Origin of the sequence: Novosphingobium arvoryzae, assembly GCF_014652615.1 — a bacterium.
Lineage (GTDB): Bacteria > Pseudomonadota > Alphaproteobacteria > Sphingomonadales > Sphingomonadaceae > Novosphingobium > Novosphingobium arvoryzae.
The window spans coordinates 110,149-165,787 of the sequence record NZ_BMZD01000004.1 but is presented as its reverse complement, the minus strand read 5'-3'; the positions used below and the strand labels follow the sequence as shown (position 1 = coordinate 165,787).

The 55,639-nt window shown below is 67.7% G+C and carries 58 protein-coding genes and 1 tRNA gene (2 of these 59 running past the window's edge); 31 read left to right on the top strand and 28 right to left on the bottom strand.

What is annotated here, in order from left to right; all coding sequences use genetic code 11:
• A protein-coding gene (locus tag IE113_RS10115) for a TonB-dependent receptor (protein WP_189541032.1) crosses the window boundary here: on the bottom strand, positions 1-233 show its 5' portion. It extends 1,870 nt beyond the left edge of the window; the window shows 233 of its 2,103 coding nt (coding positions 1-233); it begins with the start codon at positions 231-233; its stop codon lies off the left edge, out of view.
• Between the two features lie 62 nt (positions 234-295).
• Positions 296-688: a hypothetical protein gene (locus tag IE113_RS10110; protein WP_189541030.1), complete on the bottom strand. Its 393-nt coding sequence runs from the start codon at positions 686-688 to the stop codon at positions 296-298.
• A 110-nt stretch (positions 689-798) separates the two neighbouring features.
• Between IE113_RS10110 and IE113_RS10105 the strand changes: the two genes are divergently transcribed.
• Positions 799-2,082 (top strand): metal-dependent hydrolase family protein, encoded by a 1,284-nt coding sequence (locus IE113_RS10105; protein WP_189541028.1) that lies wholly within the window; start codon positions 799-801, stop codon positions 2,080-2,082.
• Between the two features lie 61 nt (positions 2,083-2,143).
• On the opposite strand, the gene IE113_RS10100 is transcribed toward IE113_RS10105, so the two are convergent.
• From IE113_RS10100 to IE113_RS10080, 5 genes are all read right to left on the bottom strand, one after another.
• Positions 2,144-2,344 carry a hypothetical protein gene (locus tag IE113_RS10100; RefSeq protein WP_189541026.1) on the bottom strand — a complete coding sequence of 67 codons (201 nt, stop codon included), beginning with the start codon at positions 2,342-2,344 and terminating at the stop codon, positions 2,144-2,146.
• A 47-nt stretch (positions 2,345-2,391) separates the two neighbouring features.
• Entirely contained in the window at positions 2,392-2,616 is a 225-nt protein-coding gene (locus IE113_RS10095) for a cold-shock protein (protein WP_189541024.1), read from the bottom strand.
• A gap of 172 nt (positions 2,617-2,788) precedes the next feature.
• Positions 2,789-3,574 carry a LysR family transcriptional regulator gene (locus tag IE113_RS10090; RefSeq protein ID WP_189541021.1) on the bottom strand — a complete coding sequence of 262 codons (786 nt, stop codon included), beginning with the start codon at positions 3,572-3,574 and terminating at the stop codon, positions 2,789-2,791.
• A 67-nt stretch (positions 3,575-3,641) separates the two neighbouring features.
• Positions 3,642-4,040, bottom strand: a complete 399-nt coding sequence (apaG, locus tag IE113_RS10085; RefSeq protein ID WP_189541020.1) for a Co2+/Mg2+ efflux facilitator ApaG/CorD — start codon at positions 4,038-4,040, stop codon at positions 3,642-3,644.
• Between the two features lie 79 nt (positions 4,041-4,119).
• Entirely contained in the window at positions 4,120-5,325 is a 1,206-nt protein-coding gene (locus IE113_RS10080) for a trans-sulfuration enzyme family protein (RefSeq protein WP_189541018.1), read from the bottom strand.
• A 94-nt stretch (positions 5,326-5,419) separates the two neighbouring features.
• On the opposite strand from IE113_RS10080, the gene IE113_RS10075 reads away from it, so the two are divergent.
• Both IE113_RS10075 and IE113_RS10070 read left to right on the top strand, forming a co-directional pair.
• Positions 5,420-6,688 carry a phospholipid carrier-dependent glycosyltransferase gene (locus IE113_RS10075; protein WP_189541017.1) on the top strand — a complete coding sequence of 423 codons (1,269 nt, stop codon included), beginning with the start codon at positions 5,420-5,422 and terminating at the stop codon, positions 6,686-6,688.
• Between the two features lie 46 nt (positions 6,689-6,734).
• On the top strand, positions 6,735-7,811 hold the full coding sequence (locus IE113_RS10070; protein WP_189541015.1) for an NADH:flavin oxidoreductase: 1,077 nt from the start codon (positions 6,735-6,737) through the stop codon (positions 7,809-7,811).
• A gap of 39 nt (positions 7,812-7,850) precedes the next feature.
• Here IE113_RS10070 and IE113_RS10065 read toward each other — a convergent pair whose 3' ends face one another.
• From IE113_RS10065 to IE113_RS10040, 6 genes are all read right to left on the bottom strand, one after another.
• Positions 7,851-8,978 carry a glycosyltransferase gene (locus tag IE113_RS10065; RefSeq protein WP_189541013.1) on the bottom strand — a complete coding sequence of 376 codons (1,128 nt, stop codon included), beginning with the start codon at positions 8,976-8,978 and terminating at the stop codon, positions 7,851-7,853.
• A gap of 2 nt (positions 8,979-8,980) precedes the next feature.
• Positions 8,981-10,024, bottom strand: a complete 1,044-nt coding sequence (gene leuB / locus IE113_RS10060; RefSeq protein WP_189541011.1) for a 3-isopropylmalate dehydrogenase — start codon at positions 10,022-10,024, stop codon at positions 8,981-8,983.
• 13 nt (positions 10,025-10,037) lie between these two features.
• Positions 10,038-10,640, bottom strand: a complete 603-nt coding sequence (recO, locus tag IE113_RS10055) for a DNA repair protein RecO (protein WP_189541009.1) — start codon at positions 10,638-10,640, stop codon at positions 10,038-10,040.
• 59 nt (positions 10,641-10,699) lie between these two features.
• Positions 10,700-10,954, bottom strand: a complete 255-nt coding sequence (locus IE113_RS10050; protein ID WP_189541006.1) for an accessory factor UbiK family protein — start codon at positions 10,952-10,954, stop codon at positions 10,700-10,702.
• 42 nt (positions 10,955-10,996) lie between these two features.
• Positions 10,997-11,554: a TspO/MBR family protein gene (locus IE113_RS10045; protein ID WP_189541004.1), complete on the bottom strand. Its 558-nt coding sequence runs from the start codon at positions 11,552-11,554 to the stop codon at positions 10,997-10,999.
• Positions 11,555-11,634: 80 nt separating this feature from the next.
• Positions 11,635-12,393, bottom strand: a complete 759-nt coding sequence (locus IE113_RS10040; protein WP_189541003.1) for a TlyA family RNA methyltransferase — start codon at positions 12,391-12,393, stop codon at positions 11,635-11,637.
• Positions 12,394-12,471: 78 nt separating this feature from the next.
• On the opposite strand from IE113_RS10040, the gene IE113_RS10035 reads away from it, so the two are divergent.
• The 5 genes from IE113_RS10035 (at position 12,472) to IE113_RS10015 (ending at position 17,070) form a co-directional block, all read left to right on the top strand.
• The gene (locus IE113_RS10035) at positions 12,472-13,029 is read left to right on the top strand and encodes a hypothetical protein (protein WP_189541001.1); all 558 of its coding nucleotides are present in this window, start codon (positions 12,472-12,474) and stop codon (positions 13,027-13,029) included.
• Positions 13,030-13,553: 524 nt separating this feature from the next.
• A complete protein-coding gene (locus IE113_RS10030) occupies positions 13,554-14,642 on the top strand; it encodes a branched-chain amino acid aminotransferase (RefSeq protein ID WP_189540999.1) in 1,089 nt (362 codons plus the stop codon).
• A gap of 48 nt (positions 14,643-14,690) precedes the next feature.
• Positions 14,691-15,986 carry an alkaline phosphatase PhoX gene (locus tag IE113_RS10025; protein ID WP_189540996.1) on the top strand — a complete coding sequence of 432 codons (1,296 nt, stop codon included), beginning with the start codon at positions 14,691-14,693 and terminating at the stop codon, positions 15,984-15,986.
• 77 nt (positions 15,987-16,063) lie between these two features.
• A complete protein-coding gene (gene yghU / locus IE113_RS10020) occupies positions 16,064-16,927 on the top strand; it encodes a glutathione-dependent disulfide-bond oxidoreductase (RefSeq protein ID WP_189540994.1) in 864 nt (287 codons plus the stop codon).
• A 68-nt stretch (positions 16,928-16,995) separates the two neighbouring features.
• A tRNA-Gln gene (locus tag IE113_RS10015) sits at positions 16,996-17,070 on the top strand.
• A gap of 130 nt (positions 17,071-17,200) precedes the next feature.
• Here IE113_RS10015 and IE113_RS10010 read toward each other — a convergent pair.
• Both IE113_RS10010 and katG read right to left on the bottom strand, forming a co-directional pair.
• Positions 17,201-17,566 (bottom strand): c-type cytochrome, encoded by a 366-nt coding sequence (locus IE113_RS10010; protein WP_229822270.1) that lies wholly within the window; start codon positions 17,564-17,566, stop codon positions 17,201-17,203.
• A 77-nt stretch (positions 17,567-17,643) separates the two neighbouring features.
• Positions 17,644-19,860 (bottom strand): catalase/peroxidase HPI, encoded by a 2,217-nt coding sequence (gene katG, locus IE113_RS10005; RefSeq protein WP_189540992.1) that lies wholly within the window; start codon positions 19,858-19,860, stop codon positions 17,644-17,646.
• Positions 19,861-20,125: 265 nt separating this feature from the next.
• Between katG and IE113_RS10000 the strand changes: the two genes are divergently transcribed.
• Both IE113_RS10000 and IE113_RS09995 read left to right on the top strand, forming a co-directional pair.
• Positions 20,126-21,394: a cyclic di-GMP phosphodiesterase gene (locus IE113_RS10000; protein ID WP_189540990.1), complete on the top strand. Its 1,269-nt coding sequence runs from the start codon at positions 20,126-20,128 to the stop codon at positions 21,392-21,394.
• 46 nt (positions 21,395-21,440) lie between these two features.
• Complete coding sequence (locus tag IE113_RS09995) at positions 21,441-22,415, top strand: quinone oxidoreductase family protein (protein WP_189540989.1); 975 nt, start codon at positions 21,441-21,443, stop codon at positions 22,413-22,415.
• Here the strand turns inward: IE113_RS09995 and IE113_RS09990 are convergent.
• From IE113_RS09990 to IE113_RS09975, 4 genes are all read right to left on the bottom strand, one after another.
• A complete protein-coding gene (locus IE113_RS09990; RefSeq protein ID WP_189540987.1) occupies positions 22,412-23,092 on the bottom strand; it encodes a spermidine synthase in 681 nt (226 codons plus the stop codon). The two genes, IE113_RS09995 and IE113_RS09990, sit on opposite strands and share 4 nt — an antisense overlap.
• Positions 23,089-24,462, bottom strand: coding sequence for a class II 3-deoxy-7-phosphoheptulonate synthase (locus tag IE113_RS09985; protein WP_189540985.1), 1,374 nt, complete (start codon positions 24,460-24,462; stop codon positions 23,089-23,091). The genes IE113_RS09990 and IE113_RS09985 overlap by 4 nt, the downstream gene beginning before the upstream one ends.
• Positions 24,463-24,563: 101 nt before the next feature.
• The gene (locus tag IE113_RS09980) at positions 24,564-27,512 is read right to left on the bottom strand and encodes a M16 family metallopeptidase (RefSeq protein WP_189540983.1); all 2,949 of its coding nucleotides are present in this window, start codon (positions 27,510-27,512) and stop codon (positions 24,564-24,566) included.
• A gap of 105 nt (positions 27,513-27,617) precedes the next feature.
• The gene (locus IE113_RS09975) at positions 27,618-28,124 is read right to left on the bottom strand and encodes an FKBP-type peptidyl-prolyl cis-trans isomerase (protein ID WP_229822268.1); all 507 of its coding nucleotides are present in this window, start codon (positions 28,122-28,124) and stop codon (positions 27,618-27,620) included.
• Positions 28,125-28,206: 82 nt separating this feature from the next.
• Between IE113_RS09975 and IE113_RS09970 the strand changes: the two genes are divergently transcribed.
• From IE113_RS09970 to IE113_RS09905, 14 genes are all read left to right on the top strand, one after another.
• Positions 28,207-28,782, top strand: a complete 576-nt coding sequence (locus IE113_RS09970) for a NifU family protein (RefSeq protein WP_189540981.1) — start codon at positions 28,207-28,209, stop codon at positions 28,780-28,782.
• 36 nt (positions 28,783-28,818) lie between these two features.
• Positions 28,819-29,412, top strand: a complete 594-nt coding sequence (locus tag IE113_RS09965; protein ID WP_189540979.1) for a malonic semialdehyde reductase — start codon at positions 28,819-28,821, stop codon at positions 29,410-29,412.
• A gap of 13 nt (positions 29,413-29,425) precedes the next feature.
• The gene (tsaB, locus tag IE113_RS09960; protein WP_189540977.1) at positions 29,426-30,049 is read left to right on the top strand and encodes a tRNA (adenosine(37)-N6)-threonylcarbamoyltransferase complex dimerization subunit type 1 TsaB; all 624 of its coding nucleotides are present in this window, start codon (positions 29,426-29,428) and stop codon (positions 30,047-30,049) included.
• The gene (locus IE113_RS09955) at positions 30,046-30,528 is read left to right on the top strand and encodes a GNAT family N-acetyltransferase (RefSeq protein ID WP_229822266.1); all 483 of its coding nucleotides are present in this window, start codon (positions 30,046-30,048) and stop codon (positions 30,526-30,528) included. Before tsaB ends, IE113_RS09955 begins: the two co-directional genes overlap by 4 nt.
• A 173-nt stretch (positions 30,529-30,701) precedes the next feature.
• Entirely contained in the window at positions 30,702-31,142 is a 441-nt protein-coding gene (locus IE113_RS09950; protein ID WP_189540975.1) for a Ros/MucR family transcriptional regulator, read from the top strand.
• A 124-nt stretch (positions 31,143-31,266) separates the two neighbouring features.
• Complete coding sequence (locus IE113_RS09945; protein ID WP_189540973.1) at positions 31,267-31,689, top strand: Fur family transcriptional regulator; 423 nt, start codon at positions 31,267-31,269, stop codon at positions 31,687-31,689.
• Between the two features lie 10 nt (positions 31,690-31,699).
• Complete coding sequence (locus IE113_RS09940; protein ID WP_308430057.1) at positions 31,700-32,455, top strand: lysophospholipid acyltransferase family protein; 756 nt, start codon at positions 31,700-31,702, stop codon at positions 32,453-32,455.
• A gap of 41 nt (positions 32,456-32,496) precedes the next feature.
• Positions 32,497-33,807 carry a tRNA (N6-isopentenyl adenosine(37)-C2)-methylthiotransferase MiaB gene (gene miaB, locus IE113_RS09935; protein WP_189540971.1) on the top strand — a complete coding sequence of 437 codons (1,311 nt, stop codon included), beginning with the start codon at positions 32,497-32,499 and terminating at the stop codon, positions 33,805-33,807.
• A 113-nt stretch (positions 33,808-33,920) separates the two neighbouring features.
• Positions 33,921-34,955 carry a PhoH family protein gene (locus IE113_RS09930; RefSeq protein ID WP_189540969.1) on the top strand — a complete coding sequence of 345 codons (1,035 nt, stop codon included), beginning with the start codon at positions 33,921-33,923 and terminating at the stop codon, positions 34,953-34,955.
• Positions 34,956-35,093: 138 nt separating this feature from the next.
• A complete protein-coding gene (locus tag IE113_RS09925) occupies positions 35,094-36,137 on the top strand; it encodes a calcium:cation antiporter (RefSeq protein ID WP_229822264.1) in 1,044 nt (347 codons plus the stop codon).
• A 15-nt stretch (positions 36,138-36,152) separates the two neighbouring features.
• Entirely contained in the window at positions 36,153-36,641 is a 489-nt protein-coding gene (gene ybeY / locus IE113_RS09920; RefSeq protein WP_189541368.1) for an rRNA maturation RNase YbeY, read from the top strand.
• Positions 36,642-36,653: 12 nt separating this feature from the next.
• Positions 36,654-37,568, top strand: coding sequence for a hemolysin family protein (locus tag IE113_RS09915; protein WP_189540967.1), 915 nt, complete (start codon positions 36,654-36,656; stop codon positions 37,566-37,568).
• A gap of 5 nt (positions 37,569-37,573) precedes the next feature.
• Complete coding sequence (locus IE113_RS09910; protein WP_189540965.1) at positions 37,574-38,458, top strand: LysR substrate-binding domain-containing protein; 885 nt, start codon at positions 37,574-37,576, stop codon at positions 38,456-38,458.
• A gap of 105 nt (positions 38,459-38,563) precedes the next feature.
• Positions 38,564-39,256 (top strand): peptidylprolyl isomerase, encoded by a 693-nt coding sequence (locus IE113_RS09905; RefSeq protein WP_189540964.1) that lies wholly within the window; start codon positions 38,564-38,566, stop codon positions 39,254-39,256.
• Between the two features lie 63 nt (positions 39,257-39,319).
• On the opposite strand, the gene IE113_RS09900 is transcribed toward IE113_RS09905, so the two are convergent.
• Positions 39,320-39,772, bottom strand: a complete 453-nt coding sequence (locus IE113_RS09900; RefSeq protein WP_189540962.1) for a peptidylprolyl isomerase — start codon at positions 39,770-39,772, stop codon at positions 39,320-39,322.
• 111 nt (positions 39,773-39,883) lie between these two features.
• Here IE113_RS09900 and mgtE point away from each other — a divergent pair, with 111 nt between their 5' ends.
• On the top strand, positions 39,884-41,317 hold the full coding sequence (gene mgtE / locus IE113_RS09895) for a magnesium transporter (RefSeq protein WP_189540960.1): 1,434 nt from the start codon (positions 39,884-39,886) through the stop codon (positions 41,315-41,317).
• 9 nt (positions 41,318-41,326) lie between these two features.
• Positions 41,327-41,740, top strand: coding sequence for a DUF1489 family protein (locus tag IE113_RS09890; RefSeq protein WP_189540957.1), 414 nt, complete (start codon positions 41,327-41,329; stop codon positions 41,738-41,740).
• A gap of 10 nt (positions 41,741-41,750) precedes the next feature.
• On the opposite strand, the gene IE113_RS09885 is transcribed toward IE113_RS09890, so the two are convergent.
• The 6 genes from IE113_RS09885 to IE113_RS09860 all read right to left on the bottom strand — a co-directional run bounded on the left by IE113_RS09885 (position 41,751) and on the right by IE113_RS09860 (position 48,031).
• Positions 41,751-43,589: a diguanylate cyclase domain-containing protein gene (locus tag IE113_RS09885; RefSeq protein ID WP_189540955.1), complete on the bottom strand. Its 1,839-nt coding sequence runs from the start codon at positions 43,587-43,589 to the stop codon at positions 41,751-41,753.
• Positions 43,590-43,609: 20 nt separating this feature from the next.
• Positions 43,610-43,969: a Flp family type IVb pilin gene (locus tag IE113_RS09880; RefSeq protein ID WP_189540946.1), complete on the bottom strand. Its 360-nt coding sequence runs from the start codon at positions 43,967-43,969 to the stop codon at positions 43,610-43,612.
• Positions 43,970-44,105: 136 nt separating this feature from the next.
• Entirely contained in the window at positions 44,106-44,786 is a 681-nt protein-coding gene (locus IE113_RS09875; RefSeq protein WP_189540943.1) for a DsbA family oxidoreductase, read from the bottom strand.
• Positions 44,783-45,655 carry an NAD(+) diphosphatase gene (gene nudC / locus IE113_RS09870; protein ID WP_189540942.1) on the bottom strand — a complete coding sequence of 291 codons (873 nt, stop codon included), beginning with the start codon at positions 45,653-45,655 and terminating at the stop codon, positions 44,783-44,785. The genes IE113_RS09875 and nudC overlap by 4 nt, the downstream gene beginning before the upstream one ends.
• Before the next feature lie 2 nt (positions 45,656-45,657).
• A complete protein-coding gene (locus IE113_RS09865) occupies positions 45,658-46,968 on the bottom strand; it encodes a serine hydrolase domain-containing protein (RefSeq protein ID WP_189540941.1) in 1,311 nt (436 codons plus the stop codon).
• 13 nt (positions 46,969-46,981) lie between these two features.
• Positions 46,982-48,031: an A/G-specific adenine glycosylase gene (locus tag IE113_RS09860; RefSeq protein ID WP_189540939.1), complete on the bottom strand. Its 1,050-nt coding sequence runs from the start codon at positions 48,029-48,031 to the stop codon at positions 46,982-46,984.
• Between the two features lie 43 nt (positions 48,032-48,074).
• On the opposite strand from IE113_RS09860, the gene IE113_RS09855 reads away from it, so the two are divergent.
• From IE113_RS09855 to IE113_RS09840, 4 genes are all read left to right on the top strand, one after another.
• On the top strand, positions 48,075-48,617 hold the full coding sequence (locus IE113_RS09855; RefSeq protein ID WP_189540937.1) for a DUF721 domain-containing protein: 543 nt from the start codon (positions 48,075-48,077) through the stop codon (positions 48,615-48,617).
• The gene (locus tag IE113_RS09850) at positions 48,617-49,324 is read left to right on the top strand and encodes a thioredoxin domain-containing protein (RefSeq protein WP_189540935.1); all 708 of its coding nucleotides are present in this window, start codon (positions 48,617-48,619) and stop codon (positions 49,322-49,324) included. Before IE113_RS09855 ends, IE113_RS09850 begins: the two co-directional genes overlap by 1 nt.
• Positions 49,325-49,454: 130 nt before the next feature.
• Positions 49,455-50,210: a DsbA family protein gene (locus tag IE113_RS09845; protein WP_189540933.1), complete on the top strand. Its 756-nt coding sequence runs from the start codon at positions 49,455-49,457 to the stop codon at positions 50,208-50,210.
• Between the two features lie 30 nt (positions 50,211-50,240).
• Positions 50,241-53,666: a chromosome segregation SMC family protein gene (locus IE113_RS09840; RefSeq protein WP_189540931.1), complete on the top strand. Its 3,426-nt coding sequence runs from the start codon at positions 50,241-50,243 to the stop codon at positions 53,664-53,666.
• 7 nt (positions 53,667-53,673) lie between these two features.
• On the opposite strand, the gene IE113_RS09835 is transcribed toward IE113_RS09840, so the two are convergent.
• Entirely contained in the window at positions 53,674-54,270 is a 597-nt protein-coding gene (locus IE113_RS09835) for an SOS response-associated peptidase (RefSeq protein ID WP_189540929.1), read from the bottom strand.
• Positions 54,270-55,172: a 4-hydroxybenzoate octaprenyltransferase gene (ubiA, locus tag IE113_RS09830; RefSeq protein ID WP_189540928.1), complete on the bottom strand. Its 903-nt coding sequence runs from the start codon at positions 55,170-55,172 to the stop codon at positions 54,270-54,272. Before ubiA ends, IE113_RS09835 begins: the two co-directional genes overlap by 1 nt.
• Positions 55,173-55,216: 44 nt before the next feature.
• Between ubiA and IE113_RS09825 the strand changes: the two genes are divergently transcribed.
• On the top strand, positions 55,217-55,639 hold the 5' portion of the coding sequence (locus IE113_RS09825) for a 16S rRNA (uracil(1498)-N(3))-methyltransferase (protein ID WP_189540926.1). The gene runs 321 nt beyond the window's last position; only the first 423 of its 744 coding nucleotides appear in the window; the start codon lies at positions 55,217-55,219; the stop codon falls past the right edge of the window.

The window sequence follows — 55,639 nt, the reverse complement described above, 5'->3', positions numbered from 1 at the left end:
CCGTTATCGACCAGCGCCGCGCCCGGCAGGCGGGCAATGAACGCAGCGGCATCGGGGGCGGTGGCGGGCTGGCTGTCCGCCGTAATGGCTTCAGCGGTGGGCGTGGTGGTCAGACGCGGGGCGGTGACGACGATGGTGCGGGCATCGGCATCGGCCTCATCGGCGAATGCGGGCGCGGCAGCGGCCAGCGCGAACAGGCACGCCGAAGCGCGCAGCAGGGAATGGAATGGCATGAAACAAGTCCTGATAATCGTATGAACGTGTTGCCCGCGCGGGTGGCGGGCAGAGGCAGGGTTCAGGCGATTGCAGGCGGTCCGGTCTGCGGCGGGGGCGGCGCGGCCAGCCCCTGCCCGATGGATACATCGGCGGATGGGTGCGCGGGTGCGACCCTGATTGGCAGCGGCTGCACCAGCGCAGCGGCTTGCGGCAGATCGGCCAGTCCGGCCAGCGCAGTGAAGGAACAGGGGGCTTGCTTGCCCTCATGGGGATCGGGCGAGTCGTCGCCCAGCGGGATCGTGACGAACACCTGACCGCCACTGGCATCGGCGCAGAGCGCGACGGTCAGTTCGCCGCCGTTACGCTCCACCATCCAGCCGCCGGGCACCGCGACGCGCAGCGCCAACACGGCCGCCAGCAGCAGCGCGGCAGCGGGGCGATGGTGGTGCAGGAATGCGCGCCAGAACGTCATCGCCCGCGCCCCTACGCCTGCCGCGCCGCGCTGTCACGCCTTATCCGTTGCCCTGCCCGCGCGGCGACGATAGGCTACGCGCAACAATCGTTCAGCCGGAGAAATCATTCATGCTTCGCCCCACGCTCGCCCTTGCCGCCGCGCTGCTGTCTGGCACCAGCGCCCTCGCCGCGCCGACCTATATCCACGCGGGCCGGGTGATCGCGGTGCCGGGCCAGACGCCGCGCGGGCCGACGACCATCGTGGTCGACGAGGGCAAGATCGTGGCCGTGCAGGATGGCTATGCCCCGGCCCCGGCAGGCGCGGATACCATCGACCTGAAGAGCCGCACCGTGCTGCCCGGCCTGATCGACAGCCACACACATTTGTCGTCTGACCGCGCGGGCAACGAAGGCATCACCGCATTCGTGACCGACAGCCTGCCGCTCAATGCGCATGAAACCTACTGGAACGGGATGAAGACCCTGCGCGCGGGCTTTACCACGGTGCGCAACCTGGGTGACAGCGACGGCAAGGTGCTGGCGCTGAAGGAAGCGTCGCGGCGCGGCTGGGTGCTGGCCCCGCGGATCGTCGATGCGGGCGAATCGATTTCCACCAGCGGCGGCCACATGGACGGGCGGGTTGGCATGGCGGATCATGTCCACGGCCTGATCGGCACGGAAAACCTCTGCGACGGCGCCGATGATTGCCGCCGCGCGGTGCGCCGCCAGGTCGGGCGCGGGGCGGACGTGATCAAGTTCGCCACCACCGGCGGGGTCAATTCCGGCACGGGCCTGGCCACCCGGATGTTCGAGGATGAAGCGCGCGCGCTGGTCGAAACCGCCCATGCCTATGGCCGCAAGGTGGCGGTCCATGCCCACGGCGCGGAAGGGATCAAGCTGGCGGTGCGGGTCGGCGCGGATTCGATCGAGCACGGCACGATGATCGACGACGAAATCGTCAAGCTGATGAAGGAATACAAGACGTTCTACGTCCCCACGCTCAGCACCGTGAACGGCTATCTGGAGCGGCTCGCCGCCAATCCCAACGCCTATCCGCCCGCGATCAAGGCGCAGATCGACTGGCGCATCGGCGTCACCGGCAAATCGCTGGCCAAGGCCTATCCGGCGGGCGTGCGGATCGCCTATGGTACCGATGCGGGCGTATCGAAGCATGGCCGCAACGCCGATGAGTTCGAGCTGCTGGTGAAGTTCGGGATGCCCCCGGTCGAGGCGATCAAGGCCGCCACCGTCAACGCCGCCGAACTGCTGGGCGTGGACAAGGAAACCGGCACGATCGAAGTCGGCAAGGCGGCCGACATCATCGCGGTCGACGGCGATCCGCTGACCGACGTCAAAGTGCTGAAGGCGATGAAGTTCGTGATGGCGCGCGGCAACGTGGTGGTCACGCCATAAAAAACGGCCGGGTGTTACCCCGGCCGTTTCAGTTTGATCCGCTCGGCGGTCATCGCTTGCCCTAGGGCGAAGTGAATCCTGCCGCCGCCTTTTCAAGGTCGCGCACATGGCGGGCCTCGGCGGTTTCGGCGGCGCGGGCAGCCATGGCCTCCCACGCTGCCGCGGAGCGCAGGGCGCGCTCGCGGACGTTGTCGAGCGTGCAGACTGCCGCTTCGGCCCGGGCTTCGCCGGCGCGGGCAAGATAGAATTCCTGCGTTGCCATGTTTCAGCCTTTCAATGGAGCCGCGCGGCGGTGCTGCGCGCGCTGGATCAGGCGGCCGGGCGCAGGTTGGTTGCGCTCATCTTGCCACGGCGATCTTCGGTCAGGTCGTAGCTCACGCGCTGATCCTTATCGAGCGTGTGGAGACCGGCGGCCTGCACTGCGCTGATGTGGACGAAAGCGTCGTTGTTGCCGTTGTCGGGCTGGATGAAACCGAAACCCTTGTCCTGGTTAAAGAACTTGACCGTGCCGGTGGTGGATGAAGTGTCGGACATAAACTCTATTCCTTGCGTCGCGAACCCGAACGCCGGGTCGCTGGGCCATAAGTTAGCTAAGGCAGGAGAGAGGAGCGTCTCGGCACCAAAAACCGTCAGTGGCAACCGATAGCCCGACCCCAGTGGGCGCTTTGCGGGCAAATAGCAAACGCCATCTTCACAATGGCGGAAATCAGCCGCCGGTGAGGAACGCGACGAGCGCCTTGACCTTCTTTTGCCGCCACTGCGGCAGCGGCGCGACCAGCCAGTAGGCCCGGCGGCAGGGTTCCGATTCGGGCAGATCGGCCAGCCGCCCCTGCGCGTGCCAGCTATGCGCCAGCAGCGCGGGCACCCGCGCCTGGCCCATGCCCGCAATCGCGGCCGCAAAGGCCTGGCCCGCATCGCCCACGGTCAGCGGCGCATCGGCCCCGTCTCCGGCCGGAGCGGGATCGCCCGGCCAGGCGATCCAGTCACCCGCGCCGATGGTCACGCGCTGCGCGTCGGCCAGTTGCACCCCTTCCAGCTCGCCCGGCCCTTCGGCCCAGCGCACCGCGAGATCCAGGTTCGCCTCGGTAAAATCGGCGTCCTCGCCATCGATCAGGCTGTAGCGGACTTCGGGATTGGCCGCGCGGAACTCCGCCAGACGCGGCGCCAGCCAGGCGGCGAAGAAATCGCGCGGGGCGGCAATCGTATAGACATGGCTCGATTGCCCGGCCTGCATCGCCTGCACCGCGTCCTCGAAATGCAGGAACCCGGTGCGCAGCGCTTCCAGCCCGGCCGAAGCCTCATCGGTCAGCTCCAGCCCCTTGGGCGTGCGGCGGAACAGCACCACGCCCAGCACGTCTTCCAGCGCGCGGATCTGCTGGCCGACGGCGGCCGGGGTCACGGCCAGCTCGTCCGCCGCGCGGGTGAACGACAGGTGCCGCGCCGCCGCATCGAACACGCGCAGGGCGTTGAGAGGCAGGTGGGTGCGCTTCATGCGCTCTCCCTATGGCGGGCAGCGCGGCGGGGCAATGGGATTCGTCGGCCCGTAGCCGGAGCCGCCGTCAGCCCGCCGTGGCGGGCGCGGCCAGCGGGAAGAACGGGATCGCCGCCTGAAACAGCGAGCCGTCCTCGCGCCGGAAGGTATAGTGGCCTTCCATGCTGCCATGCGGCGTCGTCAGCGGACAGCCGGAGACGTAATCGTGGCTCTGCCCCGGCTGGAGCAGCGGGGTTTCGCCCACCACGCCCTCACCCTCGACGAAGTTGACCATCCCGCGCCCGTCGGTGATCCGCCAGTGCCGGGTGAGCAGCTGGATCGGCTGATCCGAACCGTTCTCGATCCGGATGTGATAGACCCAGAACCACTTGCCCGCCTCGATCCGCGATTGCTCAGGCAGGAAATTGACCGCGACCCGCACGGTCACGCCCTCGGTCATGGCAGCGTGTTGGAACAGCTCCTTCATGGAACCCAAGGTAACGCCTGCCGCCCGCCCCGACAATGGGGCGAAAGGGCAATTTGCTTCCGCAATGGCAGTGCGAAACCTACAGCCCCGCCTGGCGCAGCGCCTGGTCCAGGTCCTCGATCAGGTCCTGCGGATCTTCCAGCCCCACGTTCAGGCGCAGCATCCCGTCGGTCACGCCCATTTCGGCGCGCGCCTCGGCGCTGACCGAATAATGCGTGGTCGACGCGTTGTGGCACATCAGCGAGCGCGAATCCCCGATGTTGTTGGAAATGTCGATCAGGGTCAGCGCATCAAGCAGCGCAAAGGCCTGCGCGCGGTCCTCCACCTCGAACGAGAAGATCGAGCCGCAGGCATCCATCTGCTTTGCCGCCAATTCATGCTGCGGATGGCTGGCAAGGCCCGGATGGTTGATCTTGGGCACGCGCCCTTCGAGGAACTGCCCGACCTTCAGCGCGTTCTCGCTCTGCCGTTTCACGCGCAGGTCCAGCGTTTCCAGACCCTTCAGCACGACCCAGGCGTTGAACGGCGAAAGGTTCGGCCCCGTGTTGCGCTGGAACGGCAGCAGCACGTTGTTGATGAAATCGGCCGAGCCAGTGACGGCCCCGGCCAGCACCCGGCCCTGCCCGTCCATCAGCTTGGTCGCGGAATAGGCCACCACGTCCGCACCGAATTCGATCGGGCGCTGCAGGGCCGACGTGCAGAACGCGTTGTCGACCACCGTGGTGATCCCATGACGGCGCGCCAGATCGCAGACGAACTGCAGGTCGACAATGTCCATTGTCGGGTTGGCGGGCGTTTCGAAGAAGAACACCTTGGTGTTGGGCCGGATCGCGGCTTCCCACTGGGCGTTGTCGCGCGCGTCGATGGTCGTGGATTCGATCCCGAAGCGCGGGAACAGTTGATCGACCAGCCAGCGGCACGAACCGAACGCGGCGCGCGCGGCGACCACGTGGTCGCCCTGGCTCAGCTGGCACAGCAGCGCGGTGGTCATCGCGGCCATGCCCGTGGCCTGCACCCGGCACGCCTCGGCCCCGTCCATCAGCGCGATGCGTTCTTCCAGCATCGCCACGGTCGGGTTCTGGAGGCGGGAATAGGTCATCCCCTGCTCCTCGCCCGCAAAGCGCGCGGCGACAGTGGCGGCGCTGTCGAACGTGAAGCCCGACGTCATGAAGATCGCCTCGCTCGTCTCGCCCTGCTCGCTGCGCCAGGTGCCGGCGCGCACGGCCTGCGTTGCGGGGCGCCAGGTGCGGGTGATCGAACGGTCAGTTCCGGTGGTGCGTTTCATAGTGCGTCCGGCTCTAGGAGCGCGGCCGCAGCGGTGCAAGGGGCGTTGCGCTCGGCGCGCGCGCGCTCTAATCCCGCTGCCCATGGGCCGCAGCATGACCGCCGAACGGGATCCCGCCGACTGGAGCGCGGTGATCGCCGTGTTCTTCCTCGCGCTGGTGTGGTGGCGCCTTGGCATCCCGTCGCGGATCTATTTCGACGAGGTTCACTACGTCACCGCCGCGCGGCACTTGCTGGACTGCACGCGGTTCAATCCCGAACACCCCATGCTGGGCAAGACCGTGCTGGCCGGGGCGATTGCCTGGCTGGGGGACAAGCCGCTGTACTGGCGCGCGCCCTCCGCGCTGGCCGGAGCCATCGGCCTGTTCGCCTTCGCCCGGCTGATGTGGTTCGCCACCCAGCGCCGCGCGGTGACGCTGGCGGCGCAATTCCTGCTCGCCACCAATTTCCTGTGGTTCGTCGAAAGCCGCATCGCGATGCTCGACATGGTGATGGCGATGCTGGCGATGGTCGGCCTGTGGCTTTGCGTCAGTGCGCTGCGCTGCCCGGCATCGGCGCGCTGGCGGTTGGCGGGCGGCGGGATCGCGCTGGGGCTGGCGCTGGGCGCGAAGTGGAGCGTGGCGCCGCTGCTGGTGGTGCCGGGACTGGTGTTTGCGCGGCTGAAGCTGGCCGATACCGGCAAGCGGTTCCTGTGGGCGAAGGATGGCGGCGCGGTGCCGGGCATGTCCCTGCCCGAAGCCGCGCTGTGGCTGGGGATCGTGCCGCTGGCGGTCTACTGGCTGACCTTCTGGCCAGCGTTCCACTGGACCAGGCTGCCGGTCGATCCGTTCGATCCGATCGGCTGGCACCAGTACATGCTGCAATTGCAGGACAGCGTGGTGAAGCCCCACCCCTATCGCAGCCAGTGGTGGCAATGGGTGATCAACCAGCGCGCGATCTGGTATCTGTACGAGGTGGTGGACGGCGTGCAGCGCGGGATCGTGCTGATCGGCAATCCGCTGACGATGCTGGCCGGGCTGCCCGCGCTGATCTGGTGCGTGTGGACCGGAATCCGGCATGATCGCCGTGATGCGCTGGGCTTTGCGCTGCTCTATCTGGTCAGCCTGGCGTTCTGGGCGCTGTCGGGCAAGCCGGTGCAGTTCTATTACCACTACCTGCTGCCCGGCACCTTCCTGATGGCCTGCCTCGCGCTGGCGCTGGAAGACGCGTGGGGCCGCGCGGACCGCTGGCGCTGGCTGGCCCCGGCGGTGCTGGTGGGCAGCGCGGCGTTGTTCGCGTGGTTCTATCCGATCATCTCCGCCGCGCCGCTGTCTGGCGGCAAGATGAGTTACGAACAATGGATGTGGCTGCGTAGCTGGCGCTGAGCCGAATGATCTCCATATTGCGGGTCAAACAGGAGGAATTCGCAATATGACCACACCCAGTGCGCCGCTGACCTTCACGCGTGGCCCGGCGATGGCCAACCGCATGATGCTGGCCCCGCTGACCAACCTGCAGAGCCATCCCGACGGCACGCTGTCGGATGACGAAATCCGGTGGCTGACGATGCGTGCGCAGGGCGGCATGGGGCTGGTGATGACCGCCGCCGCCCACGTCCAGCGGCAGGGCCAGGGCTTTCCCGGTCAGCTGGGCATCTGGTCCGACGATCACCTGCCGCGCCTGACGCAGCTGGCCGATGCGATCCGCGCGGGCGGCGCGCTGTCATCGGTGCAGCTCCACCACGCGGGCATCCGCTCTCCCAAGGACCTGATCGGCGAAGCGCCGCAAGGCCCGTATGCCGATGAAGCGACCGGATCGCGCGCCCTGACCACCGCCGAGGTCGAACACCTGCGCGATGATTTCATCGCCGCCGCCGTCCGCGCCGAACGCGCCGGGTTCGACGGGGTCGAGATTCACGGTGCGCATGGCTATGTGCTGGCCCAGTTCCTCGATGCGGACAACAACCAGCGCACCGATGGCTATGGCGGCGACTTCGCAGGCCGTGCCCGGATCATCCGCGAAGTGATCGACGGCGTCCGCGCCGCGACCCGGCCGGATTTCCAGGTGGGCCTGCGCCTCTCGCCCGAACGCTTTGGCATCCGCATGGCCGAGGCGCTGGAACTGGCGCAGAGCGTGATGACCGGCGGCCAGCTCGACTACCTCGACATGTCGCTGTGGGATTGCTTCAAGACTCCGGAAGAGCCGGAGTTTGCGGACAAGCCGCTGATCCATCACTTCACCGCGCTGGAGCGGGGGAACACCCGGCTGGGCGTGGCCGGCAAGATCATGGACGCGGCCAAAGTGCAGGCCTGCCTCGATGCCGGGGCGGATTTCGTCCTGATCGGGCGCGGCGCGATCCTGCACCACGATTTCGCGGCACGGGTTCTGGCCGATCCGACCTTTGCCAGCACCCCCACGCCGGTCACGCGGGCGCACCTCGCCGCCGAAGGGCTGGGCGACGCGTTCCTGAACTACATGGCGACGTGGAAGGGCTTTGTAGAGGGCTGAACCTGTTATCTCCCTCCCCGGCAGGGGAGGGAGACGCGCTCAGTACTTGCCCCAGACGAACTTGTTCGACAGCGCGAAGTTCCAGACCGAGCCCAGCACGATCCCCGCGATCACCGCGACGACATCGTTGATCCCCATGCCCTTGAGCACGGCGGCCGAACCGACATTGGTCAGCAGGCCCAGCGAACAGGTCAGCGCGAACTGTGCCCAGCCCTTCAGCACGGGCCCAAGCCCGCGCAGGCGCTTGTCGGAATAGGTCAGCTCGTTGTTCAGCACGAAGTTGAACGTCATCGCGACCACGGCGGCGACCGTGTTGGCGACGTTGAAGGTCGTGCTTTCGTCCCAGTTGCCGTAGACGAACCGCTCTCCGAACACGAGGTGGAGCATGATCCACAGCACGCCCAGCTGGACGAACACGCCCAGCGCGCCGACCGTGCCGAACAGTGCGAAGCGCGTCGGGATGATGCGGCCCAGCCACTTGTCGTAGAGCCCGACGAGGAATTCGAACACGACCGTCCGGTCGAGCTTGCTCTCCCCCTCGGCGCGGGCGGCGAAGTTCATCGGGAATTCCTTGATCCGCAGCGGCGCTTCGACCGTGGCGAGAATATCGAGCAGGATCTTGAAGCCCACGCCCGACAGGCGGTGGGCATCGGCGCGCAGCACTTCGGTACGGAGCATGAAATAGCCGCTCATCGGGTCGGACAGTTCGACGCCGGTCACCTTGTTGGCGATGCGGTTGGCCAGGTTCGATGCCTTGACCCGGTCGGGCCGGCCCCACTCCTCGGTGCTCGACCCTTCGGCAAAGCGGCTGGCATAGGCCAGGTCGTGGTTGCCGCTTTCGATCGCGGCCAGCATGCCGGGCAGCAGCGCCGGATCGTGCTGGTGGTCGGCGTCCATCACGGCGACCACCGGGGCGGCGGTGGCGCACATCCCCTCGATCGCGGCGGAGGACAGCCCGCGCCGCCCGATCCGCTGGATCACGCGCACGCGCGGATCGTCCTGCGCGATGGCGCGCGCCTCATCGGCGGTGCCATCGGGGCTGTTGTCGTCCACCACGATCACTTCCCACGGAATGCCAGCCAGCGCGGCATCCAGCCGCTCGACCATGCCGCGCAGGTTCTTGCGCTCGTTGAAAGTGGGGAGGACGACGCCAAGCCGCAGGGTCATGGTTACAGTCTTTCGAGAACCGCATCGCCAATGGCGACCGTGCCATGGCTGCCGCCCAGATCGCCGCCCTTGATACCATCGGCCAGCGCCTTGGCAACGGCCGCCTCGATCCGCGCGGCCGGCGCTTCCAGGCCAAAGCTGTGGCGCAGCAGCATCGCGGCCGACAGGATCGTCGCCATCGGGTTGGCCAGCCCCTTGCCGGCGATGTCGGGCGCGCTGCCGTGGATCGGCTCATAGAGGCCGCAGGTGCCTTCGGCCAGGCTGGCCGAGGCGAGCAGGCCGATCGAACCGACGCACATGCTGGCCTGATCCGACAGGATATCGCCGAACAGGTTGCCGGTGACGATCACGTCGAACTGGCCGGGGTTCTTGACCAGCTGCATCGCCGCGTTGTCGACGTACATGTGGCTCAGCTCGACATCGGGATATTCCGCCGACACCTCGATCATCACATCACGCCACAGCTGCGAGGTTTCGAGCACGTTGGCCTTGTCGACCGAGCACAGCCGGCCCTTGCGGCCCAGCGCGGCCTTGAAGGCGACATGGGCAATGCGGCGGACCTCGTCCTCGGCATAGGACATCATGTCCCAGCCCTGACGGCGGCCATCGGGCAGGGTGCGGATGCCCTTTTCACCGAAATAGACGTCGCCGTTCAGCTCGCGCACGATCAGCAGGTCGATTTCGCGGGCGACTTCGGGGCGCAGGCTGGTCAGGTCTTCCAGACCCTGGAACACGGTCGCGGGGCGCAAGTTGGCAAAGAAGCCCATTTCCTTGCGCAGGCCCAGGATCGCCTGCTCCGGGCGCAGGTGCCGCTCCAGGTGGTCGCAGTCGAAATCGCCGACCGCGCCGAACAGGATCGCGTCCGAAGCGCGGGCAATCGCGATGGTTTCGGGGGGCAGCGGATGCCCCATCGCCTTGTAGGCGACACCGCCGACCAGTCCTTCGGTCAGCTCAAGCCCGGGCAGGTCCAGCGCGTGGAGCACGCGGACCGCCTCACGGGTAACTTCAGGACCGATGCCGTCTCCGGCGAAAACCGCAATCTTCATGGGAATTCCAACGCTAGCTGATCCGGGCCAGCCGCTCGCGCAGCATGGTGCGCGCCCCCATAACACCGCCGCGCCGTTCGGCAAGCGCATAGCGCTCGATCAGCGGCCCCAGCGCATCGAATCCGGCCAGTTGCACGCTCCATTCGGCATTGCCGTCCGGCCTTGGGACAGCTCCATAGCCCAGTTCGCGCAAGACCAGCCCCTCGAACGCGATCATCCCCGGCAGCCATCCGCGCGCCGAGGGCGCGTGGCACACCGCATCGAGCAGCGCATTCAGCGCCGCGTGCAGCGCGGGATAGGGCTGGCGTTCCGGCAAGGCGCTGGCGATCAGCGCACAGGCCCAGCCGATGGCCGCGGCGGGCAGCGGCTCGTTCAGCCACGGCCCCCGGCTGGCCACCAGTTCCAGCCGCGCGAACGGCAGCTGCGCATCGGACCGGGCGCGCAATTCGGCATCCACCACGTTGCCGGGGATCAGCACGGGCCGCAGGTTGCGCCCGCGCCCGCCGGCCACATAGCTCGCGACCAGCCCGTGCTCCGCCGTCAGCAACCGCGCGATGGCAGCGGTTTCTCCGTGGGCGCGAACGGCGCAGACAAGGGCTTGGGCGCGCAACTGCATCAGCGCGGTGTGGCGGGTTTTGGCGCCTTACTCAAGGCGCGCGGCGGAATGCCGGAAGCCTACTTCTTCTTTGCCAGCGCCGCTTCCAGCGCGGCCAGCCGCTCAGCCAGCTTTTCGTTCTCTTCCCGCGCCTTGGCGGCCATTTCCTTGACCGTGTCGAATTCCTCGCGGCTGACGAAGTCCAGCCCGCCCAGCCCTTCCTTCAGGCGTTCGCGCGCGGCATCGCGGGCTTCGCGGCCCATTCCGGCCACGGTTCCGGCGGCGCTGTTCATCAGCTTGGCAATATCGGCGAGCAGGGGGTTTTCGCTTTGCATGGGCGTCAGATGGTCCTGATTGCGGAGCGGTTCAAGGGCCCGCTACTGGAATTCCACCGAGGTTACCGCTTCCCCGCCGGAAGCGCCATCGGCATCGGGATTGAGTTGCAGGAACTGCCAGTTCAGCACGCTCGCGAACAGGACCCACGCCAGATAGGGCACCAGCAGATACGCGGCGAGCGGGCGGACGGCGTGGAACAGGAAGATCGTCCCCGCCAGCGCCACCGCCAGCACGCCCAGCAGGGCCAACGCCGCGCTGATCTGGTGCGCACCGAAGAACAGCGGCGACCATGCCAGGTTGAGCAGCAACTGGAACACGAACGCGAAAATCGCCATGCCGCGCCCCGGCGCGCCGCGCGCGGTGACCACCATGGCCAGGGCAAATCCCATCATCACGTAGAGGATCGACCAGACGATCCCGAACGTTGCCGGCGGCGGATAGATCTCCGGCTTGACCAGATCCGTGAACCACGGATTGCCCGGACCGCTGTTCGCCATCCGTCCAGAGAAGAAGCCCAGCAACAGGACCCCCGGAACCAGGAACAGCGACCAGCGCAGGAACGCCGCTCTCAACTGGCCTGGGGATGCAAGCTCACTCATCGGACACCTACGATTCGGATTGCGACCGGCGCGGATATTGGCGGGCGGATTTCCCTTATGCAATGGTGTGTTAACGCGGCTTAACCGCGCCGGGCGGCGATCAGGAACTCCACGTTGCCCTCCGGCCCCGTGATCGGGCTTTCGACAATCCCCTGCACCTGCCATCTCAACGCTTCGATCCAGCCGCGCACCTCAGCGCAAACCCGTGCGTGGAGCGCGGGGTCGCGCACCACCCCGCCCTTGCCCACTTCCTCGCGCCCGACTTCGAACTGCGGCTTGATCAGCGCCACCAGCTGGCACTGCGGCGCGGCCAGTTTCAGCGGCACATCCAGCACTTTGGCCAGCGCGATGAAGCTGGCGTCGCACACCACCCACTGGCACGGCGCGGTGATGTGGTCCACCGTCAGTACCCGCGCGCTGGTCTGTTCCAGCACGGTCACGCGCGGGTCCTGCCGCAGTTTCCACGCCAGCTGGTTCGTCCCTGAATCGACCGCGAACACGTGCGCCGCGCCCTTGCTGAGCAGCACATCGGTAAAGCCCCCGGTCGAACTGCCGATGTCCATCGCGGTGACCCCGGCCGGATCGAGCCCGAAGTGCTCGATCGCATGGGCCAGCTTGATCCCGCCGCGCGAAACCCACGGATGGTCGCGCCCGCGCACGTCCAGCACCGCGTCGGCCGGCACCGTCTGGCCGGGCTTGGCCACTTTCGCCTCGCCGTGAAACACCAGCCCGGCCAGCACCAGCGCCTGTGCGCGGGCCCGGCTTTCAACCAGTCCACGCTCGACCAGCAACTGGTCGACGCGGACTTTTCCGGGCTTTTTCGCAGGTTTGCCGGTCATGCTTGGTCTATCGGATCAGGCGTTCGCAAACGCGGTTGGGGACTTGTGATGCCCGGCGGCTCATTCCATAGGTAGGCGATGAAGGCAATCGTACCGGCCCATCGCCCCCTGCCCCTTGCGCTCGCCTTGGCCGCCATGGCGCTGCTGGGGTCATGCGCCGCGCCGCCGCCGGCTCCGGTCGCCCCGCCGCCCCCGCCGCCACCCGCGGCCCGGCCCGCACCGCTGCCCCCGCCCGCCCCGGCCGTAAACTGGCGGGACGTGCCGATCACCCAGGGCGACTGGCGCTGGAGCATGGCGGACGGCCGATCGACCGCCACCTTCAGCACCCCCGGTGGCACCGCGCTGGCGCGGCTGACGTGCGAGAAATTCCTGGGCGAGGTGCGCCTGTGGCGCGCGGGCACCAGCACCGGCCACGTCCCGATGGCCCTGACCACCACCACCGGCACCCGCCCGCTGCTCAGCGAACCGCTGGTTTCATCCCCGGACTGGGTGGTTGCGCAGATCCGCGCCACCGATCCGGTGCTGGATGCGGTGGCGTTTTCGCGCGGCCGCTTTGCGCTGGACGTGGCGGGCGCACCGCCGCTCTATCTGCCCAGCTGGCCAGAGATTTCGCGCGTGGTCGAGGATTGCCGCTGAGGGGAAGTTGCCGCCTGCCGAAGCAGGCCGGAAGCCACGATACTGACGCCAAAATAAAACAATGCAAGTCTTGTTGTGCAGTGCGGAATCGGTATCCCTAGGCCCAAGGACGGAGCGGGCTAACCCCCACCGGCCGAGCTTCCGAAAGGGAGCGGCTCTTGGCTCTAACAGCGCGAAAGGAGGTGACCGATGTCTCATGGTTCAGCAAGGAGGTCGGTAATCCGCAGCGCGAGGCATTATCGCTGAGTCTTCTGTTCAGGCGATAGAGGTCTCGTGGGCGGCACTTTCGGGCCGCTGACCATGCGAAGGAACGCCCCCGGCGGCGAACCTTCTCATTCTCAGACTGAAATGGGGCTGCTTCCGGCTGTGCGGAGGCAGCCCTTTTCATTTCGGCCATTTTCAATTTCGCCAATTGGCCCTATCGAGGGACTTGCAAAGTCGGCTTTCCGAAAATTTCACGGGCCTTGCATTCTGTGGAATATTCGTTCAAAGCCCCCGCTCCATAGTTCAAGAGGACCGATCCCATGGCGACTGCCGCCCAGTTCACCCGCCTGCCCCACCCCGCCCCCACGGCGGCAGCGGACCGCGCGGCGGTGCTGGCGGACCCCGGTTTCGGCAAATGCTTTTCCGATCACATGGTGTGCATCGACTGGTCCGAAGACAAGGGCTGGCACAACCCGGTAATCGGCCCGCGCGGCCCCATCGCGCTCGATCCGGCGGCATCGGTGCTGCATTACGCGCAGGAAATCTTCGAAGGGCTGAAGGCTTATCGCACCGCTGACGGCGGGATCGCGCTGTTCCGTCCCGAAGCCAACGCCGCGCGCTTCAACGCCTCGGCCAGGCGCCTCGCCATGCCGGAACTGCCCGAAGACCTGTTCATCGGCGCGATCCGCGAACTCGTCGCCGCCGATAGCGACTGGTTCCCCACGGTCGAGGGCGGCTCGCTCTACCTGCGCCCGTTCATGATCGCGACCGAGGCGTTCCTGGGCGTGCGCCCGGCCAAGGAATACAAGTTCCTGGTGATCGCCAGCCCGGCGGGCAACTACTTCAAGTCGGGCGCGCCCGCCGTGTCGATCTGGATCAGCGACTATACCCGCGCGGCCCCCGGCGGCACCGGCGCGGCCAAGTGCGGCGGCAACTATGCCGCCAGCCTGGTGCCCACCGCCGAAGCCTTTGCCAACGGTCACGACCAGGTGCTGTTCCTCGACGCGGCGGAGCACAAGTGGATCGAGGAACTGGGCGGCATGAACCTGTTCTTCGTCTTTTCTGACGGCACCCTGCGCACGCCGGCGCTGACCGGCACGATCCTGCCCGGCATCACCCGCGACAGCCTGCTGCAACTCGCGCGCGAGGAAGGCCTGACCGTGCAGGAAGACCGCTACAGCCTCGACCAGTGGCGCGCCGATGCGGCGTCGGGCCATCTGGTCGAGACGTTCGCCTGCGGCACCGCCGCCGTCGTCACCCCGGTGGGCAAGGTTGCCGACCGCACCAGCGAATTCACCATCGGTTCGGGCGGTCCGGGGCAACTGACGCAAAAGCTGCGCGCGCGCCTCGTGGCGATCCAGCGCGGCGAAGCACCCGACACCCACGGCTGGGTCACGCGGCTCGGCTGATCCGCGCGGCGCTTTACGCCTGCGCGGCGATGCGGCACATCGGCGCGCATGACGCACACTGCCCTGCATCGCCGCCACTTCCTTGCCGCCACCGGCGCCGCCTTTGCCGCGCTCGCCGCCAGCGGGTGCCATGCCCGCGTGCCCGGAGTCGCCTCCGCCCCCGGCTATGGCCCGCTGCGCCCCGATCCGGCCGGCCTGCTCGATCTGCCGGAAGGGTTCTCCTACCGCGTGCTATCCAGGCTGGGCCAGGTAATGAGCGACGGCGCCCGCGTGCCCGATGCGGCGGACGGGATGGGCTGCTTTGCCCTGCCCGGCGGCAAACTGGCGCTGGTCCGTAACCATGAGTTGCGCCCCGGCAAGGACAGCGGCGGCGCGACCGGCGCCGCCTATGACCGCGACGCCAGCGGGGCGATCCTGCCGGGCGGCACGACCACGCTGGTGCTCGATGCCGCGACCCTGACGCTGGAGCGCGAGTTCCGCTCGCTGTCCGGCACGATCCGCAACTGCGCGGGCGGGATCACCCCGTGGGGCACCTGGCTGAGCTGCGAGGAGGACGTTTCGCGCGCCGGGGCCAAGGTCGGGCAGGACCACGGCTGGGCGTTCGAAGTCCCCGCCGCCGCCACCGGCCCGGTCGATCCGGTGCCGCTGAAAGCGATGGGCCGCTTCAACCGCGAGGCGGCGGCGGTCGATCCGGCCACCGGCATCGTCTATCAGACCGAGGACCGCGACGACGGCCTGCTCTATCGCTTCATCCCCGCCGTGCCGGGACAGCTGGCCAAGGGCGGGCGGCTGGAGGCATTGGCGATCGACGGCGGCGACGGCGCGATGAAGCCGGGTGACTGGCGCAGGGTCCGCTGGGTCGCGCTCGACAACCCGGAAAGCCCGGACGACGACTTGCGCAAACGCGGCGCGGCAGCGGGCGCGCTGCCCTTCGCGCGCGGGGAAGGCATCCACATGGGCGATGGCGAGCTGTTCTTCGCCTGCACCTCCGGCGGCGCGGCGGGCTTGGGACAGGTGTTCCGCCTGAAACCCGGCAAGGGCGGTGACCGGCTGCAACTGTTTTTCGAATCGACCGACCCGCAGCAGTTCAACTATGGCGACAACCTGACCGTGGCCCCCGACGGGCAACTGGTGGTGTGCGAGGACCAGTACACCGCCGTCTCCGACAACCACTTGCGCGGGCTTACCCGCGATGGCCGCCCCTACCCGCTGGCCCGCGTGGTGACGCAGACCGAACCGGCGGGCGCGTGCTTTTCACCCGATGGCAAAGTGCTGTTCGTCAACCTCTACAGCCCCGCCGCCACGCTGGCGATCACCGGGCCGTGGGCGCACTTGCGGGGGTAGGTGCAAGCCTCTTGCGCAGCAGCGCAGGGCCATTTACGCGTAGTAACTTACAAAAACACAGCGAGAGGAAACCGCCCATGTCCGATGCCGAATATACGCCGCCCCCGGTCTGGGTGTGGGACAAATCCAACGGCGGGCAGTTTGCCAATATCAACCGTCCCACCGCGGGCGCGCAGTTCGAGCGGGAATTGCCGGTCGGCAAGCATCCCTTCCAGCTCTATTCGCTGGGCACGCCCAACGGCCAGAAAGTGACGATCCTGCTGGAAGAACTGCTCGCGGCAGGGCACGCGGGGGCGGAATACGATGCGTGGCTGATCAACATCGGCCAGGGCGACCAGTTCGGCTCAGGCTTCGTCGCGCTCAACCCCAACAGCAAGATCCCGGCGATGCTCGACCAGTCCGGGCCTGAGCCGCTGCGCCTGTTCGAATCCGGCGCGATGCTGCTGCACCTGGCGGACAAGTTCAAAGCCTTCATCCCGCAGGACCTCAAGGGCCGGACCGAGACGATCTGCTGGCTGATGTGGCAGATGGGCAGCGCGCCGTTCATGGGCGGCGGCTATGGCCATTTCTACCACTACGCGCCGGTCAAAATCCAGTACGCGATCGATCGTTATGCCATGGAAACCAAGCGTTTGTTCGACGTTGCGAACAACCAGCTGAAGGAAACCCGGTTCCTGGCCGGCGATGAATACACCATCGCCGACATTGCCGCGTACACCTGGATCGGCAACCTCTATCGCGGCGAAGCCTATGGCAACACGCGCGAATTCCTGCAGTTGCAGGAATACGAGGCGGTCGGCCGCTGGGTTGGCGAAATCGACGCCCGCCCCGCCGTGAAGCGCGGCCGGCTGGTCAACCGCCCGTTCGGCGAGGAAGGCACGGTTTTGCGCGAACGCCACGATGCGGCAGACTTCGACGCGCTGAAACCGGGCATCCTGTAAGAACGTGAAAAGGGGGCGCTATGCCCCCTTCCCTTCCCCGTTTGCTCTGCTATGAGCGCGCTTCCCGCTGGGGCGTCGCCAAGTGGTAAGGCACCGGTTTTTGGTACCGGCATTCGCAGGTTCGAATCCTGCCGCCCCAGCCAGCAAGCTGTCCGGTTCGACAGGTGGCGCAGGTTCGAATCCTGCCGCCCCAGCCAGCACTTTTCCAAACCCACGAAAACACCGTCACCCCGGACCTGATCCGGGGCGACGAAAAATGATCAGCCGGCCGCGCTACAGCTTCAGCAGGTAATCCACGACCTGCTTGCGCCGGGCCGCATCGGGAATGCCGCCGAACGGCATCCGGGTTCCCGGCACCAGCTTTTGCGGTCCTTTCAGCCAGCGATCCAGCGTGGCGGCGTTCCACGTCAGGCCGGATTTCTTCAGCGCCTCGCTATAGGCATAGCCCGGCAGCGTGGCGGCGCGGCGGCCGGACAGGCCCGCCAGGCTGGGACCGAAGGCGTTGCGGCCGGGCTGCACGGTATGGCAGGCGGCGCACTGGGTAAACGCGGGTGGCGGAGGCGGCGGCGGCGCTTCGGCCAGCGCGGGCGTTGCCGCCCCGGCCATTAACGCCAGCAAAGCCATGCGAGAGAGGTTCATCGGATCCTCCATGTGCCGGAACAGAGGGGCGGAGGAGCCGCGATGGCTCCCCCGCCCCCGTTGTTGCAGCCAGGCGCTCAGTTGCGGCCCAGGTCCATCACCTTGGTCCAGGCGGCGACGAAGTCCTTCACGAACTTGTCCTTGCCATCGTTGGCGCCATAGACTTCGGCAACGGCGCGCAGTTCCGAATTGGAACCGAACACCAGGTCGACCGGGGTGGCGGTCCACTTCACCTGCCCGGTCTTGCGGTCCAGCCCTTCGTAGAGCCCGGCACTGCTCGCCGACTTCTGCCACTTCGTTTCCATGCCCAGCAGGTTGACGAAGAAGTCATTGGTCAGCTGGCCCGGACGGTTGGTGAACACGCCGTGCTTCGCGCCGCCGGTGTTGCCATCCAGCACGCGCAGACCGCCCACCAGCACCGTCATTTCCGGCACCGTCAGCGACAGCAGGTTGGCCCGATCCACCAGCGCATCGGCGGGCGACAGGCGGTTGCCATCGGCATAGTAGTTGCGGAAGCCATCGGCCGTCGGCTCCAGCACGCTGAACGAGGCAACGTCCGTCTGCGCCTGGCTGGCATCCATCCGGCCCGGCTTGAACGGCACCTGCACGTCATGCCCGGCCGCCTTCGCCGCCTGCTCGATCGCGGCCGCGCCGCCCAGCACGATCAGGTCGGCCAGGCTGACCTTCTTGCCGCCGGTGGCAGTGCGGTTGAAGTCCTTCTGCACCGCTTCCATCGCCTTGACGACCTTGGCGATTTCAGCCGGGTTGTTGACCGCCCAGTCCTTCTGCGGAGCCAGCCGCACCCGGCCGCCATCGGCGCCGCCGCGCTGGTCGGTATCGCGATAGCTGGCCGCTGCCGCCCAGGCCGCCCGGACCAGTTCACCTCCGGTCAGGCCGCTGGACAGGATCTTGCCCTTCAGCTGCGCCGCATCGTCGGCCGTGATCAGCGCATGATCGACCGCCGGGATCGGGTCCTGCCAGATCAGGTCCTGCTTGGGCGCATCGGCCCCCAGGTAGCGGTGCTTCGGCCCCATGTCGCGGTGGGTCAGCTTGAACCACGCGCGGGCAAAGGCATCGGCGAAGGCATCCGGATTGGCCCGGAACTTTTCCGAGATCTTGCGATAGGCCGGGTCCATCTTCAGCGACAGGTCGGTCGTGAACATGATCGGCTTGTGGGTCTTGCCCGGGATGTGCGCGTCGGGGACCATACCGGCGGTGGCGTCATCCTTGGGCACCCACTGGATCGCCCCGGCGGGGCTGCGGGTCTGGACCCATTCGAAAGCGAACAGGTTGTCGAGATACTGCGACGTCCACGCGATCGGGTTCGACGTCCACGCGCCTTCCAGGCCGCTGGTGACGGTATCTTCGGAATGGCCCTTGCCGCACTTGTTGGCCCAGCCCATGCCCTGCGCCTCGACCGAGGCACCGGCCGGATCGACGCCGACGCATTCCTCCGGCTTGCGCGCACCGTGCGCCTTGCCAAACGTGTGGCCGCCGGCGATCAGCGCGACGGTTTCCTCGTCATTCATCGCCATCCGGCCAAAGGTATCGCGGATGTCCTTGGCCGCCAGCAGTGGATCGGGATTGCCGTTCGGACCTTCGGGATTGACGTAGATCAGGCCCATCTGCACCGCCGCGAGCGGGTTCTGCAGCTTGCGGCCGGGGCTATAGCGCTGGTCGGCCAGCCACTTGTTTTCCGGGCCCCAGTAAACGATGTCGGCTTCCCAATCGTCGCTGCGGCCACCGGCAAAGCCGAAGGTCTTGAAGCCCATCGATTCCAGCGCGACGTTGCCGGTCAGCACCATCAGGTCCGCCCATGACAGCGCGCGGCCATACTTCTGCTTGATCGGCCAGAGCAGGCGGCGGGCCTTGTCGAGGTTGACGTTGTCGGGCCAGGAATTGAGCGGTTCGAACCGCTGCTGGCCGCCGGCCGCGCCGCCGCGCCCGTCAGCCGTGCGATACGTGCCCGCGCTGTGCCAGGCCATGCGGATGAAGAACGGGCCATAGTGGCCATAGTCGGCCGGCCACCAGTCCTGCGACGTGGTCATCACGGCCTTGATGTCGGCCTTCACGGCGTTGAGGTCCAGCTTCTGGAACTCGGCACCGTAATCGAAGTTGTCGCCCATCGGGTTCGATTCCGCGCCATGCTGGCGCAGTGCGCGCAGGTCCAGCCGCTCGGGCCACCAGTCCTGGTTGGTCATTACCGTGGCGGGTGCGGCCTGCTGGGCCTGCGCCGCCACCGGAACCGCTGCCGAAGCCAGCAGCGCAATCAGCGTAAGGGTCTTGGTTTTCATGGGGATCTCTCCTGCACAGCGCCCGGTCGTGGCCGGACTGAATGCCGGATTAACACCAGTGGTCCCGCGCGGGTGGCGGGATTGTCTGGATAGAGAAATCGGCAAAACCGAAGAAAAGTCGGAAACCGCTGATATATCACGATCAAGAATGGCGCCGGGCGCAGGGATTTAGGGGTAAATGCGTAATGCCCGGTCCACCCCCGGTCAGCCCGGCAACGCTATGTGCGGATCAAGCACAACAAACAGGGTTAGCAGGCTGAAAATGTTGAAAACCATTCCCCCCTCGCAGGTCGAACTCGGCATGTTCGTGCACAAGCTGGAGGGCAGCTGGCTGAAGCATCCGTTCTGGAAATCGCGGTTCCTGCTGGACGATCCGGAAACGCTGGCGGACTTGCGCGATGCCGACATTCGCGGCGTGGTGATCGATGTCAGCAAGGGGCGCGATGTGGCCCCTGCGCAGCCGCAGGTCCGGCGCGTCTTTACCCCGCCGATCCCCGGCGCGACCACCGCGCGCCGCCCGGCCCCCTTGCGCCAGCGTGCCGCACCCGATTTCGCCTCGACCGCGCGCACCGGGATGAACCGGGAGTTCGGCCAGGCGCAGACCGTTGCGAAGCGCGGCGAAAAGCTGGTCAGCCAGATGTTCCTGTCCAGCCGGCTGGGCAAAGCGGTGGATGCCGGCGCGGTGGAGCCGGTGATTTCCGACATCTTCGCCTCGGTCCAGCGCAACCCGCACGCCTTCAACGGGCTGATGCGGTGCAAGCGCGACAACCAGTTCATCTACCAGCACGCGCTGGCGGTCAGCGCGCTGATGATCTCGCTGGGGCGGGCCATGAAGCTGGCCCCGGCGATGATTCGCCATGCGGGCATGGCCGGGCTGCTGCTGGATGTCGGGATCGGCCACCTGCCGCTCAACCTCGACGAATATGGCGGGGACTACCGCGAATTCGGGGACGCAATCCTGCGCAACCACACCACGCTGGGCTATGATTACCTGCAACTGGGCGGCGATATTCCCGAAGAGGTCGCGCTGGTCGCCCTGCAGCATCACGAACGGATGGATGGCACCGGCTATCCCATGGGCATCAAGGGCGAACAGATCAGCCTGCTCTCGCGCATGGCCGCGGTCTGCGACACTTATGACATGCTGGTCACCGACAGCAGCCGCAAGCGCGGGCTGGACCCGGCCACCGCGATTGTCGAAATGCAGGAAATGACCGGCAAGTTCGACCCGGCCGTGCTGGCCGCCTTCATCGAGGCGATCGGCGCGCATCCGGTGGGATCGGTAGTGCGCTTGGCGTCGGACCGGCTGGCGCTGGTGGTCGATCAGGACCCCATCGACCACCGCCAGCCGCGCGTGCGCACGTTCTTCTCGCTCAACACCGGCAAGATGGTGAAGCCCGAAGACATTGCCCTGGCGCACTGCTTCGGGCGCGACCGGATCGTCGGGCAAGCCGATCCCGAGGCCTATGGCATCAAGGATTTCGACAAGCTGCGGCTGCGGATTTTCACCGCCGCGTGCAAGGCCGCCTCTTGAACCGGCGCGGTTGATCCGTGACAAGGCGCGCAAAGGGAGATTTCCGATGCGCGCGACCCAGGCCTTTATCGAACAGACCGGCGGCCCCGAAGTGATCCAGTGGCGCGAGGTGGACCTGCCCGCGCCCGGTCCCGGCGAAGTGCTGCTCCGCCACGAAGCGGTGGGGCTGAACTTCATCGACACCTATTTCCGCACCGGGCTGTACCCCGCGCGCCTGCCCACCGGCCTTGGCATGGAAGCCGCCGGGGTGGTGGAGGCCGTGGGCGACGGCGTGACGCAATTCGCGCCGGGTCAGCGCGTGGCCTATTTCGCCTCGCCCGGCGCCTATTCCACCGCGCGGCTGATCAAGGCCTCTGCGCTGTTCGCCGTGCCTGACGGGATCGATGCCCGCACGGCCGCGGCGATCCTGCTGAAGGGCGCAACCGTTGAAGCCCTGGCCGAACGCTGCGCGCCCGTCGCGCCGGGCGGCTGGGCGCTGGTTCCGGCGGCGGCGGGCGGCGTGGGGCAATTGCTGGTGCAATGGCTGACCGCACGCGGCGTGCGGGTGATCGGCACCGTCGGCAGCGCCGACAAGGTGCCGCTGGCGCAGGCAGCCGGGGCGGAACTGGTGTTCCTCTCCGGCGCGCCCGATCTTGTCGCCAATGTCCGCGAGGCCACGGGCGGCGCGGGCGTGGCGGTTGCCTATGACGGGGTCGGTGCGGCCAGTTGGCAGAGCTCGCTCGATTCGATGACGCGGCGCGGCACGCTGGTCAGCTTCGGCAACGCCAGCGGCCCGGTGACGGGCGTCGCCCTGCGCGATCTCGCCACGCGCGGTTCGCTCTATGTCACGCGCCCCGGTGTCTACGACTATTACGCCGACCCCGCCGAAGCGGCAGCGGGCGCGGCAAAGCTGTGGGACATGGTCCTGGCGGGCAAGGTCGCCGTCACCGTGGGGCAGGAATATGCGCTGACCGATGCGGCGCAGGCCCACATCGACCTCGAAGCCCGGCGCACCACCGGATCGACGTTGCTAATGCCCTAAACCCGCGCGAACCAGATCACGTGGCGGGGGCCCTTGCCCTTGCCGTTCTTGTCGATCCGGGCGCGCACTTCGACTTGCTCGACCTCGAAGCCGACATCCTCCAGCCGGCGGGTGAACTTCGGGTCGGGCGCGGCGGACCAGATCGCCAGTACGCCGCCGGGCGCGAGCGCGCGGCGGGCGTTGTGGAGGCCGGACTTGGAATAGATCCGGTTGTTTTCGGCCCGCACCAGCCCGTCCGGGCCGTTGTCGACATCGAGCAGGATCGCGTCGAACGGTTCGGGCGCGAGCAGCATGGCATCGGCCACATCGTCCATCCGCAGCGTCACGCGCGGATCGTCCAGGCAGCCTGCCGCAACTTCCGCCATCGGCCCGCGCGCCCATGCGATGATTTCGGGGACGAGTTCCGCCACCGTCACATGGCCCTGCGGCCCGATCCCGGCGAGCGCGGCCCGCAGGGTGAAGCCCATGCCATAGCCGCCGATCAGCAGGCGCGGGGCGCTTACCCCCGCCAGCCGCTCCAGCGTCATCGTCGCCAGCGCTTCTTCCGAGCCGCGCATGCGCGTGCTCATCAGCTCGTTATGCCCCAGCACGATCATGAAATCGCGCCCGTGGGCGAACAGGCGCAGCTCCTCGCCGCCGGGAACCCGCGCCGTGCCGAGCAGTTCGCGGGCGATCATGCCGCCCGCTGGGCGCGTTCGACCGCTTCGAGGTTGAGCATCTCGGCCAGCATGAAGGCCAGTTCGATCGACTGCGCGGCATTGAGGCGCGGGTCGCAGTGGGTGTGATAACGGTCCGCCAGCCCGGAATCGCTGATCGCGATCCCGCCGCCGACGCACTCGGTCACGTCCTGTCCGGTCATTTCAATGTGGATGCCGCCCGCGTGGGTGCCTTCGGCGCGGTGGACCGCGAAGAAGCCGTGCACTTCGCGCAGGATGCGATCGAACGGACGGGTCTTGAACCCGCTGTCGGCCTTGATCACGTTGCCGTGCATCGGATCGCAGCTCCACACCACCGGGTGCCCTTCCTGCTTCACTGCGCGGACCAGCGGGGCCAGGCCGGCTTCGACCTTGTCATCGCCGAACCTGCTGATCAGCGTGATGCGGCCCGCTTCGCGCGCGGGGTTGAGCAGGTCCAGCTGGCGGATCAGCTCGTCCGGAGCCATGCTCGGCCCGCACTTCATGCCCAGCGGGTTGCCCACGCCGCGCAGGAATTCGACGTGCGCCGATCCTTCGAAGCGGGTCCGGTCACCGATCCACAGCATGTGCGCGCTGGTGTCATACCAGTCGCCGGTCAGCGAATCCTGCCGGGTCATGGCCTGCTCATAGGGCAGGTGCAGCGCCTCGTGGCTGGTGTAGAAGCTGGTGCCCTGCAGCTGCGGCACGGTCTTGGGATCGATCCCGCAAGCCTGCATGAAGTCCAGCGCCTCGCCGATGCGGTCCGCCATTTCGGCGAACTTCGCCGCCCACGGGCTGCGGTCCATGAAATCCAGCGTCCACTGGTGAACCTGCCGCAAGTTGGCATAGCCGCCGGTCGAGAATGCGCGCAGCAGGTTCAGCGTCGCGGCCGACTGGCTGTAGGCCTGCAGCAGGCGCTGCGGATCGGGAATGCGCGCTTCGGGCGTGAAGTCGATCCCGTTGATGTTGTCACCCAGGTAGCTGGGCAGTTCCACCCCGCCCTGCACTTCGACCGGCGAGGAGCGCGGCTTGGCGAACTGGCCCGCCATGCGGCCCACCTTCACCACCGGCTGCTTGCTGGCGAACGTCATCACCACCGCCATCTGCAGCAGCACGCGGAAGGTATCGCGGATGTTGTTCGGATGGAACTCGGCAAAGCTCTCGGCGCAGTCGCCGCCCTGCAGCAGGAAACCCTTGCCCGCGGCCACTTGCGCCAGATCGGCCTTCAGCGCGCGCGCCTCACCCGCAAACACCAGCGGCGGAAACGTGGTCAGCGTATCCGTTACCCGCTTAAGGCCATCCGCGTCCGGATAGGACGGCAGATGCCGTGCTTCCTGCGTTGTCCAGCTGCTCGGATTCCAGTTGCTTGCCACGTCGATTGCTCCTTCAAGAGCGCGCGCCATAGCGGCGCGGCTCCGGAATTGCAAAAGTCGAAAAGCCGATGACTGCAATCACGCAACAAAAGTGCGAAGGATCAGCGGCCCTCCGCCCCGCTGCTGCGCCCGCCAGCGGTCGCGGGTGCGCTTTCGGGCAGGATCGCGACGCGCCACGATTTGCCCCGCACCAGATATTTGCGCGCCAGCGCCTGCATTTCGGCGGGCGTGGTGCGGGTGTAATCGGGCAGGATCGAGCGGATCGCCCCCAGCTTGCGCGGGTCTTCGGTCGCGCCTTCCAGCTGGTACATGAAGAAGGCACTGCTGGTGCTGGCGCGGGTGATCTGCTGGCGCAGCGGTTCGGTCACGCGTTCCAGTTCGTCTGCGCTAGGCGGGCGGGCGATCAGGTTCGCGGCGATTTCGTCCGCCGTCTGTAAGAACATCGGCACGGCCGCCGGCTGGAGCTGCGCCAGTGCCATTAGCCCGCCGCCGTTTTCCAGGTCTTCCGGCCATGAATTGCTGACTTGCGGCGCATAGGCGGCGCCCAGCTTTTCCCGCATCGCCAGCATCAGCCGGTTCTGGAACAGGTTGGCCAGAATCTCCAGCTTGCGGCTTTCGGTGATGCCCGCCATCCCGCCGCCGGTCGGCCAGGTGACGAACGCCGCCGCCTGCGTGGGATCGCCGCGATGGGTCAGCACCACCGGCGTGGTCGAGGCGGGCAATTCGGCAAAGCGCGGCGGCTGCAGGGTGCTGGGCAGCGGCGCGCGCTTCGGCAAGGCGCCAAAGGTCTTTTGCAGCGCGGCCAGCGCCTCGTTCCGGTCAAAATCGCCGAACAGCTGGATTTCTATCGGCCCCTGTTCCAGCAGCGGCTGCCAGACCTGGCGGAAACCTTCGGGCGTGGCGGCCTCCACCTCGGCCGGGGTCGGCACGCGGAAGCGCGCGTCGCCCCCGCGCTGAAGCGAACGGCCATCGCGCTGCCACACCCCTTGCGGGCTGGCGGCATAGCTTTCGTATTGCAGCCGCGCGGCGGCCTTGGCGCGCAGCACGGGCGCGGCATCCCAGCGCGGCTGGGCAAAGCGCGCGGCGAACAGATAGAGCTGGTCGGCCAGATCGGCCGGGCGGGTATCGGCGCTGAACTGGAACGCGCTGTCCTTGATCTCGAAATCGAAACCCATCTTGCGCCCGGTCGAAATCCGGTCGAGTTGTTCCTGCCCCAGCGAGCCCTGGCCCGACCCGACCAGCGCCATGTCGCCCAGCGTGATATAGGCCGCGTCTTCCGGCCGGAACGCGCGGAAGCCGGCACCCCAGCGCACCTTGACCGTCAACCGCCCCGGCTCATCCGTGGAAGGCCACAGCAGCGCCTTTACCCCGTTGGCCAGTTCGACCTGATCGATCCCCAGCACGCCAGTGGCGACATCGGCCTTGATCGCGCCGGGATCGCCCAGCGGCGGCAGGTCGGCAAAGGAAATCGGCTTGCTGTCCAGCCGGGCCTTGCCATCGGCCACGACCGGCTCCGCCAATGCCAGTTTCAGCGCGGCAGCATCGGCTTCCCCGGCCTTGGGCGTCAGCAGGGTGGAACGGATCACCGCCCCGGTGAACAGCTTGCGGGTGTGTTCCAGCACGGCCTGCGGCGTGAACAGCGGCACGGACTGGCGAAAGATCGACAAGACCGTTTCGGGCGAAGCGATAGTCTCGTTGATGTCGAGCGCCGTGACCATGTCATCGGCCAGCTTCGAACCGGCCAGCAGGCGGCGCTGCTCCACCCCGCTTTCGAACGCGACGCTGAATTCGGCCACTTCGCGGGCGATTTCCTCCTCGGTCGGCGGTTCGGCCATGGCATCGGCGATCACGGCGCGCACATCGGTGAGCGCCTGTTTCCAGTCCTCGGTCAACGGGGTGATCGACACGAAGGTCGCGTCGGTGGAACGGTTGAGCTTTTCCTGGTTCACTTGCGCGAACAGGAAACTGCCGCCGCCGCGGGCGCGCGCTTCCAGCCGGCGGTTGATGATCGCCTGCGCCAGCGAATCGATCATGATCCCCTGGTTGTAGACGATGGTGTCCTTCACCGGCCGCCAGGGCCGCATCACCGCATAGTTGACGCCGCGCGGCAGGTCCGGCTCCACGATCACGCCGGTTTCGCCGACCGGGTTGGCCGGATCGGCCCCGGCGGGGGCAACCGGATCACCGAAATCGGGCGCGGGTTCGGCCGGGCCGGTCACCGGCCAGTCGGCAAAGTATTTCTCGATCAGGCTGGCCATCAGCGCCGGGTCGGCATCGCCCACCGCGATCACCACCGCCCGTTCAGGGCGATACCAGCGCGCATGGAACGCGCGGACGCGGGCCTGGTTGGCGGCCTTCAGCGTGGCATCGGTGCCGATTACCGACCGGATCGCCATGCGCTGACCGGCAAACAACGTCTTTTGCGTCGCTTCGGCCACGCGCGCCGCCGTGCCGCCGCGCTCGCGCTTTTCGGCCAGCACGATCGGCACTTCGGCCCGCACGTTGCGCTCTGACAGGACCGGGGCGATCATCATGCCAGAGAGCAGCTTGAAGCTTTCCTCCAGCGACGCGGCGGTCACGTTTGGCAGGTCCAGCTTGAAGGTGGTGCTGATGGGAGACGTTTCGGCGTTGGTATCGCTGCCGAAGGTGGCGCCCAGCCGCTGCCAGGTGGGGATCGCCTGACCCTGCCCCAGATACTTCGACTGGCGGAACACCAGGTGCTCCAGCAGGTGGGCATAGCCCTGTTCGTGGTCGCGCTCGTGCAGCGAACCCACGTCCATGCGGATGCGGATCGAGACTTGCCCCGGCGGCACCCCGTTCTGGCGCACGACATAGCGCATGCCGTTGGCCAGCTCGCCGAACTTCCATTCCTTGTCCTGCGGCACATCGCTGTCGCGATAAAGCCAGGGCACCTCGGCAGCGGCGGCATCCGCCGCCACGGCACTGCGGTTGACCCGGTTCTGCGTCTGCGCGGAAACCGCCGACGGAACGATCAGGAGCAGCGCCAGAACACTGGCAAGGGAGCGCGAGGCGCGGGAATGGAAACGCATGGTCGCAGGTATAGGCAGGGCCAAGTTTAAGGGCCAGTGAATAGACCTGCCCTTCACCCGACTATTTCATCCCGGCCATCTCGCCCCGGTTACGTCTGGGGCAGGTCACTTCTGGGGATTGATCGCCACCAGCTCCACCTGGAACACCAGATCGGCGGAGGGCGGGATCGGCCCGCTGCCTTCCTCGCCATAGCCGAGCGTATGCGGAATGCAGAGCCGGTAGATGCTGCCCGGCGTCATCAGTTTCAGGCCGTCGGCAAAGCCGGGAATCACGCGGGTGACGGCAAAGGTCACGTCGCGGCCCTGATCGAACACTTCACCGTCCTTGGCCAGATAGCCGATGTAATGCACCTGCACCCGGTCGGACGCGGCCGGCATGCCGCCCTTGCCGGGGCGCAGCACCTTGTAGCGCAGCCCCTCTGCGGCAGCGGTATCGCACAGGCGCTGGCGCGGCGGAATGATCAGCTTGAGCGGCAGCGCAATCGCCAGCGGCGACGCGGTGGGCGCGGCTTTCATGGGCGGCTTCTTGGCCGGCCGGGATGCAGCACCGACCGGGGCGGCAATCAGCGCCAGCGCGGCGCAAGCGGACAAGGTGCGGAAAATCGTCGACATGGCCACCCCATAGGAACTTTTCATCGCCGCCCGCAAGGCCTGCGCGCTTGACCCCGGCGCGCGCGGGGCCATATGGGCAGGCATGTTCATCGAAACCGAAACCACCCCGAACCCCGCGACGCTGAAGTTCCTGCCCGGCGAACTGGTGATGCAGACCGGAACCCGCGAATTCCGCGACGAGGTAGAGGCCGCCGCATCGCCGCTGGCGTCCGCCCTGTTCGATCTGGGCGATGTGACCGGTGTGTTCTTTGGCCGCGATTTCGTGTCAGTCACGGCCGCGCCGGGGGTGGACTGGTCCGCGCTCAAGCCGCAGGTCGTGGCAATCCTGCTCGATCACTTCGTCACCGGCGCGCCGCTGTTCAGCGGGCCTGACGCCAGCGGCATCGTGGTCCCGGCCGAAGATGACGATTTCGGCGACGATCCGGCCCATGCCGATATCGTGGTGCAGATCAAGGAACTGATCGAAACCCGCGTGCGCCCCGCTGTCGCCAACGATGGCGGCGACATCGTCTATCGCGGTTTCCGCGACGGCGTGGTCTTCCTCTCGATGCAGGGGGCCTGCTCGGGCTGCCCCTCGTCCACCGCCACGCTCAAGAACGGGATCGAGACGCTGCTAAAACACTACGTCCCCGAAGTGACCGAAGTCCGCGCGGCCTGAGCCCGCCCACTTTCAACCAGACAGGAACCCTGCCCGATGTCCCAGCCGCTTGCCGATTCCGCGCTTGACCAGCTGTTCCGCACTGCCCGCACCTATAACGGCTATCTCGACAAGCCGGTGTCGACCGAGCAGCTCCACGCGATCTGGAACCTGATGAAGATGGCGCCGACGTCGGCCAACCAGCTGCCCGCGCGGCTGGTGTGGTGCGTCAGCCAGGAAGCCCGCGAAAAGCTGGCCGCCTGCTCCGCGCCGACCAACGCGCCCAAGATCATGTCGGCCCCGGTGGCGGTCATCATCGCGATGGATACCCAGTTCCAGGAACAGCTGCCGTGGCTGTTCCCGCACGCCGATGCGCGCAGCTGGTTCACCGGCAACGACGCGCTACGCGAACGCTCCGCCTTCATCAACACCACCCTGCAGGCCGCCTATTTCATCATGGCCGCCCGCGCGATCGGGCTGGATACCGGGCCGATGACCGGCTTTTCGAACGAGGCGGTGGACGCCGCGTTCCTGCCCGAAACGCCGGACTACAAGTCGGTGATGATCTCGACGCTGGGCTATGGCGATCCCGCCAGCATCTTCGACCGCAGCCCGCGCCCGGATTTCGACGTCTTCAACCGCATCGCCTGATCCCGCTGCCCCCATGCTCACATTGACCATCGATAGCGCGACCGAGGCCTGTTCGGTCGCGCTGCACGATGGCGGGGTGCTGGTCGCAGGCGACTGGCGGATGCTGGGGCGCGGCCATGCCGAACAGCTTGTGCCGATGATCGCGGCGCTGCCCGGCCAGGGCCGCGCCCCGCGCATTGCCGTGGCGCTTGGCCCCGGCAGCTTTACCGGCCTGCGCGTGGGCCTGGCCGCCGCGCGCGCGCTGGCGCTGGCGTGGCGGGCAGAGCTGGTCGGCTATCCCACCCTTGCCCTGCTGGCCGCGATGGCCCGCGCCGAACGCGGCGACCAACCGGTGACCGTCGCCACCACCGGCGGGCACGGCGAATGGTTCGTGCAGGATTTCGGCGCGGACGGCGCTGAGCTTGGCCCGCTGCAATCGCTGCCGCCCGCCGCGGCCGCCGCCCGCCCCGGCGCGGACCTGGTCGCCGGCAGTCAGGCCGAAGCGCTGGTCGCCGCGCGCGGCACCGGCACCGCCCTGCCGCTGTGGCCCGACGCGCGGCAGGTCGCGCTGTTGCCCGCTGCCGCGTTCTCTCCCGATGTCACGCTGCGCTATGGTCGCGCGCCGGATGCCCGCTTGCCGGGTGGCATCGCGCCATGACCACCCCCGGCAATGATCTGGCCGGCGATGATCTGGACCGGATCATGGCCGTGATGGAGGCCGCCTTCGATCCCGCCTATGGCGAAGCATGGAATCGCCGCCAGGTCGAAGACGCGCTGTTGCTGGGCAACTGTCATTATGGATTGATTGCCGCTGACGGAAATGAACCTGCGCCGGGCGAAGTCGCCGCCGGGTTCTTCATGTCGCGCACGGCCTATGATGAAGAAGAACTGCTCCTGATCGCGATCGCGCCACAATATCGTCGATTGGGACTTGGCCGGACATTGCTGGCGCGGTTCGCAGATACCGCACGGGAACGCGGCGCGGAACGGTTACTGCTTGAAATGCGCAGGGGAAATCCGGCCGAAGCGCTGTACCGGTCCGCCGGATTCACCCCCATTGGCCTGCGTCCTAACTATTACCGGATGCCTAATGGTGAAAGGATTGATGCAATCACTTTCGCCTGTGAAAATGACTAACAGTCATTCATCTGTTTGCTGCTGCACCAGTAAAATCCATCAGTATTGGCAACATCTTGTCGATTCCGGCTTGTATTAGTGGTTCGCGCGGTTAATTGCTCGTGCTAATGCCGGTTCCCGTTGCCAGCAGGATAACAAAACAAACGTGTCGCAAAAAACGAAGGGATAGTGCCATGGAATCGATCCAGGCCGATATGAATGAAACCCTGATCACGCTGACGTCGGACATCGTCGCAGCCCATGTCAGCAACAACAACGTGACCGTCGATGACGTGCCGGCATTGATCGCCAATGTTTATGGCGCGCTGGCCGGGCTGGGCCAGGCGGCTCCCGCCGTTGAAGCCGAACCGCTGAAGCCGGCCGTTTCGGTCCGCGCATCGGTCAAGCCCACGCATATCGTGTGCCTGGACTGCGGCATGGAACTGAAAATGCTGAAGCGCCACCTGATGACGCATCATGGCATGACCCCGGATGATTATCGCGCGCGCTGGAACCTGCCCGCCGATTATCCGCTGGTGGCCCCCAACTACGCCGAAACGCGCCGCGAACTGGCCAAGAAGATCGGTCTGGGGCGCAAGCCGGGCGTGAAGCGCGGCCGCAAGCCCAAGGCGTGACCTGACGGGCACTGTGCGCCAGTCGCCACGGCGACTGGTTCACAAGCTAATAACGCGTATCAGTTGAAGAATCCCCGCGCCGGTCTATGATTGGCGCGGCGATTTCATTTTTGACGGATTTCTCGTGCATCAAGCCATCGACATCGAAGCGCTCTGCGCCCAGCGCGGGCTGCGCATTACCGATCAGCGCCGGGTCATCGCCAAGGTGCTGTCCGAAAGCACGGACCATCCCGATGTGGAGGCGCTGCATGAACGTGCCTCGGCCATCGATCCGCGGATTTCCATCGCCACCGTCTATCGCACTGTCCGCCTGTTCGAGGAGGCCGGCATTCTTGACCGGCACGACTTTGGGGACGGTCGCTCGCGCTATGAAGCCGCGCCCGAGGCGCATCATGACCACCTGATCGACGTGGAAACCGGCAAGGTGATCGAATTCGTCGATCCGGAACTGGAAGCCTTGCAGCGGCTGATCGCAGAAAAGCTGGGCTATCGCCTGGTCGATCACCGGATGGAACTCTACGGCGTCCGGCTGGAGCGGGACGCCTGACCGGGTGAGCGTGGCGCTGCCCCGGGCGCGTCAGGTGCCGCTGGCGGGCTGGCTGCGCATTGCCGTCCGCATCGCCGCGATGGCCGCGCTGCTGCTGATCTGCGTCCCGCTGTTCCACGCGTGGAAGCCGTTCACCCGCCACAATCCCTGGCCCCGGCTGTTTCTGCGCGGCGTGGCCTGGCTGGCGGGTGTACGGCTGCGCCTGCGCGGCGAAAAGGTGCATCGCGGCGCGTTCCTGCTGGCCAACCACGTCAGCTGGATCGACATTCCCGCCATTGCCGGGGTCACCGGCAGCGCCTTTGTCGCGCATGACGGCCTCGCCTCCCTGCCGCTGCTGAAATGGCTGTGCGAACTCAACGACACGGTGTTCGTCGCGCGGCACGATCGCACCAGCATCGCGGCGCAAGTGCAGGCCGTCCGCACCGCGCTGTCCGATACCGGCGCGCTGACCATTTTCCCGGAAGGCACGACCAGCGACGGGACCGGGCTGCTCCCGCTCAAATCCTCGCTGCTGTCCGCGCTGGAGCCGCTGCCCGATGGGATCGCGGTCCAGCCGGTGCTGCTCGATTACGGGCCGGAAGCCGCCGCCGTGGCGTGGGTCGGGGATGAGCACGGGCTGGACAACTTCCTGCGCATCCTCGCCCGCCGCCGCCCGGTGGACCTGACGCTGCATTTCCTGCCGGTGCTGACCGGCAGCGAATTGACCAGCCGCAAGACCATCGCCGCCGCCGCGCGCGAGGCGATGCTGGCAACGCTGGCGCGATAGCACTTCAAAACCCGCGCCGATTGGCGTATCGGGCGGCGCTTATGGCCACTACCCCGCCCCCCCAGACCTATCGCGTCAAGAGCTTCGGCTGCCAGATGAACGTCTATGACGGCGAACGCATGGCCGAATTGCTGGGTGCGCAAGGGATCCGCCCCGCCGCCGAGGGCGAGGACGCCGATCTGGTCGTGCTCAACACCTGCCACATCCGCGAAAAGGCCGCCGAAAAGGTCTATTCCGACATTGGCCGCCTGCGCCGCGACGATGGCTCCAGCCCGCTGATCGCGGTCGCCGGGTGCGTCGCCCAGGCCGAGGGCGAGGAGATCATGGCCCGCGCCCCCGCCGTGAAAATGGTGGTTGGCCCGCAGGCCTATCACCGCCTGCCGGCGATGATCGAGCAGGCCACGCTGGGCAAGCGCGCGGTCGATACCGACATGCCCGCCGAAACGAAGTTCGGCGCGCTGCCCGCCCGGCGCAAGGTTGGCCCCACCGCCTTCCTGACCGTGCAGGAAGGGTGCGACAAGTTCTGCACCTATTGCGTGGTCCCCTATACGCGCGGCGCGGAAATTTCGCGCCCCTTCAACGATCTGGTGGCCGAAGCGCACAAGCTGGTCGAAGCTGGCGCGCGCGAGATCACGCTGCTGGGGCAGAACGTCAACGCCTGGCGCGATGACAGCAACCGCGGTCTGGAAAAGCTGATCGAGACGCTGTCCGAGATCCCGGAACTGGCCCGCATCCGCTATACCACCAGCCACCCCAACGACATGACCGACGGGCTGATCGCCGCGCATGGCGACCTGCCCAAGCTGATGCCGTTCCTGCACTTGCCGGTGCAGGCCGGCAACGACCGGGTGCTGAAGGCGATGAACCGCAGCCACACCGCGGACAGTTACCTGCGGGTGCTTGACCGGGTCCGCGCGGTGCGGCCCGACATCGCGCTGTCGGGCGATTTCATCGTCGGCTTTCCGGGCGAAACCGATGCGGAGTTCGAAGACACGCTGAAGCTGGTGGACGCCGTCGGCTATGCCCAGTGCTTCAGCTTCAAGTATTCCCCCCGCCCCGGCACCCCCGCCGCGACGATGGACGGCCAGATCGCGCCCGAAGTGATGGACGAGCGCCTGCAGCGCCTGCAAGCCGCGCTCAACCGCGACCAACTGGCCTTCAACCAGCGCAGCGTGGGCCAGCGTTGCACCGTGCTGGTCGAGCGCAAGGGCAAGTATCCGGGGCAATGGCTGGGCAAGTCGCCGTGGCTGCAATCGGTCCACTTCACCGGCGAGGCCGAAATCGGCGCGCTGGTGGAAGTGGAACTGGTCGAGGCCGGTCCGAACTCGCTGGCGGGTCGGCTGCTCGCCTGATCGGCTGAGCCGCGGAAATATCCACCGCTGCGCGCCCGCCCCCAGCTTGCGCCCGCACCAAGGGCGCCTATCTTCCGAATCGGGGCCGCGTTCGGCCCCCTTGAAAGGAGCGCATGGCCCGCAAACCTGTCCGCGCCCATGAACCGGCGCATACCCGCAGCGACCTCTCCCCCCGCGCGCAATCCTCGCGCGCCCGGACGGAGGTCGAGTTCGAGGAAGCGACCATCCTGGGGGCGCTGTTCGGACAGTTCGATGCCAACCTCGTCATGATCGAGAACCGGCTGGGCGTGTATATTGCCGCGCGCGGCAACCGGGTGCAGATCGAAGGCCCCGAAGACGCCGTCGCCCGCGCGCGCGATGTGCTGAAAGGGATGCACCAGCGGCTGATGCAGGGGCATGAACTGGATGCCGGGACAGTCGAATCGCTGATCACGATGTCGGCCGAACCGACCCTGGAAGGGATCGTTTCGGGCGGGCAGGACACGCCGTCGGTGATGATCCGCACCCGCAAGAAAACCATCGTTCCGCGCAGCGCCACGCAAGTGGAATACATGCGCGCGCTGGCCAGCAAGGACGTGATCTTCGCGCTGGGGCCGGCTGGCACCGGCAAGACCTATGTCGCGGTGGCGCAGGCGGTCAGCCAGCTGATCACCGGCAGCGTCCAGCGCCTGATCCTGTCGCGCCCGGCGGTCGAAGCCGGGGAGCGGCTGGGCTTTCTGCCCGGCGACATGAAGGAGAAGGTCGATCCCTATCTCCGCCCGCTCTATGATGCGCTCTACGATTGCATGCCGCCCGAACAGGTGGAGCGGCGCATCGCCAGCGGCGAGATCGAGATCGCGCCGATCGCCTTCATGCGCGGCCGCACGCTGGCCGATGCCTTCGTGATCCTGGACGAGGCGCAGAACACCACCCGCGAACAGATGAAGATGTTCCTGACCCGCTTCGGCATGAACAGCCGGATGGTGATTTGCGGCGACCCCAAGCAGGTCGACATTCCCGGCGGCCCCGCGATGAGCGGGCTGAACGACGCGGTGGGACGGCTGGAGGGGGTCGAAGGCATCGCCGTGACCCGCTTTACCGTGGCCGACGTGGTGCGCCACCCGATCGTGGGCCGGATCGTCGAGGCCTATGAGGGACCGGGCAGCTGACCTGACTCGAAATCGGGCGCGGGGTTCCTATATACGGGACTGAACCGACCCCGGAGGCCCCTTATCGCGCCCGCATCATCGCCCGCATCCCCGCCTGCCGCGCCGCACCGCATTCCGCGCTGGACCATCGCCGCGCCGTTGCTGGGGCTGGCGGCCCTGCTGCTCGATCCGTCCGCGTCCGTGTGGCTGGGCGCACTGGTTGCGACGATCCTGATCGGGGCGGTGCTGGCCGGGGTCCATCATGCCGAGGCGATCGCCCACCAGGTGGGCGAGCCGTTCGGCACGCTGCTGCTGGCCGTGGCGGTGACAGTGATCGAAACGGCGCTGATCATCTCGCTGATGCTGGCCGATGGCCCCGGCGAGGCCGCGCTGGCCCGCGACACGGTGTTTGCCGCACTGATGATCGTGCTGAACGGGATCGTCGGCCTGTGCCTGCTGGCGGGCGGCAGCAAGCATCACGAACAGCAATTCACCCGCTATGGCGTAAGCGCGGGCCTCGCGATGCTGGCGGTGCTGTCGATCCTGACGCTGGTCCTGCCCAATTTCACCACCAGCATGTCCGGCCCCTATTATTCGCCCGCGCAACTGCTGTTCGTGGCGACGATCTCGCTGATCATCTATGCCACGTTCGTCGTCGCGCAGACGGTGCGCCACCGCGAATATTTCCTGCACCCCGATGTGGAGGATGAGCGCAGCGCCCTGGCCGAACAGTTTCCGCCCTTGGCGCGCGGCACGGCGCTGGCCAGCGGCGCGCTGCTGGTGATCGCGCTGATCGCGGTGGTGCTGCTGGCCAAGGCGCTTTCGCCGCTGATCACCAGTGCCGTTGCCGCCGCCGGCGCGCCGCGCGCGGTGGTCGGAATCATCATCGCCGCGCTGGTGCTGCTGCCAGAAGGGCTTGCCGCCTGGCGCGCGGCGCGGCGCAACCATTTGCAGACCAGCCTCAACCTCGCGCTCGGTTCGGCACTGGCGACCATCGGGCTGACCATTCCGGCTGTCACCGTGGTGGCCATGTGGCTCGACCTGAAGCTGGCGCTGGGCCTGTCGCAGATTTCCACCGTGCTGCTGATCCTGACGCTGTTCGTCGCCTCGCTCTCGCTGGGCACCGGGCGGACCACCGTGGTGCAGGGCGTGCTGCACCTGGTGCTGATGGCGACATTCCTGTTCACCACGCTGGTGCCCTGATCCATGACCCAGACCCTGCTGCTTGATATCGCCATCGAGGCCGACTGGCCCGCCGCTCCCGACTGGGAGGACCTGGCCCACCGTGCCGCCGCCGCGCTGGCGACGGTGGCCCCGGAACTCGCCAACCCGCGCCTGACGGCCAGCCTGCTGTTTGCCGACGATGCCGAAGTCCACGTGCTGAATCGCGAATGGCGCGGCAAGGACAAGCCGACCAACGTGCTGTCGTTCCCCATGCTGGAGCGCGACGACCTGCTGGACCTGCCCCCCGCCGGCCCGCCGGAACTGCTGGGCGACATTGCCCTGGCGCTGGAAACCTGCGCGCGCGAAGCGGCGGAAAAGGGCCTGCCGCTGGACCATCACGCCGCGCACCTGATCGTCCACGGCCTGCTCCACCTGGCCGGGCACGACCACGAGATTTCCGCCGACGATGCCCGGATAATGGAACAGCTGGAAATAAAGGCGCTTGCCCTGATGGGCATTGCCGACCCATATGGGGACCACTGAAGCAACAAGGAAATGTCCTGGGCAATGCCCGAACCTCATTCTGGAGAACCGGACAGTAGGCGCTCGTTGTGGCGCATGGTCCGCAAGTTCATCGGCACGCCCGAGGCCGACCAATCCCTCCGCGCGCAGCTGGAAGAAGCCATCGACGAGCATGAGGACGACGCCAACGGCCGAACGGCCGCGGGCGACCTGTCCCCGCTGGAACGGCAAATGCTGCGCAACCTGCTGCATTTCAGCGAGAACGACGCCGACGACGTCGCGATTCCGCGTGGCGAGATCATCGCGCTGCCCGAAACCGCGAGCTGGGACGAAATGGTCGCCGCCTTTGCCCAGCACGGCCATTCCCGCATGCCCGTCTATCGCGAGACGCTGGACGAGATCGTCGGGATGGTCCTGATCAAGGACATCTTCCCCTACCTCGCCACGGGCAAGGCCCCGCCGAAGGACTGGGCCACCCTGCTGCGCCAGCCACTGTTCGTGCCGCAGGCGCGCGGCGCGCTGGACGTGCTGGCCGACATGCGCGCCAGCCGCGTCCACCTGGCCGTGGTGATCGACGAGTATTCCGGCACCGACGGGATCATCACGATCGAGGATCTGGTCGAGGAAATCGTCGGCGAGATCGAGGACGAGCACGACGATGCACCCGAAGTCCTGCTGGTCCCGCTGGACGGCGGAATGTGGGAGGCCGATGCCCGCGTCGAACTGGAAGAAGTCGGCGCGACGGTCGATCCGCGGCTGGGCGAGGTCGAGGAAGACGTCGATACGCTGGGCGGCCTGGCATTCCTGTTGGCCGAAGCGGTTCCGCCGGTCGGGGCAATTCTGGACCATGACAGCGGCTGGAAGCTGGAAGTGATTGCGGGCAACGAAAAACACGTTACCCGTTTGCGCCTGCACCCGCCGACTCCCCAGGACGCCCCCGAAGAGTAATCGCCTTGGCCATCCGCCGCCTTCCTCCCCTCCGCGCGATCGAAGCCTTCGTGCGGATCGTCCGGCTGGGCAGCGCCCGCGCTGCCGCCGACGAACTGGGCCTGTCGCCCAGCGCGCTGTCGCGCCGGGTTGCCGCGCTGGAGGATTTCATCGGCAAGCGGCTGTTCACGCGCCAGCACCAGGCGATGAAGCTGACCGACGATGGCACCGCCTTTTACGAGGCGGTCAGCCCCAAGTTCGATGAACTGGCCGCCGCTGTCGAAGGGCAGATCGAGGACAGCAAGGTCATGCGCCTGCACTTGGGCATCCTGCCGCTGTTCGGATCGCAGCGCCTGTTCCCGCGCCTGCCGGAACTGCGCAAGCAGCACCCGCGCCTGCACATCGATTTCGATACCAGCCCGCACCTGGAACAGCGCGTTGGCGATACGCTGGACGCGGCGATCATCCTGGCGAAGAAGCCCGACCCCGCGTTCCATGCGGTGCGGCTGGATCACAACCGGGTCTATGCCTTCACCTCGCGCGCGCTGGCCGAGGAAATCGGCCAGAACCCCGATGCCGCCGCCCTTTCGCGCCAGACGTTCCTGATCCACACCGAGCTGCCCGCCAGCTTCACCGCGTGGAAAAAGGCGCTGGGGATGGAAAACCTGGAACCAGCCGCGATCGACCATTACGATTCGGGCCAGCTGATCCTCGAAGCCGCCGCCAACGGGCTGGGCATCGCGATCATGCACGATGACCACTTCAACCGCAGCCATGACACGCGTCTGGCCAAGCTGTTCGATGTCGAAGTGGAAAGCCCCTATTCGTACTGGTTCATCTGCCGCCCGCACGCGCTGGAAGTGCGCGCGGTGCGGATTTTCCACGACTGGCTGGTGAAGGCGGCGCTCTAGCCGCTCGTTCCTTTTGCCGTCGCCCCGGACTTGATCCGGGGCCACGGCTACGATTGTGACTCTCTGGCAGGTGGCGTTCAGACGAGCGCGCGACATAATGCCGCCATGGACCGCCGATTCGCCCTGCTCGCCATCCCCGCGCTGCTCGTGCTGGCAGCCGCCACTCCGCCCAAGGCCAAGCCCCGCGCCGTCGCCGCCAAGCCGCGCCCCGCCGCGCCTGCCCCCGCTCCGCTGCCCCTGCCCGATACCGTGCGCGTGGCGCTGGTGACCGAACTGGGCACGATCGAGCTGGACCTCGATCACAAGCGCGCGCCGATCACAACCGCCAATTTCGTGCGCTATGTCGATCTGAAGAAGTTCGATGGCGCGGTGTTCTACCGGGCGATGCACCTGCCGTGGGGCGCCCCGCCCAACGGCCTCATTCAGGGCGGGCTGCAATCCAATCCGCTGAAAGTGCTCAAACCCATCGCGCACGAGCCGACCAACGTGACCGGCATCCTGCACAAGCGCGGCGCGATTTCGATGGCGCGCCATGCGCCGGGTACGGCCATGGCCGATTTTTCGATCCTGGTGTCAGACCTGGAAGGGCTGGACGCCGATCCGAAGTCCGACAACCCGGACCTGCAAGCCGGGTTCGCCGCGTTCGGTTACGTGGTGTCGGGCATGGATGTCGCGCTGAAGATCTGGGAAGCCCCGCGCCCGCCGGAAAAGGGCGAAGGGCCGCTAAAAGGCCAGATGCTGGACAAGCCCGTGAAGATCCTCACCGCGCGGCGGGTGCCGATCCCGCCCGCGCCGTAGGCAAACAAAAACCCCCTCATCACGGGATGAGGGGGCTTGTGGGTTAGCGCTGAGGCCGGCTGCTTACGAAACCGTCGCCTTCAGGATCACGCCCGGCTTCGCCGGCGGTTCGCCCTTCGGCAGCGCGTCGACGAATTCCATGCCTTCCTCGACCACGCCCCAGACGGTGTACTGGCGGTCCAGGAACGTCGCGTCATCGAAGCAGATGAAGAACTGGCTGTTGGCCGAGTGCGGATAGCTGGTGCGCGCCATCGAGCACACGCCGCGCACGTGGGGTTCGTTGTTGAATTCGGCCTGGAGGTCCGGCTTGCTGGAACCGCCCATGCCGGTGCCGTTGGGGCAGCCGCCCTGCGCCATGAAGCCGGGGATCACGCGGTGAAACTTCACCCCGTCATAGAACCCTTCGCGCGCCAGTTCGGTGATGCGCGCGACGTGGCCGGGGGCCAGATCGGGGCGCAGCTTGATCTTCACGTCGCCGCCGCTGTCGAGCGAAAGGGTCAGGTATTCGTCAGCCATTGCAATCTCCTGTGGCAATTGCAGCGGGATATAAGCGCGCGCGCCACAAAGTCACGCTTTTGACAGCGCTGCCCGGTTGCTTTTGCGCGCGACCGGCCTAGACCGGCCGCAATGACTGTCGAGGATCGCGATCTCACGCTGCTGGACGATGCCGCACACGCGGCCGAACTTCCGCGCGAATCCGATAGTCTGGACGAAGAGAACACCCTGAAAAAGGACTTCGTCCGCCGCGTGCAGGATGCGCTGGCCGAGGACGACCAGGAAACCGTCTATGCGCTGGTGGAGCCGCTCCACCCTGCCGACATCGCCGACCTGTTCGAGTTGATCGAGGTCGAGGAACGGCCGGTGCTCGCCAAGGCGATCAACGACCTGATGGGCAGCGAGGTGTTTGCCGAGCTGAACGACCACGTGCGCGAGCTGCTGGTCGAATCGCTGCCCGCCGAAGCCATCGCCGATATTGCCGAACAGCTCGATACCGACGACGCGGTGGCGATGCTGGAGGACCTCGACGAGCGCGACCAGCAGGCCGTGCTGGCCGAGATGGAGCCGGAAGACCGCGCCGCGATCGAAAGCGCGCTGTCCTACCCGGAAGAATCCGCCGGCCGGTTGATGAGCCGCGATTTCGTGGCCGTGCCCGAACACATGACCGTGGGCGACCTGATCGATTTCCTGCGCGACAGCCACGAGCTGGCCAACGAGTTCTGGGAAGTGTTCATCGTCGACGCGCGCCACCACCCGGTCGGCACCTGCGCGCTCAGCTGGATCCTGCGCACGCCCCGCGCGATCCGCCTGACCGACGTGATGCAGCGCGACCAGACGCTGATCCCGGTCAGCATGGACCAGGAAGAAGTCGCGCTGCGGTTCCAGAAATACGCACTGATTTCCGCCGCTGTCGTCGATGAAAGCGGGCGGCTGGTCGGCCAGATCACCGTCGATGACGTCGTCCACATCATCCAGGAAGAAGCGGGCGAGGACGTGCTGCTGCTGTCCGGTGCGGGCGATGGCGACGTCAACGAGCCGATCCGCGACAGCTATGTCAGCCGCGTGCGCTGGCTGGTCGCGAACCTGCTGACCGCGCTGCTGGGCGCGACGATCATTTCCAGCTTCAGCGGCGCGATCGAAAAGCTGGTCGCGCTGGCGGCGCTGTCCCCCATGGTCGCCTCGATCGGGGGGAATGCGGGCACGCAGACGATGGCCGTGGCGGTGCGCGCTCTTGCCACCAACCAGCTGACCCGCGCCAACACCCGCCGCATCCTGTGGCGCGAATTGCGCGTCGCGATGCTGAACGGCGGCACGGTCGCCACGCTGATCGGGCTGGCGACGGCGCTGGTCTTTGCCAGCCCGCTGCTGGGCGCGGTGATCGGCGCGGCGGTGCTGACCAACATCGTCACCGCGGGCCTGGCCGGCGTGCTGGTGCCGGTCACGCTGGACCGCATGGGCCAGGACCCGGCGGTGGCCAGTTCGGTGTTCGTGACGATGATTACCGATTCGATGGGCTTTTTCGCGTTCCTGGGTCTTGCCGTCGCATCAGGACTGGTGGGATAGGGCCGGCCCATGCCGCTGCACCTCACCAAAGTCGCCTATGGCGCGCAATCGCTGGAAGAACTGCACGACTGGTTTGCCGGACGCGGCGAGATCGCGCGGCTGACCACCCGCTATCTGCCCAAGCGCCATGCCGAAATCGTGCCCGGTGACGGTTCGGCCAATGGCTCGCTGTTCTGGATCTACAAGCACCAGCTGGTCGCCCGGTCGGAAATCCTGGGGTTCGAGGAGGCGGAGAACGGCCGCACCCACATCGTCATTTCCGCCCGGCTGATCGACGTCCACCCCTCGCCCAAGCGCGCCCATCAGGGCTGGCGTTACCTGACCGAGGCCGATGCCCCGCGCGACCTCGCCGATGGCGAGACGGCGGGCGATGTCCTGCCTGGCGAACTCGCCGCCAACCTGGCGCGGCTGGGACTGGTCTAGACGCCGGCGATCAGGCCGCTTTCAGCTTCGAGCCCAGCTTGTCGCGATACATGGCCTTGTCAGCGCGCCGGACGAGAGCCGCCGGGTCGGACCGCGTGCCATCCGCCGCAGCCAGCGCGTGGCCTACCGCGGCCCCGACGACAACGCTCGCCGCCACGCTGCTGAGCCAGCACGGCTCGGCAATCGCCCGCCGCATCGCCTGGGCCAGTTCGCGCGCGCGGACCGCATCGTCCATGCTGGTCACGACCACGGCGAATTCATCCCCGCCCAGCCGGGCGACAACGTCCTCTGGCCCCACCAGCGCGCCCAGACGGCTGGCCACGATCACCAGCAGTTCATCGCCGGCATCATGGCCATACGTATCGTTCACGGCCTTGAACCCGTTCATGTCGATGAAGAACACGGCGAAGGCCCTGCCCCGTCCCGCCGCGAGATCAAGGGCATGATCAAAGCCGCGCCGGTTCGCCTTGCCGGTCAGTTCGTCGGTCAACAGCTGGCGACGCATCGCATCGTGGGCCGTCTGGATCGCCGTGTTGTCGCGCAGGATGACCATCGCAATGCGCGGGTCCGGCCAATCGAGCAGAAACCAGGATGACGCGCCCTCCGGCCCGGTCAGTTCCAGTTCCTCGGCCCGTTCGCCCAGTCGCGGCGCGCACAGCGGGGCGAGGTGGTCGCCATGACGCGCGACGAGGTCCGCGGCGGCCGGATTGAACCGCTTGATCCGCCCGTCAGCCGCCAGCAGCAGCGCCGGGTGGCTGGAATTGTCCCAGCTGCGCCAGACCCAGGCCTCCTCCGGGGTAACGTCCCCGCGCAGGAACGACGCCATCATCGGGACGATGCGCAAGCGCTGGATCACGGTGACATTGGCCATGACCAGGAAAGTCGCCAGGATGCGCGCCGGAAACACTTCGACCGCATAGCTCCGTCCCACCGCAAGGCTCAGCGAGAACAGGACCGCACCGCCCGCCAGCAGCAACAGCACCAGCATCCGCCCCGACCGCGCCGAAAGCGCGGCGGCAAAGCCAAGCGCCACGCTCATGACCAGCAGCACGCCGTTCATGATCGCCCCGCGTTCCTGCATCGCCGGGTAGCCCTGCAACACGCCCTGCGCCGCCAGGGCCAGCACGGTGCCACGGCTGGCGGCCTGGTTCAGCGGCAGCATGACGCGTGACGGCGCGATCTGGGGACTGGCGCTGATGACCACGATCCGCCCATCCAGCGAATCGCGGCTGGCCAGCAGCTGGCCGGCGCTGCGCCGCTCAACCGCGCGCGCGGATATCCTCAGGTCCAGGGCAACGGGCGCCGGATCGGCCCGTCCGGTCGCCAGCCAGATCGCGGGGTTTGCGCCCCAGTTCGCATCGGCATAGCCGATCCTGCGATGCCAGCTGTCCGGATCCGGGGTGAGCCGCCCATCCACCAGCGCCGTGCTGCGCATGAACGCGGCATAGGGTCGTTCGCCGGGATGCACACCGGACACCAGGGCAAGCCGCTTCGGCCCCAGCCGCCGCATTGCCGCGGACAGCTGGCGGTCGACTCCGGCGTCCAGCGGCTCGGTCAGGATCAGGTCCACCAGCACGCGGCGCGCGCCGCCTTCGGCCAGCCGGTCGAGCATCCGCGCCAACAGGGCGCGGCTGATCGGCGGGCCGCCGTAGGCGCGCATGTCGGCGGCATTGATTTCCACCACCAGCAAGGCCGGTTCGGCCGGCAGCGCCTGGCGCACCAGCAACCGGTCCGACAGGCGGCGGTCCAGCGGATCGGACGGCCCGATCAACAGCATCGCCAGGCACAGCATCACCGCCGTGAGGATTGGCCGCCACCATGTACGCAGCCGGACAGCGATCGTGCGCAAGCGGCGCTCGGCAGCGATCGTCAAGGCGCAGGCAAGACCGTTTGCGCCGCCGGTGGAGGCTGGGTTGCGTTCACGGTGTATTCTTGCACCACCTCATAGGGCGGTTCGGCAACCTGATCCGGCATGGCCTCTGCCGCGGCAATCGGCGGTTCGGTGGGATTCTCCGTCTCTGCCGTGCCGGTGCGTTCGCGCCCGGCAAACGGATCCGCCCGCACCGACCGCTTTTCGGTCACCGCGCCGGTCGCCGCGTTCACATCGCTCTCCACTTCACCGCCCAGCAGCGTCAGGCCCTGCAGCGCGGCCAGCGCGATCAGGGATGCCACAATGCCCAGTTCAAGCGAGGAAACGCCGGCGCGATCGCGCTGCAAACGGCGAAGCACGGAACGCGTCCGTGCGATGAAAATAGACATTGCGACCTCTTGCTACCGCCCGCATCGGGATTCGAGCTTGGAAGCGTAGTCGCATAACCTTTTGAAGTTATTGCCAACGCTTGCGGTAAATCCGAGGTAAACGGCGCTATAGGCCCTTGGCCACGACCCGGCGCAGGGCGTTGGCATAGACTTCAGGCTCCTGCGCCCCGGGGATCAGGTACTTACCGTTGACGATCATCGCCGGCACGCCCGAAATGTTCATGTCCCACGCGGCGGCCTGTTCGCGGCGAACCAGCAGGCCCAGCGTCTCGTCATCGAGCGCAGCGGCGGCTCCGGCCGGATCAAGCCCGACGCCCTCGGCCAGTTCCACCAGCACGGCGGAATCGGACACGTTGCGGCGCTGCTGGAAATGGGCATCGAACAGCGCCCGCTTCAGCGCGGTCTGGACTGTCGGCCCGGCTTCGATCAGCGCCCATTTGAGCAGGCGGTGGGCACGGTTGGTGTTCCACATCATCGCCTTGGGCGCATCGCCCGGCCCGGCATAGCGGAACGAATAGCCCGCCCGGTCGCCCGCACCGTGCAACTGCCCGCGATTTGCCGCGACCTGATCGGGCGTGCGGCCATACTTGCGGGCGATGTGTTCGTCCTGCCCCTCGCCTTCGGGAGGCATATCGGGGTTCAGCTCGAACGGCAGCCAGCGGACCTCCGCCTCGACCTCGCCCGCCAGTTCGCCCAGCGCCTTGTTCAACTGGCTGTAACCGATCACGCACCACGGGCACATGACGTCGGAGTAGATGTCGATGGTGAGTTTGGCGGGCTGGGTCATCGTTCGAGCCACCATTTCAGCAAGTGATGCGCAATCGCCTGGGGCGGCGGCGCGAGGAACCGCCCGCCCTCGTCCCCGGCCATCGCGGCGGCAACTTCCTCACGCGTGAACCAGTCGGCCTCTTCCAGCTCGGTCGTGTCGATGGTCAGCGCGTCGTCTGCGGCCACGGCATGGCAGCCCATCATCAGGCTGGACGGGAACGGCCAGGGCTGGCTGGCGATGTAGGACACGGACGTGACCCGCACCCCGGCTTCCTCCAGCACTTCGCGCGCCACGGCCTCCTCGATGCTTTCGCCCGGCTCCACGAACCCCGCCAGTGCGGAAAAGCGGCGCGGGGGAAAGCGCGGCTGGCGGCCCAGCAGCAGGCGGCCCGAATGCTCGACCAGCATGATCGTGACCGGATCGACGCGCGGGAAATGCTCGCCCTTGCAGGCATCATTGGTGCAATTGCGCTGCCAGCCGCCCTTGGCCAGCCGGGTCGGCGCACCGCAGCGCGCGCAGAAGCGGTGACGGGCATGCCAGTCCACCAGCGAGCGCGCCGCACCATAGGTCGCCAGTTCTTCCGGATCGAGCGCCGACATCGCCGCCCACAGGCGCGGATTGGCGGGCGCGACCGAGCCGATCAGCTTGGCCGCGACTTCGGCAAAGCAGCCCTTCCCGTCGCGCAGGCCCAGGAACACCAGTTCGCTGTCGGGCGCGGCATCGGCCAGGGTGCCCCACGCCAGCGTGCCTTCGGGCGTGATTTCAGGGTCCAGCCCGTCCAGCCGAAGCAGCCGCGCGCGCCAGTCCATCAGGCTTTCCAGCCGGTCCGGATCGGCGCGGATGTGATCGGCGCGGTCCAGCCGCGATCCGGCAAAGGCAATCTGCATCGTCAGGCTCCCTTGGCCAGGGCGATCATGTCAGCGGCAACCGCCTTGGGGAAATCGGCATGCAGCGGATAGGCGTTGGACGGCATGTACTGGGTGTAGAACGAAGCGCGGACCCCGCGCGCGGCATCCACCATCGCCACGGTCCCGGCCGCACCGCCCCAGCCAAACTGGCCGGAAGTGTTGCCAAGGCCAACCCGGCCGCCCGCGCCAAAGCCCGCACTGTCGACCATCGTTCCCGCGGTCGCCGCACCTTCGGGCAGCAGGTTCGACATGCCGACGGTCACGGCCCGCTCGCTCATCACGCGCTTGCCGCCCAGCACGCCCTTGCCCAGCAACATCAGCAGGAACCGGTCGTAATCGCGCGGGCTGGATACCAGCCCCGCCCCGCCGAACGGGAACGCGGGGGCATCGAGGTAGATCGAATTGCCCGCCGGATCGAGCGGGACCAGCCCGGTCTTGTCGACGCCGTAATTGTCGGTCAGCCGCGCCGCCGCAGACGCGGGAACGCGGAAGAACGTGCTGTCCATGCCGCAGGGGCCGAACAGGCGGTCTTGCAGAAAACCCTCGAACGATTGCCCGCTGGCCAGTTCGATCACCCGGCCCAGCAGGTCCAGGCTGACCGAATAGCTCCACTGCGTCCCCGGCTGATAGACCAGCGGCAGCTCGGCCAGCCGGTCGGCAAATTCGGCCAGGCTCGGCGCGGTCGGCACGTCCGGCATCCCGCGCGCCTGGGTCCGGCTGACCTGCCCCGGCACCACGCCCGCGCGTTCATAAGCGGTCTTGATCGGGCCGGTCTGGATGATCGAATAGCCCAGCCCCGCCGTGTGGGTCAGCAGGTGGCGCACCGTGATCGCGCGGGTCGCCGGCACCAGTTCGGTGATCGAACCATCCGGCACGGCCTGCACCTGCATCTTCGCGAACTTCGGCAGGAGATCGGCAATCGGCTGGTCCAGCACCAGCTTGCCTTCATCGATCAGGATCATCGCCGCCATGCCGGTGATCGGCTTGGTCATCGAATAGATCCGGAACAGACTGTCCGCGCCGATCGGGACGGGATTGTCCAGCGCGTGGGTGCCGCGCGCGATGATCTGCGCCGGATCGAACCCGCGCCCCATCGCCGCCACGGCCCCGGCCAGCTTGCGCGGCGCGACATAGCTGTCGATCAGCCCGGTCACGTTGGTCCACGGCAACGGCTGCGGCGCGGCCAGCGCGCGCGCCAGCGGCAGGCCAGCCAGCCCTGCTCCGGCCCCCAGCCACAGCCCGGAAGAAAGCAGGCGGCGGCGCGTCAGTTCGACATGAAATTCAGCAGGCAAGGTATTCTCCCGACTATTCTTTTTGCGCCATCGCCAGTTGCGCGGCCTTGGCGAACAGGGTGGGCAGGCCAGCCGTTTCCAGCTGGTCCAGCGGCCACCACTCGCCCGCGTCGGGGGGGAAACTAACCCAATCGCTTCCCGAATAAAGCATCAATTGCAAATCGAGATCGAAATGGGTGAAGCCGTGCCGCACCGCGCCGCCGTTGGCCCAAGCAGCATCCGGCAGCGGCGCTTCGCCTGCGCCATCCCCGCGCGCGCTCCAGCCGTCATCGGGCAGCGCGCGCATCCCCGCGAGCATGCCCGTGCCCCCGCGCCGCACCAGCCAGACGGCGCCGTCCTGCTCGATCCAGAACGCCCGCCCGCGCCGCTGCGGCTTGGCGACCTTGGGCGGCTTGACCGGAAACCGCTCCGCCCCCGCCGCGCGCCCGGCGCAGGCGTGGCTCAGCGGGCAGAGCAGGCAGCGCGGCGCGCGGACCGTGCAGACGCCCGAACCCAGGTCCATCATGGCCTGCGCGAAATCGCCCGCGCGGCTTTGCGGCGTGATGGCATCCGCCCGCGCCCGGATCGCCTTGCGCGCGCCCGGCAGCGGTTCATCGATCGCGAACAGCCGCGCCACGACCCGCTCGACATTGGCGTCAACCACCACGGCGCGCTGCTCAAACGCGATCGCGGCGACCGCTGCGGCGGTATAGGCACCCAGCCCCGGCAGGGCGCGCAGCTCCGCCTCGGTCCCCGGAAACACCCCGCCACGCGCCGCGACGGCCTTTGCACAGGCGATCAGGTTGCGGGCGCGGGCATAGTATCCCAGCCCCGCCCATGCGGCCATGACCTCAGCCTCGTCCGCCGCCGCCAGTGCCTCCACTGTCGGCCAGCGCGTGGTGAACCTTGCGAAATAGGGGCCGACCGCCGCGACGGTGGTCTGTTGCAGCATCACTTCGGACAGCCACACCCGGTAGGGATCGGGCGGCGGCGATCCCGGCGGGCTGCGCCAGGGCAGCGTGCGGGCATTGGCGTCATACCAGCCGAGCAAGGCGGCGGCGATGGTCTGCGTGCTGGCGTCCATCGCCCCGCTATGGCAAAGCGCGCAGCACAATGGAACGCCAGCAATGACCAAGACCGGAGACAAAGGCAGCAGCACTGGCAGTTCGGGCCGCAAGTTCGAGCGGCCGCGCGGCTCCGGCGTGCGCGCCATTGCCGATCTGATGCCCGAAATCGGCCGCACGGCCTTTCGCCGGTTCGGCTTCGTCCAGTCCAGCGTCGTCACCCGCTGGCCCGAAATCGTCGGCCCCAGTCACGCCCGCATCTGCGCCCCGGAATCGATCCGCTTCCCTCCCGGTGAAAAGGCCGATGGCATCCTGCAACTGGTGGTCGTCCCGGCACACGCGCCGATCATCCAGCACGTCGTTCCCGAAATCATCGAGCGGGTGAACCGCTTCTTCGGCTACAAGGCCGTTGCCAAAGTGAAGATCCGGCAAGGCGAGGTTAAGCCGCCGCCCGCCAAACCGACCACCGCCGCGCCGCCATCGCTGCGCCCGATTCCGCTGGAACTGGGCGAAAGCCTGCGCGATATCGGCGATCCGGAACTGCGCACCGTGCTGGAATCGCTGGCGCGCAGCCTGGGCACCAACGAAGGGGACAAGACCAAGTAATGCGCGCGATCCGCCTGCTGGCCGTGCTGGCCATCGCTTCAACCAGTCTTGCCGCTGCTCCGGCCCCGAAAAAGGCCGCGACGCGTGCCGCCGCGCCCGCCAACTGGAACGCCCTGGTCGCCCGCACGCCCAGCGGCACCCATCTGCTGGGCAACCCCAATGCCAAGGTCAGGCTGGGGGAATACGTCAGCTACACCTGCTCGCACTGCGCGGAATTCCACATCGCGTCCGAAGCGGCGCTGCGGCTGAAGTATGTCCAGTCCGGCGCGGTGTCGGTGGAGATCAACCACGTCCTGCGCGATCCGGTCGATGCCACCATTGCCCAGCTGGTCAATTGCGGGCCGCCGTCGAAGTTCCTGATCAACCATTCGATGTTCCTGCGCAGCCAGTCGAAGTGGATCCAGGGCATTGCCCGCTCCACCCCGGCCCAGCGCAACCGCTGGTACACTGGCGACCGCGCGATGCGGATGCGCGCCGTGGCCAGTGATTTCCATTTCTATGACATGATGGCCACGCGCGGGTATGACCGGATGACGCTGGACAAGTGCATCAGCGACAACGCCCTGGCCGAACGGCTCGCCGCGATTTCGGCGGCGTCGGACAAGCTGGGCGTGGATCACACCCCCTCGTTCACGCTGAACGGGCAATTGCTGGTCGGCACCAACGGGTGGGACCTGCTGGAACCCCAGATCGCGGCGCGGCTTTAGTTTCGCCGCGGAAACGCTATTTATCGGCAATCCCCTGTGGAGAAGGCTGTGCGCCAATCCACCATGATCCTTTCAATCCCCCGCGCCGCCGGGTTAGCCTGTCGGCAGATCATTTCGAGGACGACCAACGATGACCGCATTCCGCCGCATCCTGCTCTCCGCCGCGCTGGCTCCGCTGGCCCTTGGCCTCGCCGCTTGCGGCAGCAAGGAAGACGCTGCTCCCGCCGGGCCGACCGGCGAACCGATTGCCAGGATCGCCCCGCCCGCGGGCAAGTCGTGGGCCGAGACCGTCGTGATCACGCCAGAGGGCGGCTACCGCATGGGCAACCCGGATGCGCCGATCAAGATCGTCGAATTCGCCTCGCTGACCTGCTCGCACTGCGCCGAATTCGCCGAAGCGGCCAGCGCCGAACTGCGCGACAACTTCGTCGCCAGCGGCCGGGTCAGCTATGAACTGCGCAATTTCGTGCGCGATGCGATCGACATTACCGCCACCCAGCTGACCCAGTGCGGCACCCCGGAAACCTTCTTCGCGCTGACCGATCAGGTGTTCGCCTATCAGGCCGGCATCTTTGAAAAGGCGCAGTCCGCCAGCAAGGAACAGCAGCAGGCTGCCTTCTCGCTGCCGCCGGCGCAGCGCGGCCCGGCGCTGGGCGAACTGACTGGGCTGACCGAATACGTCACCGCGCGCGGCATTTCCAAGGATCAGGCCAACGCCTGCCTCGCCGACGCCGCCAAGGCCGAAAAGCTGGCCGCGCAGACCCAGGCCGCGGGCGAGCAGTACCAGATCGAAGGGACGCCCACGTTCCTGCTCAACGGCCAGAAGACCGATTACAACACCTGGGACAAGCTGAAGGCCGACCTCGAACGGCTGGGCGCCCGCTGATCCGGGTGAACGGGTAACAGGCCCGGTCCGATGCGCTTCAGGCGGCTCAGGCTCTCCGGCTTCAAGAGCTTTGTCGAGCCGGCTGAACTGCGCATCGAACCGGGGCTGACCGGGGTCGTCGGCCCCAACGGCTGCGGCAAGTCCAACCTGCTCGAAGCGATCCGCTGGGTCATGGGCGAAAGCTCGCCCAAGTCGATGCGCGGCGGCGGGATGGAAGATGTGATCTTCGCGGGCACCGCCCAGCGCCCGCCGCGCGACTTTGCCGAAGTGGTGCTGGTCGCGGAAACCGCCGCGCGCGAGGAACTGGAAGTCGTCCGCCGGATCGAACGCGGGGCGGGCAGCGCCTATCGCGTCAATGGCCGTGATGTGCGGGCCAAGGACGTCGCGCTGGTGTTCGCCGATGCCGCTACCGGTGCGCATTCCCCGGCGCTCGTCTCGCAGGGGCGGATCGCCGCCGTGATCGCGGCCAAGCCTGCCGAACGCCGGATGATGCTGGAAGAAGCGGCGGGGATCGCGGGTCTGCACGTGCGGCGCAAGGACGCCGAGCAGAAACTGCGCGCGACCGAAGCCAATCTAGCGCGGCTGGAAGACCTGATGGCCGGGCTCGACCAGCAGATCGCCACCCTGCGCCGCCAGGCCCGCGCGGCCGAACGCTATACCGCGCTGTCGGAAAAGGTCCGCGTGGCCGAGGCACGGCTGGTCTTTGCCCGCTGGCGCGATGCCGCCGCCGCCGCTGCCGCCGCCCGGGCCGAAGCGCAAGCGGCGGACACGCGCGTGACCGACACGCAAGCCGCGATGAAAGCCGCGCAGGACGCCCAGCACGCTGCGGCCGAAGCGCTGGCCGAGGCGCGCGACGAGCTGGCCGACCGGCGCGACGATGCCACCGCCCACGGCCACCGCATGGCCCAGCTGACCAGCCAGCTCGAAGCCGCCGAACAGCGCCTCAAGGACCTCGACCGGCAGCACCAGCGGCTGGAGGAGGATCGCGGCGATGCCGACCGGCTGACCCGCGATGCCGCCGAGGCGCTGGGCCGGCTGGAGCGCGAACTTGCCGCCAGCGAAGCCGCCCTCACCGCCGACGAGGCTCGCCGCCCGTCGGTGGTGGCCGCACTGGAAGAAGCTGATCGCGCGCTGCGCAGCGCCGAACTCACCCTCGCCAACGCCACCGCGCAGCAGGCCGGGGTGGAGGCGGAATGGCGCGTGGCCGATGCCGCCCTTGCCGCCGCCGATCAGCGCCTTGCCCGCCTCGACGCCGACGCCCGCCGCCAGCAGGACTTGCGCGACAGTCTGGCCCGCGAAGGCGATCCAGACGCCGCGCTGGCCGAGGCCGAACGCGCCCGCGCCGCCGCCGCCGAAGCGCTGGCAACGGCCCGCGCCGAACTGGAAGCGCAGCAGGCCCGCAAGGGAGAGTTGCAGGCCGAGCGCGACACCGCCTCCAGCGCGCTGGCCGCCGCACGGGCCGAACTGGCCGGAGTGGAGCGGGAATATACCGCGCTGCTGCGCGACCGCGAGGCGCGCGCCAAGCAGGCCAGCGCCAAGCATGGCCTGCCGGTCGCGCTCGACGCCGTGCGCGCCGAGCCGGGCTATGAACGCGCGCTCGCCGCCGTGCTGGGGCGCGACGCCAAGACCGCGCTGGGCCCCGCGCCGGCGGACGAGGACGGGCGCTACTGGACCGGGGCGGCGGCGCCGCAGCCGGTGGCGGACAGCCTTGCCGCGCATGTTCCCGAATGCCCACCGCAGCTCGCCGCGCGGCTGGCGCTGGTCCACGTGGCCGAAGCCGATGATGGCCGGGCGCTGGCTCCGGGCGAATGGCTGGTGACGCTGGCCGGGCGCATCCGCCGGTGGGACGGGTTCGTCGCGCGCGGCGAAGGCGCGGCGGAAGCGGCGCGGCTGGAGGCGGAAAACCGCTTTGCCGCACTGGAAGCGCAGTTGCCGCCCTTGCGGGATGTCGCCGCAGCGGCAGAGGCCGATCAGGCCCGCGTGGCCGCCGCGCTCAGCGAGTTGCAACTGGCCATCGTCGCGGCCGAACGCGCTGCCGCTGCCGCTGCCGATGCCGAACGCGCCGCGCTGCGCGGGGTCGATCAAGCGGAGGCCGCCAAGGCCCGGCTGGAGGCTCGCCGCGCCGAACTCGCCGCCGCCGCGACCGATCTGGCCGAACAGCGCAAGCAGGCCGAAGCCGAGCGCGACGCCGCGCAGGCCAAACGCGCCGCCCTGCCCGACATGGCCAGCGGGCGCGCCCAACTCGCCGCCGCGCAGGCCCGCCACGATGGTGCCCGCACCGGACTGCAGGCCGCAACCGCCGCGCTGGCCGCACACGATTCGGCGCTGGCCGTTGCGCGCGAGCGCACCGCCACCCAGCGCAGCGACATCAAGGGCTGGCAGGCCCGCGCCGGGGATGCCGCTAGCCGCCTGTCGCAGATGACCCGCCGGTTCGAGGAAATTGCCGAGGAACGTGCGGTCGTCGCCGCCAAGCCCGCCAGCCTGCTGCGCGAGATCGAGGCGGGCGAGGCGATCCGCACCCGGCTGGCCGCCGACCTTGCCGCCGCCGAGGTGCGCGTGACCGAAACCACCGAGGCCGCGCGCCGCACCGAAACCGCCTTTGCCGCCGCCAACGAAGCGCTCGCCTCTGCCCGCGAAGCCCGCGCCGGGGCGACCGCGCGGGCCGAGAACGAGGAAGCGCGGCGGCAGGAAATGGCCGGGATTTCGGGCGAGCGGTTCCAGTGCCCGCCCCCGTTGCTGCCCGAACGGTTCGGCTTCGCGTCTGCCGAAGTCGCCTCTGCCCCCGAGGAATCCGCCGCGCATGACCGGCTGGTGGCCGACCGGGAACGGATCGGCCCGGTCAACCTGGTCGCCGCCGAAGAACTCGCCGCGGCCGAAGCGCGGCAGGGCACCAGCGCGGCAGAACAGGCCGAGCTGGCCGAAGCGGTCAACCGCCTGCGCGGCTCGATCGGCAGCCTCAACCGCGAGGGCCGCGAACGGCTGCGCGCCGCGTTCGAGGCGGTCGATGGCCATTTCCGCCGCCTGTTCACGCGCCTGTTCGAAGGCGGGCAGGCGCATCTGGCGCTGGTCGATTCGGACGATCCGCTGGAAGCTGGCCTTGAAATCTATGCCCAGCCGCCGGGCAAGCGGCTGCAATCGCTGACCCTGCTGTCGGGCGGGGAACAGGCGCTGACGGCGGTCGCGCTGATCTTCGCGCTGTTCCTGACCAACCCCGCGCCGATCTGCGTGCTGGACGAAGTCGACGCGCCGCTCGACGATGCCAATATCGAACGGTTCTGCGACCTGCTCGACGCGATGGTGAAGGAAACCGACACCCGTTACCTGATCGTCACCCACAACGCCGTGACGATGAGCCGGATGCACCGCCTGTTCGGGGTGACGATGGTCGAACGCGGGGTGTCGCGCCTCGTCAGCGTGGACCTGAGCGCGGCCGAGCGGTTGCTCGCGGCGGAATAGGGCCGGTTCAGCCCGCCCAGCGCTGGTCGGTATGGTCAGCCGCCAGCGCGCCGGTCCAGGTCTTGCACAGGCCAAAGGCCTCGGCGGGCGCACCGCCGGTCCAGCGCGGCCAGTCGGCGCGGTGCAGGATTACCGGCATCCGGTCATGCACCTCGGCCATCTGCGCGCTGCTGTCGACCATAACCAGCGTATAGCAATCGCCCCATTCGGCAGTTGGTCGCCACAGCCCCGCCACCGCAAACAGGTTCGCATCGGGCAGGCCATACCAACTGCGCGTCATCCGGCGCGGTGCCCCACGCGGTTCGGCCCACTGGCTGACCGGAACCAGGCAGCGGCGGTGGACGAAGCTGTCGCGCCAGAACGCGGTGTGCAGTTTGTCGTCGCGGGCATTGGTGACGGGCTTGGGCTTCAGTTTCTGCCCCTGCTTGCCGGTCAGGACCAGCGGAAAGCCCCAGTGCATCACCCGCGCCGCGCCGCCTTCCACCACCAGCCCCGGATAGCCGGGATAGACCTCCGCGCTGAAGTTCAGCCCCGGCGCGGCGGCGACATCGAACACTTTCGCCACCTCTGCCGCGGACTGGTGCAGGCGGTAGAGGTTGCACATCAGGCGTTGCCGACCACCCAGCAGCCCAGCGCCAGCAGCAGCCCGGTAAAGCGGTTGGCGCGGAACCGGGCGAGCGCGTTGTCGCCATCGTCGGGGTTCAGGGTCAGCACTTGCCAGCCCAGGTGCAGCACGGCGGGGGCCAGCGCCAGCAGCGCCAGCGGATCGGGCCGCAGCCACCAGAACGCCAGCGCCCAGCACAAGACTGCCCCGGCATAGAACGCCGCGACGCCGCCGCGCACGTGCCGCCCCAGCGTCAGCGCGCTGGAGCCGATACCGACCATCGCGTCATCCTCGCGGTCCTGACAGGCATAGATCGTATCATAGCCGATGCACCACAGCACCGCCCCGGCATAGAGCGCGGCCAGCACGTCCAGCCCGTCGCCCCGGATCGCCACCCAGCCCGTCGGCGCGCCCCAGGTGAACACCAGCCCCAGCCACGCCTGCGGGAACCCGGTGATCCGCTTCATGAAGGGATAGGCCGCAACCAGCGCCAGACTGCCCAGCGCGACCAGCTGCGCAGCGGTGCGCAATTGCAGCAGCACGATCAGGCCCACCGCGGCGAGCGCCAAGAGCCAGACCCACGCCGCCCGTTTGCTCACCGCGCCGCTGGCGATGGGCCGCGCGGCGGTGCGGGCAACCTGCTTGTCCAGATCGGCATCGACAATGTCGTTATAGACGCAGCCCGCCCCGCGCATCGCGATCGAACCCAGCAGCATCCACGCCAGCAAATCCCACCGGCTCTGCCCACCCGCCAGCAGCAGCCCCCAGGCGCAAGGCCAGAACAGCAGCCACCAGCCGATCGGCCGGTCAAACCGGGCCAGCAGGGCATAGTTGCGCAAGCGCGCCGGCAGCGCAGCGACCAGCCCCTTGTGCTGGGAATCGGGAACGATTTCGGCGGTCATGTCCGCTCTCTAGCCTGCCCGCGAAAATGCGCTAGAGGAACGCCATGCCCGCTACGCCTGCTTGGCCGCCCAAGAGCGCCCCGCGCCTGTTCGTCCCCGCCCCGCTGGCGGAGGGCGTGGCCGTGGCCATCGACGGGCCGCAGGCGCATTACCTTTCGCGCGTGATGCGGATTGGCGCAGGCGACGCGGTGATCCTGTGCGACGACCAGACCGGCGAATGGGCCGCGCGCGTCGCCAGCGCGGGCAAGCGGGATGTGGTGCTGGTGCCCGAAATGCTGCTGCGCGCGCGTGAGGACGTGCCGGACTTCATGCTTTGCGCCGCGCTGCTGAAGAAGGACCGGTTCGATCTGCTGCTGGAAAAGGCCGGCGAGCTGGGCGTTCGGCAGATTCAGCCGGTGCTGACCCGGCGCTGCGTGGCTGACAAGCTGAACCTTGACCGCGCGACCGCGATCCTGACCGAGGCGGCG

Coding starts and splice junctions, on each gene's coding strand:
- IE113_RS10110 (WP_189541030.1), bottom strand. CDS start 688: ATGACGTTCTGGCGCGCATTCCTGCACCACCATCGCCCCGCTGCCGCG.
- IE113_RS10105 (WP_189541028.1), top strand. CDS start 799: ATGCTTCGCCCCACGCTCGCCCTTGCCGCCGCGCTGCTGTCTGGCACC.
- IE113_RS10100 (WP_189541026.1), bottom strand. CDS start 2,344: ATGGCAACGCAGGAATTCTATCTTGCCCGCGCCGGCGAAGCCCGGGCC.
- IE113_RS10095 (WP_189541024.1), bottom strand. CDS start 2,616: ATGTCCGACACTTCATCCACCACCGGCACGGTCAAGTTCTTTAACCAG.
- IE113_RS10090 (WP_189541021.1), bottom strand. CDS start 3,574: ATGAAGCGCACCCACCTGCCTCTCAACGCCCTGCGCGTGTTCGATGCG.
- apaG (WP_189541020.1), bottom strand. CDS start 4,040: ATGAAGGAGCTGTTCCAACACGCTGCCATGACCGAGGGCGTGACCGTG.
- IE113_RS10080 (WP_189541018.1), bottom strand. CDS start 5,325: ATGAAACGCACCACCGGAACTGACCGTTCGATCACCCGCACCTGGCGC.
- IE113_RS10075 (WP_189541017.1), top strand. CDS start 5,420: ATGACCGCCGAACGGGATCCCGCCGACTGGAGCGCGGTGATCGCCGTG.
- IE113_RS10070 (WP_189541015.1), top strand. CDS start 6,735: ATGACCACACCCAGTGCGCCGCTGACCTTCACGCGTGGCCCGGCGATG.
- IE113_RS10065 (WP_189541013.1), bottom strand. CDS start 8,978: ATGACCCTGCGGCTTGGCGTCGTCCTCCCCACTTTCAACGAGCGCAAG.
- leuB (WP_189541011.1), bottom strand. CDS start 10,024: ATGAAGATTGCGGTTTTCGCCGGAGACGGCATCGGTCCTGAAGTTACC.
- recO (WP_189541009.1), bottom strand. CDS start 10,640: ATGCAGTTGCGCGCCCAAGCCCTTGTCTGCGCCGTTCGCGCCCACGGA.
- IE113_RS10050 (WP_189541006.1), bottom strand. CDS start 10,954: ATGCAAAGCGAAAACCCCCTGCTCGCCGATATTGCCAAGCTGATGAAC.
- IE113_RS10045 (WP_189541004.1), bottom strand. CDS start 11,554: ATGAGTGAGCTTGCATCCCCAGGCCAGTTGAGAGCGGCGTTCCTGCGC.
- IE113_RS10040 (WP_189541003.1), bottom strand. CDS start 12,393: ATGACCGGCAAACCTGCGAAAAAGCCCGGAAAAGTCCGCGTCGACCAG.
- IE113_RS10035 (WP_189541001.1), top strand. CDS start 12,472: ATGAAGGCAATCGTACCGGCCCATCGCCCCCTGCCCCTTGCGCTCGCC.
- IE113_RS10030 (WP_189540999.1), top strand. CDS start 13,554: ATGGCGACTGCCGCCCAGTTCACCCGCCTGCCCCACCCCGCCCCCACG.
- IE113_RS10025 (WP_189540996.1), top strand. CDS start 14,691: ATGACGCACACTGCCCTGCATCGCCGCCACTTCCTTGCCGCCACCGGC.
- yghU (WP_189540994.1), top strand. CDS start 16,064: ATGTCCGATGCCGAATATACGCCGCCCCCGGTCTGGGTGTGGGACAAA.
- IE113_RS10010 (WP_229822270.1), bottom strand. CDS start 17,566: ATGAACCTCTCTCGCATGGCTTTGCTGGCGTTAATGGCCGGGGCGGCA.
- katG (WP_189540992.1), bottom strand. CDS start 19,860: ATGAAAACCAAGACCCTTACGCTGATTGCGCTGCTGGCTTCGGCAGCG.
- IE113_RS09995 (WP_189540989.1), top strand. CDS start 21,441: ATGCGCGCGACCCAGGCCTTTATCGAACAGACCGGCGGCCCCGAAGTG.
- IE113_RS09990 (WP_189540987.1), bottom strand. CDS start 23,092: ATGATCGCCCGCGAACTGCTCGGCACGGCGCGGGTTCCCGGCGGCGAG.
- IE113_RS09980 (WP_189540983.1), bottom strand. CDS start 27,512: ATGCGTTTCCATTCCCGCGCCTCGCGCTCCCTTGCCAGTGTTCTGGCG.
- IE113_RS09975 (WP_229822268.1), bottom strand. CDS start 28,124: ATGTCGACGATTTTCCGCACCTTGTCCGCTTGCGCCGCGCTGGCGCTG.
- IE113_RS09970 (WP_189540981.1), top strand. CDS start 28,207: ATGTTCATCGAAACCGAAACCACCCCGAACCCCGCGACGCTGAAGTTC.
- IE113_RS09965 (WP_189540979.1), top strand. CDS start 28,819: ATGTCCCAGCCGCTTGCCGATTCCGCGCTTGACCAGCTGTTCCGCACT.
- tsaB (WP_189540977.1), top strand. CDS start 29,426: ATGCTCACATTGACCATCGATAGCGCGACCGAGGCCTGTTCGGTCGCG.
- IE113_RS09955 (WP_229822266.1), top strand. CDS start 30,046: ATGACCACCCCCGGCAATGATCTGGCCGGCGATGATCTGGACCGGATC.
- IE113_RS09950 (WP_189540975.1), top strand. CDS start 30,702: ATGGAATCGATCCAGGCCGATATGAATGAAACCCTGATCACGCTGACG.
- miaB (WP_189540971.1), top strand. CDS start 32,497: ATGGCCACTACCCCGCCCCCCCAGACCTATCGCGTCAAGAGCTTCGGC.
- IE113_RS09930 (WP_189540969.1), top strand. CDS start 33,921: ATGGCCCGCAAACCTGTCCGCGCCCATGAACCGGCGCATACCCGCAGC.
- IE113_RS09915 (WP_189540967.1), top strand. CDS start 36,654: ATGTCCTGGGCAATGCCCGAACCTCATTCTGGAGAACCGGACAGTAGG.
- IE113_RS09905 (WP_189540964.1), top strand. CDS start 38,564: ATGGACCGCCGATTCGCCCTGCTCGCCATCCCCGCGCTGCTCGTGCTG.
- IE113_RS09900 (WP_189540962.1), bottom strand. CDS start 39,772: ATGGCTGACGAATACCTGACCCTTTCGCTCGACAGCGGCGGCGACGTG.
- mgtE (WP_189540960.1), top strand. CDS start 39,884: ATGACTGTCGAGGATCGCGATCTCACGCTGCTGGACGATGCCGCACAC.
- IE113_RS09890 (WP_189540957.1), top strand. CDS start 41,327: ATGCCGCTGCACCTCACCAAAGTCGCCTATGGCGCGCAATCGCTGGAA.
- IE113_RS09875 (WP_189540943.1), bottom strand. CDS start 44,786: ATGACCCAGCCCGCCAAACTCACCATCGACATCTACTCCGACGTCATG.
- nudC (WP_189540942.1), bottom strand. CDS start 45,655: ATGCAGATTGCCTTTGCCGGATCGCGGCTGGACCGCGCCGATCACATC.
- IE113_RS09860 (WP_189540939.1), bottom strand. CDS start 48,031: ATGGACGCCAGCACGCAGACCATCGCCGCCGCCTTGCTCGGCTGGTAT.
- IE113_RS09855 (WP_189540937.1), top strand. CDS start 48,075: ATGACCAAGACCGGAGACAAAGGCAGCAGCACTGGCAGTTCGGGCCGC.
- IE113_RS09850 (WP_189540935.1), top strand. CDS start 48,617: ATGCGCGCGATCCGCCTGCTGGCCGTGCTGGCCATCGCTTCAACCAGT.
- IE113_RS09845 (WP_189540933.1), top strand. CDS start 49,455: ATGACCGCATTCCGCCGCATCCTGCTCTCCGCCGCGCTGGCTCCGCTG.
- IE113_RS09840 (WP_189540931.1), top strand. CDS start 50,241: ATGCGCTTCAGGCGGCTCAGGCTCTCCGGCTTCAAGAGCTTTGTCGAG.
- IE113_RS09835 (WP_189540929.1), bottom strand. CDS start 54,270: ATGTGCAACCTCTACCGCCTGCACCAGTCCGCGGCAGAGGTGGCGAAA.
- ubiA (WP_189540928.1), bottom strand. CDS start 55,172: ATGACCGCCGAAATCGTTCCCGATTCCCAGCACAAGGGGCTGGTCGCT.